A 55,257-nucleotide genomic window follows, 5' to 3' on the forward strand; every position below is an offset into this window, starting at 1 on the left:
CCCGCCCGCACCCGCCCGCACCCGCCCGCACCCGCCCGCACCCGCCCGCACCCGCCCGCACCCGCCCGCACCCGCCCAGCGGATCTTGGGAAGCTGGAACGCGTCGGCTCGACCGTAATGCTTCAAAATCCGCGTTCCGCGTTCCGCGTTCCGCGTTCTGCGCGTTCCGCGCCCTCTGTGGCCGGGCGCGAGCACCCAGCCGGCGGATGTTGGAGAGCTGGAACGAGTTGACTCGACCGTCATGCTCCAAGATCTGCGCTCCTCGCCTTCCGCGCACCTCGCTCCGATGCACCTTGCTCAGCGCCCGCACCCGCCCCCACCCGCCCAGCGGATCTTGGAGAGCTGGAACGCATTAGTTCGACTCTCATGCCCCAAGATCCCCGCTTTGCGCCTCCACGCCGGCCGCGCCAGCACCTCGCTGGCGGATCTTGGAGAGCTGCAACGAGTTAGCTCGACCGCCATGCTTCAAGATCCGCGTTCCGCGCCCTCTGCGGCCGCGCGCCAGCACCCCCCGGGGCGGATCTTGGAGAGCTGCAACGAGTTAGCCCGACCGCCATGCTCCAAGATCTGAGCTCCGCGCCTCCCGCGCACCTCGCTCCGGTGCACCTCGCTCCGCGCCCACCCGCCCCCCTCCAGCGGATCTTGGATAGCTGCCCCGAGCCAGCTCGACCGCGCTGCTCCAAGATCTGGCGGGACGATGAGCGTTCACAGCAGTCCGCACCCGTCAACGCACCCGGGGATTGAGCCGCCGTGTCGGTGGAGCGGTGGTCGGATCCTCCGGCCACGGGTGTCGGGGATACCGGCCCCGCAGTTCCGCGCGTACCTGCGGATAGCCCGTCGCCCAGAAGGACGCCAGGTCCGCGGTCACCGCCACCGGCCGGCCGGCCGGTGAGAGCAGATGCAGCAGCACCGGGATGCGCCCGTCGGCCAGGCGCGGGGCCGTGCGCCAGCCGAACGCCTCCTGCACCTTGACCGCCAGCACCGGCGCCGCCGGGTCGGTGTAGTCGACCCGTACCTTTGAGCCGCTGGGCACCGGCAGGCGTTCCGGGGCGATCTCGTCCAGCCGGCCCGCCACCGACCAGGGCAGCAGGCGGCGCAGCGCGCCCGCCGTGTCGATCTTCGCCAGGTCGGCGCGGCGGCGGGCCGGGCCGAGGGGCAGCCAGTCTTCCAGGGTCTTCAGCAGGGACTCGTCATCGACCGCGGGCCAGGGTGGTCCCAGGGCGGCGTGCGCGAAGGCCAGGCGGGAGCGCAGCTCGGTGGCGGCCCGCAACCAGGTGAGCAGGCCGAGGCCCTCGCGGCGCAGGCCGTCGAGCAGGGCCGCCCGGAGCTGGGCCGGGTCGGGTTTGTCGAGGCGGCGTTCCCGCAGGATGATCGCGCCCAGCCGGTCGGTGCGGCGGGCCACCACGTCGCCGTCCCGCCAGCCGATCTCCGTGCCGCTCTCCAGCAGGGTCGCGGCGGCCTCCCGGGCGGTCGCCTCGTCCAGCGGGGCGGCGCTGCGGATGCGCGCGGTGCGGGCGCCCGGGGCCCGGTCGGCGTCGGCGATCGCGAGCCAGGTGGTGCCGGCCAGGCTGCTGCCGCCGGCGAGCTCCGCGGCGGTGCCGCCGGCCATCAGGTACGCCCGCCCGCCGGGCTCGCGCACCTTGGCGACCCGCTCGGGGTACGCCAGCCCGACGATCAGCCCCGCCGCCAGATCGTCCGGCAACCACTCCCGCCCGGCCTCCCGCCCGGCTTCCCGCCGGGCTTCCCGCCCGGCCTCCCGCCCGGCCTCCCGCCCGGGCGGCAGCTGCTCGGTCTTCTGCCCGGCCTCCCGCCCGGGCGGCAGCTGCTCCGCCTTCTGCCCAGCTCGGCGCTGCCCGGTTCCCCGCTCGGCTTGCCGCCCAGCCACCTCGGCGGCGTCGCTGAGCCCGGGGAAGGGCTCGAGGCCATCGCCCGCACCCGCATCCCCCGGAGCATCGTCGGTGAGGGCGTCCTCGGTGTCCGGGTTGCGGGTCACGGCCGCGGTCAGCCGGCGGACCTCCGTGCGCCAAGCCGGGTCGCGGTCGGTGCGGGCGCGGCGCCAGGCCACGGCCAGGTCGTCCGCGGTGTGCTCGCCGTCCAGCAGCGCCACCACCTCGGCGGCCCGGCGGGAGCCGATGGTGCGGGCGCCGTCCAGCAGGGCGCGGGCCAGGCGGGGGTGCAGGCCCGCGTCGGCCAGGGCCCGGCCGCGGGTGGTGATCCGGCCCTCGGCGTCGGTGGCGCCGAGGAAACGCAGGGCGCCGGTCGCCACCTGCATCGCGCCGGGCGGTGGTGCGTCCGGCAGGCTCAGGCCCGTACCGTCGGGGTGGCCCCACCGGGCCAGGTCCAGGGCGAAGCCGGTCAGGTCGGCCGCCGCGATCTCCGGTTCCGGCTGCGCCGGCAGGCGGTCGTGCTGGGCCGGCGACCAGCAGCGGTAGACCCGGCCGGGGGCTTCGCGGCCGGCCCGGCCGGCCCGCTGGGTCGCCGACGCGCGGGAGACCGGGACCGTCACCAGCGCGCCCAGGCCGCGGCCGTGGTCCATGCGGGGCACCCGGCTCAGGCCCGCGTCGACCACGGCGCGGACGCCGGGCACGGTCAGGCTGCTCTCCGCGACGGCGGTGGCCAGCACCACCCGGCGGACCGGGCCGGGCCGCAGGGCGGCGTCCTGAGTGGAGCCGGACTGCCGGCCGTGCAGCGGCACGATCTCGGCCGCGGCGCCGCGGAGCCGGTTCGCGACCGTCTCGATCTCGCGGGCGCCCGGCAGGAACGCCAGCACGTCGCCGTCGCCGTCGGCCAGGGCCCGGCGGATCGTCGTGGCGACGTGGTCGAGCAGTTTCGGGTCCACCCGCAGGCCGTGCGGCGGGGTCACCGGCTGCGGGGGCGGCGACCAGTGCACCTCCACCGGGAACAGCGCGGCCTGCGCCTCCACCACCGGGGCGTCGCCCAGCACCTCGGCCAGGCGCTGCGACTCGGCCGTCGCGGAGGTGGCCAGCAGGCGCAGGTCGGGGCGCAGGGCGGCGCGGACCTCGATGAGGAACGCCAGCGCCAGGTCGGAGTCGAGGTGACGTTCGTGGCACTCGTCGAGGATCACCACGGCGGTGCCGGCCAGCTCCGGGTCGCGGTGCAGGCGGCGGACCAGCACGCCGGTGGTCACCACCTCGACCCGGGTACGGGCCGAGACGCGCCGGTCGCCGCGTACGGTGTAGCCCACCCGCTCGCCGACCTGCTCGCTTAGCAGGGCCGCCATCCGCCGGGCCGCCGCGCGGGCCGCGACCCGCCGGGGCTCGGCCACCACCACCTTCGCGTCCGCGGCGAGGCCGGCCAGGGCCAGCGGGACCAGCGTGGTCTTGCCCGTTCCGGGCGGCGCGACCAGCACCGCGGCGCCCGCGCCGGCCAGGGCGGCGGCCACCGCCGGGAGCACCGCGCGGATGGGCAGGTCCGGCAGGGCGTCCGTGGCGATCAGCACCGGACAAGTCTCGCGCACCGCCGCCGGCGCGCTCCGGGCACGTGTGCGGTGTGTTAATTCGCCGGGAAACTGATGCAAGATCGGTTGATGGGCTGCTTGACTGTCCGTCTGTCGGACAGGGGGTGAACGTGGACCGGGTCGAGGCTTTCAACTCCCGGCCCACCGGCCAGCTCGAGACGGAGCTGCTCGCCGTGTGTGCCGCTCCCGCGTGGGGCCGGACGGTCGCCGCGGGGCGCCCGTACCCGTCGAAAGCCGCGGTGCTGGCCGCGGCCGATGCGGCCGCCCGCGGCCTGAGCTGGCCGGAGGTCCTGCAGGGGCTGTCCGCCCATCCGCGGATCGGCGAGCGGGCGGAAGGCGCGTCGAAGGAGGCCGCGTGGTCGCGGCGCGAGCAGTCGACGGCCGCGGGCAGCGGCGACGAGGAGACCCGGGCGGCACTGATCGCCGCGAACCACGCCTACGAGGACAAGTTCGGGCACGTGTTCCTGATCTTCGCGAGCGGGCGGACGCAGCGGGAGATCCTGGCCGCGGCCCGGGAGCGGATCGGCAACGACGAGCCGGCCGAGCGGGCGGTCGTGGCCGGCGAGCTGCGCAAGATCGCTCTGCTGCGGCTGGAGAGGTTGCTCGATGCCCTCGACTGACGGTACGGCGGCCACGTTGCACGCCAGGATCTCCACCCACATCCTCGACACGGTCACCGGCGAGCCGGCCCGCGACGTGTACGTGCGCCTGGAGCGCCGCGACTCCGACGGCTGGAAGCTGATCGCCGAGGGGCGTACCGACGGCGACGGCCGGCTGCGCCACGAGGTGCCGCTGCACGACTGGCAGGCCGGCGGCTACCGGCTGGTGTTCTACGTGGAGCCGTACCTCGGCGGGGAGGCTTTCTTCCCGGAGATCACCGTCGCGTTCCACGTGCACGACCCGGACCGGCACTACCATGTGCCGCTGCTGCTGAGCCGCTACGGCTACACCACCTACCGAGGGAGCTGACCGGTGGCGATCGTGTTGGGCCGCAACCGTTACGGCAAGGCGGAGACCCGCCTGGTGCACGTCGCGCGCGGCGGTGACAGCCACCGGCTGGTGGACCTCAACGTGAGCGTCGCGCTCTCGGGCGACCTCGCGGCGACCCATCTGCGCGGCGACAACGCCGGGGTGCTGCCCACCGACACGATGAAGAACACGGTGTACGCGTTCGCCCGCGAGCACGGCGTGGGCTCGCCGGAGGCGTTCGGGCTGCTGCTCGCGCGGCACTTCGTCGGTACGCAGCCGCAGATCGACACGGCCACGGTGAGCATCGAGGCGTACGCCTGGGAGCGGCTCGGCCCGCACTCGTTCCGCCGCTCGGGCGACTTCGTGCGCACCGCCGGGGTGACCGTCGGCGGCGCGGGTGCGCAGGTCGTGTCGGGCCTCAAGGACCTGGTGCTGCTGAACACGACCGACTCGGAGTTCCACGGCTACCCCCGCGACCGGTACACGACGCTGCCGGAGACGACCGACCGGATCCTGGCCACCGCCGTCGATGCCCGCTGGCGGCACCTGACCGATGACACCGACTGGGACGCCTCCTTCGGCGGCGCCCACAATGCCCTGGTGGAGGCCTTCGTCGACACCTACAGCCATTCCCTGCAGCAGACCCTGTACGCGATGGGCGAGCGCGTGCTGGCCGAGCGCCCGGAGCTCGCCGAGATCCGGCTGGCGCTGCCCAACAAGCATCACTACCTGGCGGATCTGGCGCCGTTCGGGCTGGACAATCCGCGGGAGGTCTTCATCGCCGGCGATCGCCCTTACGGGCTGATCGAAGGCACCGTGACGCGCGACGACGCGCCGCCGGCCAGTGCGGAGTGGTACCTGTGATCGTGATCGAGAACGTGACCGTCGCGACGGTCGACGCCGAGGGCACCGAGCACGCGGACGGCCACGTGGTCGTCGGCGACGACGGCCGGATCGCCGCGGTCGGCGCGGGCGGGGCGGGGGAGCTGCCCGGCTCCCCGCGCCGGGTCGACGGCACCGGCTGCCTGGTCACCCCCGGGCTGGTGAACACCCACCACCACCTCTACCAGTGGGTCACCCGGGGCCTGGCGCAGGACGACAACCTGTTCGGCTGGCTCACCACGCTGTACCCGATCTGGGGACGCATCGACGCCGAGGCGGTCGGGGCCGCCGCGGGCGCCGGCCTGGGCTGGCTGGCGCTGTCGGGCTGCACGACGAGCATGGACCACCACTACGTGTTCCCGCACGACGGCGGCGACGTGCTGGCCGCCGAGATCGAGGCGGCCGCCCGGATCGGGCTGCGGTTCCACCCGACCCGCGGCTCGATGGACCTGGGCCGCTCGTCGGGTGGCCTGCCGCCGGACAACGTGGTCGAGGACACCGACGCGGCGCTCAGCGCGACCGAGGCGGCGATCGACCGGTGGCACGACCCGGCGCCGGAGTCGATGCTGCGGATCGGTGTCTCGCCCTGCTCGCCGTTCTCGGTGACCCGCGAGCTGATGAGCGAGGCGGCGGCGCTGGCCCGGCGCAAGGGGGTCCGGCTGCACACGCATCTCGCCGAGACCGACGACGAGGAGGACTTCTGCCGGGAGAAGTTCGGCTGCACGCCGGTCGAGTACGCCGAACAGCTCGGCTGGCTGGGCCAGGACGTGTGGCTGGCGCACGGCGTGCACCTGGACGACGCGGCCGTGGCCAAGCTCGGCGCGACCGGCACCGGGGTGGCGCACTGTCCCAGCTCGAACGCCCGGCTGGGGGTCGGCCTGGCCCGCGTCCGGGACCTGCTCGACGCCGGCGTGCCGGTCGGCCTCGGCGTGGACGGCTCGGCTTCCCAGGAGGCGGCCCACCTGGGCGAGGAACTGCGCCAGGCGCTGTACGTGGCCCGGCTCCGCGGCGGTCCGGGGGCGCTGTCGGCCCGCGAATCGCTGCGGCTCGGCACGATGGGCGGGGCCCGCTGCCTGGGCCGCGCGGACGACATCGGCTCGCTGGAGGTGGGCAAGCTCGCGGACCTGGTGCTGTGGCGCCTGGACGGGCTGGGCCACGACGGCATCGACGACAAGGTCGCGGCGCTCGTGCTCGGCCCGGCCGCGCCGGTGGAGCTGGCCCTGGTCGGCGGCCGGCCGGTGGTCGAGCGCGGGCAGCTGGTGCACGCGGACGCCCGCGCGCTCACGCTGCGCGCCCGGCGGGCCCACCGCCGGCTGCTGGACGGAATTTAGGAAGACTTAAAGGAAGTCGCCCCCATTAATTGTTATCGCATTGCCGGACCGCCGCGACCTGCGGCCCTTTCCGAGGCGATTCATAAGTCTTCTTTCGCGCCTTGATACAAGTCTCCTGAGCTGTGCATACTCCCTGGCGAAGAGCTTTCACCGCCCGGTTGTACGGCAGCGAAGGAAATGGTTATGCGGACCTCAGGAGCCCACGTCGCGCCCGGCGACGCCAGCAAGCGGCGCCGGCACACCACCCGGGTCGCGCTGGCTGCCGCGGTGGCCGCCGCCCTCGGCGGCAGCGGCGTCTACGTCGTGAACGCGAACGCCGCCGAGACGGTCGTGCCGGGCCGGGTGCAGGCCGAGGCGTACGCCGCCCAGTCGGGCGCGCAGGTCGAGGGCACCGCAGACGCGGACGGCGGCAGCAACGTCGGCTGGCTCGCCGCCGGGGACTGGCTGCGGTACGACGACATCGCGGTGACCGGGGCCGCCCTGACCGCCCGGATCGCCTCGGACAACGCCGCAGCCGGCTCGATCGAACTGCGCCTGGGCTCGCGGACCGGCGCGCTGCTGGCGACCTTCCCGGTGGCGAGGACCGGCGGCTGGCAGAAGTGGACGACGGTGAACGCGACGGCGGCGTCCGTGCCGGCCGGCCGGCAGACCGTCTTCGCGGTGCTCAAGAGCGCGCAGGCCGGGGACTTCGTGAACATCAACTGGTTCACGTTCGGGGCGGCGCCGGCTCCTTCCGCCTCTTCCGGGCCGGCCTCCGCTTCCCCGTCGCCTGTCCCGCCGTCTCCGTCAGCCTCCGGGGCCGGCGGCGTCCCCTCCGGCGACGGCTGGGTGACCCTCGACCAGGCCAAGTGGAAGGCGCAGCTCGCCGCGTTCAACGCCCTCCAGCCCAAGCCGGTGCCGGCCGGCAACGTACGGGTGCCCGAGTTCAACGCCTCCTGCACGGTCAGCCACTCCCGGACCGACGACCCGATCGTCTTCCCCGGCCTGCCCGGCGCCTCGCACATGCACACGTTCCTGGGCAACGACAGCACCGACGCGCACACCACCACCATGACGCTGCTGGCCAACGCCGGATCGAGCTGCAAGCCCGGGGAGGACCGGTCCGCGTACTGGATCCCCGAGCTGACCGAGAACGGCAAGAAGCTCGACCCGCACGGCGTCACGGTCTACTACGGCTCGCGGCTGAAGGACCCCACCCGGACGGTCCCGTTCCCGCAGGGCTTCCGCATGATCGTCGGCGACGCCAAGCGGCAGGTGGCGACCCCGGCGGGCGCCCCGGGCCAGTTCTGGTGCGCCGGCGCCGGCGGCGAGACCGGCCGCAGCAGCGACGGCAACTGGCCGGTCTGCGCCAGGACCGCCGAACTGACCTTCCAGCTCACCTTCCCGGACTGCTGGGACGGCGTGCACCTGGACAGCCCCGACCACAAGTCGCACGTCGGCGGCCCCGGCCCGGACGGCACCTGCGCCAGCGGCAAGTTCCCGGTGGCCATCCCCTCGCTCTCCTTCGTGATCGGCTACCCCAGCTCGGGCAGCGCGGCCGGCTTCAAGCTCTCCTCGGGCAACGCCTCCTCGATGCACGGCGACGCGTTCTTCGCCTGGGACGACGCGGCGCTGGGCAGCCGCGTCAAGAACTGCATCGTGCAGAAGGCCAAGTGCGACTCGTTCGGCAACTTCTAGGTCGGCAGCACCGGACACCCCCATCCCCAGGGGGAGTCCTCATCCCCAGATAGAGAAAAGCGATGGCCTCCGTTTCCCCGCGGGGGCCATCGCCGTGTCCTGCGGTGGCCGCCCGTGTCGGCGTGACCTCGGAGCCGATGTTCCGGGCCGTTGTCCGTGGCTGGGTTGTCCGTGGCTGGGTTGTCCGTGGCTGGGTCGGTCCGGCGTATTACGCGCCGGTGCCGTCTCTCTGGCCGCTCGGGCGGGGGCTACGGGCGGCTCGGGGCGGGTGGGCCGGATCTCGGGCCGCCATCCTCGCCGGCCCGCGGGCGGTGGCCGTGCGGGCCGGCCACGTAGTCGACCAGGATGTCGAGGCGGGCCGTGCCCTGGTCGACGCGCAGCCGCCGGCCTCGGTCCAGGGTCACCAGCCCGTGCAGGGAACTCCAGAACACCTCCGTCCGACTGTCGATGTCCCCGCCGCTCCTGTCGCCCCTTCCGCTGCCCTGGTCTCGCCCGGCTTTCCCGTCTTTCTCGCCCGGCTTGTCGTCGACGAGCGGGGTGAGTGCGCTGCGAAGCTCGCCGAACGCGTCGCGCAGGGGGGCCGGAGTGTCCTCGGCGGCGAAGGCGAGGTCGATCGGGCGGGCGAACATCGCGTCGTACAGGGCCGGGCGGGTGCGGGCGAATCCCAGGTAGGCGGCGGCTACCGCGCGCAGGGTCGCCTCGGGGTCGCCGGCCGGTGACCTCTCGTCGGTCTCCGTTCCGCCGGTCCCCGGATCGCCGGTTTGCTGATCGCTTGTGGGTGAATCGCCGGCCGGTGGCGCGCCGGCCTGCGGGTCGGTGGCAGCGAGGCGGGCGGCCCGGAGCTCATCCGCCAGCTCGGCGAAGCCCTCGACCGCCACCGCGGCCACGATCGCGTCCTTACCGGGGAAGTGGCTGTAGAGCACCGGCTGGCTGTACTCCACCAGATCGGCCAGCCGCCGCGTGGTCACCGCCTCCCAGCCCTCGGCCTCGGCCAGCTCACGGGCGGAACGAAGGATCAGCTGACGACGCTCGGCGCGCTCCCGCTCACGTCTCTCCTGCACGGCCATGGCGAAATCCTAGCACCGCTAGCGTTCGGAGCAAAGTTAGGTTAGCGTTGCTCTCAGACCTAGCAACGACAGGAGCAAGCCCATGCGACGTCTGACCACCGGGCTGGCCGTGCTGTGCGGCCTCGCCGGCCTGTTCTTCGGCCTCAACTTCCTGCTCAACCCGCACGGCGCCGCCTCCAGCTTCGGCATCGAGCCGTGGCCGACGGGCGCCGCTTCCGGCTACTTCGTCGTCAAGGCGATGCGCGACATCGCCTACGGTTTGATGATCTTCGCGGTGTTCGTCACGGGCAGCCGCCGCACGCTGGGCTGGGTCATCCTGGCCGCCGTCACCATCCCGCTCGGCGACGCGGCCGCCGTGGTCACCCACGGTGGGAGCTGGGCAACTGCCCTGGCCGTGCACGGCAGCGCGGTCGTCCTGGTGGTCCTGACGGCAACCCTGCTGCTGCGCGAGACGGGCGCGGGGGGCTCCGGGACCGATACGGTACGGGGAGATGCGCACGGTTTGAGCCATCGCCGTGATTCGAGTCATCGCAGTGAGGGGAGTCGCCGACCGTGACCGAGATTCTGTCCGACGAAGCCGTGGCGTTCGTGGCGGAGCTGAACCGGCGGTTCCGGCCGCGCCGCAACGAGCTGCTGGCCGCCCGGGCCGCCCGGCGCGCCGAGATCGCCGCCGGGGGCAGCCTCGATTTCCTCAGCGAGACGGCCGACATCCGCGCCGGGGACTGGCGCGTGCCGCCCGCGCCCGCCGACCTCACCGACCGGCGGGTGGAGATCACCGGGCCGACCGAGCGCAAGATGACCATCAACGCGCTCAACTCCGGCGCGAAGGTCTGGCTGGCCGACCTCGAGGACGCCAACACCCCGCACTGGTCCAACGTCGTCGACGGCCAGCAGAACCTGTTCGACGCGATCCGGCGCACGATCCGGCTGGAGACCGACAAGAAGACCTACGAGCTGGGCGAGGGGCCGTACCCGACGATCGTGATGCGGCCCCGCGGCTGGCACCTGGACGAGCGGCACCTGCCGGTGGACGGCGAGCCGGCCGTCGGGGCGCTGGTCGACTTCGGGCTCTACTTCTTCCACAACGCCGCCGAGCTGTTGTCGCGGGGCAGCGGGCCGTACTTCTACCTGCCCAAGATGGAGTCGCACAAGGAGGCGGCGCTCTGGAACGACGTCTTCACGTACGCCCAGGAGGCGCTCGGCATCCCGGTCGGCACCATCAGGGCCACGGTGCTGATCGAGACCATCCCGGCGGCGTTCGAGATGGACGAGATCCTGCACGCCCTGCGCCCGCACATCTCCGGGCTGAACGCCGGCCGCTGGGACTACCTGTTCAGCATCATCAAGTACTTCCGCGACAACCCGGCGATGGTGCTGCCCGACCGGGCGGCCGTGACGATGACGGCGCCGTTCATGCGGGCCTACACCGAGCTGCTGGTCTCGACCTGCCACAAGCGCGGCGCGTTCGCGATGGGCGGCATGGCCGCGTTCATCCCCAGCCGGCGTGACCCGGCGGTCAACGAGGTGGCGCTGGCCAAGGTCCGCGAGGACAAGGAACGCGAGGCCGGCGACGGCTTCGACGGCTCCTGGGTGGCCCACCCCGACCTCGTGCCGGTCTGCCGGGAGATCTTCGACCGGGTGCTGGGGGACCGGCCGAACCAGCTCGACCGCCGGCGCGACGACGTCAGCGTGGCGGCGGCGCAGCTGCTCGACGTGGCGGCCACCGGCGGGTCGGTCACCGAGGCCGGCCTGCGCGGCAACGTCTCGGTCGCCCTGCAGTACCTCGAGGCCTGGCTGCGCGGCAACGGCGCGGTCGCGATCAACAATCTGATGGAGGACGCGGCCACCGCGGAGATCTCCCGTTCCCAGGTCTGGCAGTGGATCCACAACGGGGTGCGCCTGGCCGACGGCACCGAGGTCACGGCCGACCTGGTCGGGCGGATCGAGGACGAGGAGCTCGCCAAGATCCGTGAGGCGCTGGGGGACCAGGCGTGGGCCGCCGGCCGCTTCGACGACGCCCGCAAACTGTTCGAGCGGGTCGCGCTGGCCGACGACTTCGCCGAGTTCCTCACGACGGCCGCCTACGACTCGATCGACTGACGATGCGGCTCAGCGACGACGACTACGCCGCCCTGGACCACCGGCTCGCCGCCCACGACGCGTTCCTGGCCACCCGCTATCCCGGGGAGCGGCCCGGGCGGCAGCCGGTGCACACGGTCTACATCCCGGCCGACCGCATCGGCGGTTTCCGGGAGTGGGGCGCGCAGGCGCAGGCGGCCCTGGACGGGTGCCCGCCGCTGCCGTTCCCGGCCGCGCTCGCCGACCGGGTCCGGGCGAAGCTGGCCACCGAGCCGATCGAGGACCTGCGGATCGACTTCGAGGACGGCTACGGCGTCCGCGACGACGACCAGGAGGACGCGACGGTCAAGGCGGCCGTCGCCGTGCTCGCCGAGGGCCCGCGGCCGCCGTTCCTCGGGATCCGGATCAAGTCGCTGGAGGCGGCTACCCGCCGGCGCTCGCTGCGCACCTTCGACCTGTTCCTGTCGCTGTACCAGCAGCCCTTCACCGTGACGCTGCCCAAGGTGAGCGGCACCGACCAGGTCGCCGCCATGGTCGCGCTGTGCGAGACGCTGGAGCGCGGGTACGGGCTGGCCGCCGGCACGCTGACCTTCGAGATCCAGATCGAGCTGCCGTCGGCCGTGCTCGGCGCGGACGGCACCGCCACCGTGGCCCGGCTCATCACCGCGGCCGACGGGCGCTGCACGGGCCTGCACTACGGCACGTACGACTACAGCGCGGCGGCCGGCGTGGCGGCGGCGTACCAGGCGATGGACCACCCGGTCGCCGACTACGCCAAGGCGGTCGTCCAGGCCGCCGCGGCCGGCACCGGGGTCCGGCTCTCCGACGGGTCGACGAACATCCTGCCGGTCGGCTCGGACGTGGCCGTCCACGACGCCTGGGCGCTGCACCACCGCCTGGTGCGCCGATCCCTGGAACGCGGGTTCTACCAAGGGTGGGATCTGCATCCGGCGCAGTTGCCGACCCGCTTCGCGGCGACGTACGCGTTCTTCGCCGACGGGGTGGACGCGGCCTCGATCCGGCTGCGCCGCTACCTGGGCCGGCAGTCGAGCGGCATCCTCGACGAACCGGCGACGGCGCGGGCGCTGGCGGGGTATCTGCTGCGGGGGCTGGACTGCGGGGCACTGGACGAGGTCGGCTTCACCCGGGAGGAGCTGACCGCAATGCTTTGAGAAACCGGCCCGGTGCGGGGTGGGAACGCGGTGCGCGACCGGAGAGGGGCGGCGAGGCCGAGAAGGCCAGCGGACCCGGATGACCGTGCGGGTCCGGGAAGGCGGCGCGAATAGGTCCCCGACCCAGCCGCCCGGCGGACCCGGTTCAGCCGCCCGACGTCCCGCTGCTGAGACCCGACCCGGTGCTCCCGCGCCCCACGACGTTCGTCTTGACGGTTCCGTTGCTCACCTTCCCGGTGGCCGGCAGCTTGAAGGCCTTCCGGCTCGCGCGGTCACCGGGCGAGAAATAATCGCCGCCCTCGAGCTGCGCCCCCGTCGGCAGACCCCGGCTGTAGCCGGTGGAGTGCCACAGGAAGTACGACGACGTCTCGTCCGCGTCCTCGCAGTTCTCCTCGTCGACGATCTCCCCGTCCTCGTCGGCGCAGTAGAAGACCTCGTCCCCCACGGCTTCGTCATCGCTGTCCGATTCATCCGACACGTCCGGATCGGACAGCAGGCCCGACGAGCCCGACCCGGACGAGTCGGACCCGGACGAGCCAGAGCCGGATCCAGAGCCGGAGCCGGATCCAGAGCCGGAGCCGGATCCAGAGCCCGACCCCGGCCCCGAGTCGTAACCGTCGGACTCCCAACCGGAGTCGGCGTACTCGTCGTCGTAGGAGCTGTCGCAGGCCGCCGTCCCGCCCGCCGCCAGCGCGAGGAAGGCGGCCGTGAGGGCGACTTTGCGGGAGGTCATGCGGGAGGTCATGCGGGAGGTCATGCGGCGGGTCGTCACGGTCCTGCTCTCTGCGTCCGGGCCGGTGGTGCCTCGGGGCGGCGCCCGCTGCTGGATCTTTATACCGGCCGCGGGCAACCCGCGGCGCCCCGGTGATCCGGCCGGTCGGGAACCGGACACGGACATCTGATCTTGCGGGGTAGCTTCGCGCGACGTAGCCGTGCGGCAACGCTGGGCGGTTAGGCTCGGCGCATGGTCGATCTCGTGCTGCGGTCCCGGCGTGCCGTCGTCGCGGACGGCGAGCGCCCCGCCGCCGTCTCCGTCGCCGGGGGACGGATCGTCGCCGTGGACGACCATGACGCCCGGGTCGACGCGGCCGAGGAGGTCGATCTGGGCGACGTGGCGCTGCTGCCCGGCCTGGTCGACACCCATGTGCACGTCAACGAGCCCGGGCGGACCGAGTGGGAGGGCTTCGCCACCGCCACCCGGGCCGCCGCGGCCGGCGGGGTCACCGCCATCGTGGACATGCCGCTCAACAGCCTGCCGCCGACCGTCGACGTGGACGCGCTGATCGTCAAGTTGGCGGCGGCCCGCGGTCAGCTCCACGTCGACGTGGGTTTCTGGGGCGGTGCGATCCCCGGCAACGTGGGCGCGCTGCCCGCGCTGCACGCCGCCGGGGTGTACGGCTTCAAGGCGTTCCTCGCCGACTCCGGCGTCCCCGAGTTCCCGCCGCTGAGCCCGGACCAGCTGGAGGAGGCCCTGCGCGCGGTCGACGCCCAGTTCGTGGTGCACGCCGAGGACCCCGGCCACCTGCACCCGGCCGCCTCCTCCCCGGCGTACGCGGACTTTCTCGCCTCCCGGCCGCCCGACGCCGAGCACGCCGCCGTCGCCACCGCGATCGCGGCCGCGCGCGCCACCGGCCGGCGCGTGCACATCCTGCACCTGTCCGCCGCGACCGCCCTGCCGCTGATCGAGCGGGCCCGGGCCGACGGGCTGCCGGTCACCGCCGAGACCTGCCCGCACTACCTGACCCTGGACGCCGCGCACATCCCGGCCGGCGCGACCGAGTTCAAGTGCTGCCCGCCGATCCGCGACGCCGCCAACGCCGACCGGCTCTGGGCCGCCCTGGCCGACGGGCTGATCAGCTGCGTGGTCAGCGACCACTCGCCGTGCACCCCCGAGCTCAAGCGGCAGGACACCGGCGACTTCGCGGCGGCCTGGGGCGGCATCGCCTCCGTGCAGCTGGGCCTGCCGGTGGTCTGGACGGCCGCCCGGGCCCGGGGGCACACCCTCGCCGACGTGGTGAGCTGGATGGCCCGGCGCCCCGCCGAGCTGGTCGGGCTGGCCGGCAAGGGCCGGATCGCCGTGGGCGCCGACGCCGATCTGGTGGCGTTCGACCCGGAGGCGGAATTCACCGTCGATCCGGTACGGCTGCACCACCGCAACCCCGTCACGCCGTACGCGGGAAAGGTCCTGGCGGGTGTGGTCCGCACGACCTGGCTGCGCGGACGGACCGTGACCGGCGACGCCCCCCGCGGCGTCTTCCTGACCCGGGAGGGTTCCTGATGGAGGAGTTCACGCTGCTGCCCGACCTCGCGTCGCGCGTCTTCGGCGGCGGGGTGGTGTTCGCCAACGACGAGTTCTTCGCCGCCGCCGACCACCTGGTCGAGCCGGCCGCCCCGGTGTTCGCGCCGAAGACCTTCGGGCACAAGGGCCAGGTGTACGACGGCTGGGAGACCCGCCGCCGCCGCGAGCCCGGCCACGACACCGCGATCATCCGGCTCGGCGCGCCCGGCATCGTGCACGGCGTCGACATCGACACGGCCTTCTTCACCGGCAACTATCCGCCGCACGCCTCGGTGGAGGGCGCGGCGCTGGAGGGCTATCCCGACCCGATCCAGCTCGCCGAGGCGCACTGGGTGCCGCTCGTGCCGCGGTCCCCGCTGGCCGGCGACAGCCAGAACCTGTTCGCGGTCGACTCCAGCCAGCGCTTCACGCACATCCGGCTGAACATCCACCCCGACGGCGGGGTGGCCCGGCTGCGGGTGCACGGCGAGGTGGTGCCCGACCCGAGGCTGCTGCCGAGCGTCTTCGACGTGGCCGCCGCCGAGTACGGCGCCCGCATCGCCGGGTGCAGCAACATGTTCTACGGCCACCCGCAGAACATGATCTATCCCGGCCTGGCCCGCTCGATGGGGGACGGCTGGGAGACTTCGCGGCGCCGCGACGACAGCAACGACTGGGTGCTGGTGCAGCTGGCCGTGCCGTCGGTGATCGAGCTGGCCGAGCTGGACACCAGCCACTTCAAGGGCAACGCGCCGGGCAGCGCGATGCTGCGCGGCATCGACGCGCGGACCGGGCTGCTCGACGACCCGACCGACTGGTTCGACCTGTTGCCGCAGGTGCGGCTCTCCCCGGACACCCGGCACCGGTTCGGGGTGTCGGTGGTGCCGGTCGCCACCCACGTGCGGCTGGACATCTTCCCGGACGGCGGCATGGCCCGGCTGCGCCTGCACGGCCGCCCGGACGGCGCCGTGCTCCGCGCCCGCTTCGAGGCCGTGACGTAGCCGGAGGCCATGACGTAAACGGGGTGCTCAAGGGCTAGGGCAGCTCCACCGGGCCGGTGTGGTCGTCGGCCGGCAGGTCGCCGCCGGCCACCGCGGTGATCACCAGCTCCGGCATGGTCAGCAGCCCGGACAGCGTCGTGGCCAGCGCGGTGTCCGCCGCGTCGCGGCCGGTGGCGATCCGGATCAGGCTCGGCCGGGGGGCCAGCCCGGTCGCGTCCCACACCTGCCACCGGCCCTCCAGCGCGGTCTCCACCACCAGGTGGAAGTCCATCGGGGACAGGCCCGGGGCGTAGACCGCCGCCACCCGGGCCGGCACGTTCATCGCCCGGCAGAGCGTGGCGACCAGGTGGGCGTAGTCGCGGCACACGCCCCGGCCGTCGAGCAGCGTGTCCGCCGCGTCGGTCGACGGCCCGCTGCTGCCCGCCTCGTAGCGCAGGTGATCGTGCACCCAGTCCCGGATCGCCCGCACGGTGGCGGTGGCGTCCGGCCGGCCGCCGAACAGCCCGCCCGCGAAGCCGGCCATCCTGTCCGACGGGCAGTACCGGCTCGGCCGCAGCGCCTCGACCCGGTCCAGCTCGGTGACCCCGGGCGGGGCCGGACGGGTCACGGCCACCTCCGCCGCGTACCGCACGGTCAGCCGGCCCTCCGGGGCCCGGACGAGGTGCTGGCGTCCGGGCAGCTCCACCGCGGCCAGGGCGCGGCCCCCGCTGTCCAGCGAGAGCGACTCGGCGACCGGGTCGGCGGCGGCGATCCGCAGGACGATCTCCGCGCTCGCGGTGACATCGAAGACGAGGGTGGCGCCGACCTGGGAGGTTCTCACGGACGCCACGGTAGCCGGAGCGCGATGTCGGCCGGGTTTCGGCGGGAAAACGCGTTCGCGTACGCGCGGAGCCACCGCTACGGTCCCCTCGTGAGCCGCACCGAGACCCTGGTCCTCGTCGATGCCGGCGGCGCGCTGCTCGGCGCGCTGCCACCCGTCCGGGTCGAGCTGCCCTGGTGGCCCGAGGTCGCGGACGTGGTGGCCGAGGCGCGCAGCCGGCACGGCGCCGACGTGCAGGTGCTGCGGCTGCTGGACGCCGACCGGCCGCATCCGCCGGGCGGCCGGGTCACGTACCTGGCCCAGGTCTTCAGCCCGCCCGCGGCGCCGCTGGCGCCGGCCGATGTGGACCTGGCCCCGCACCCGCTGCGGGCCCCGTACGCGGTCCCCGGCGGTCCGGCCGCCTCGGTGGCCTGGGCGCTCGCCGCGTCCGGCCGCCACGATCTGACCGCCGTGCAGCAGCGCACCTGGAACCTGTCGATGATCTGGCGCCTCGAGGCGGCCGGCCAGCCGGTCGCCTGGCTCAAGCAGGTGCCCCCGATGTTCGCGCACGAGCCCGCCGTGCTCGCCCTGGTGGGCGGGTTCGCGCCCGGCCTGGTGCCCACGGTCCTGCGGGCCGGGCCGCCCGGCCGGATGCTGCTGGGTCACGTGCCGGGGGAGGACCGCTACGAGGCCGGCGCCGACCTGTGCGCGGCCGTCGCCGCCGACTGGCACCCGGCCCAGGTGCATTTCGCCGGCCGGGTGGACGAGCTGCTCGCCGCGGGCGTGCCGGACGGACGGTTCGACGCCGACCGGTTCGCGCGGGTGGCCGAGCCGTTCCTCGACGGGATCGACGGGCTGGCGGCGCTGGTAGACGAGCTGCCGGCGCGGTTCGCCGCGATCGAGGCGTGCGGGTTGCCGGCCACGCTCGTGCACGGCGACCTGCATCCCGGCAACGTGCGGGCCGACGGCGACAGCCGGGTCATCGTCGACTGGGGTGATGCGACGGTCGGCCATCCGGCGTACGACATCCTGCGGCTCACCGGCGAGCTGGACGAACCCGGCCCGGTGCTGCGGGAATGGGCGCGGCGCTGGCGTACGGACCGGCCCGGCGCCGAACCGGAGCGGGCCGTCGCGCTCATCCGGCCGGTCGCCGAGCTGCGGGCGGCCGCCGCGTACGCGGACTTCCTGGACCGGATCGAGCCGTCCGAGTGGCCCTACCACGCGGCGGACGTGCCGGCGCGGTTGCGCGCCGCGGCGGCCGCAGCCGTACGGTGGAGGTGTGACTGACCAGCGGAGTCGCTTCGTGGAGGAGCTCCGTCGCAACGGCGCGCCGCTGACCCCGGAGCTGGCCGCCGCGTTCGCCGCCGTGCCCCGGGAGGCGTTCGTCGCCGAGGGCTTCCAGCGCCGCGACGGCAGCTGGGCGCGGCCCGGCACGGCCGGTTTCCGCGCCGCCGTCTACCGCGACGACGTGCTGGTCACCAAGGTCGACGGCGGCACGGCGGTCAGCTCGTCCAGCCAGCCGTCGCTGATGGCGATCATGCTGGCCGCGCTGGATGTGCGGCCCGGCGACCGGGTGCTGGAGATCGGCGCCGGCACCGGTTACAACGCCGCCCTGCTGGCCGCGCTGGGCGCCCGGGTGACCAGTGTGGACGTGCAGGCCGACGTCGCGGACCGGGCCCGGGCCGCGCTGGCCGCGGCCGGCGTCGAGGGTGTCCGGGTGCTCATCGGCGACGGCTACTCAGGGGCGCCGGGGGAGAGCTTCGACCGCGCGATCGTGACCGTCGGCGTCGCCGGGATCTCCCCGGCGTGGCTGGCCCAGACCCGGCCGGGACCGGTCGTGGCCCCCGTCGAGCACGCCGGCACCCACCCGGTGCTGGCGGTCGAGGGCGGCCCGGAGGGCCCGGTGACCGCGACGGTGATCTGCCCGTCCGGCTTCATGAGCGCCGCCGGGCCGCTGACCGCCACCCATCCGTGGTCCCACCCGCACCCGGTGTCGTCCGGCACGCTGGCGCCGTTCGCCCCCTTCGCGCCGCCGCGCTGGGAGACCCCGCTGAGCTCCTACGTCTACCGGGACCTCTGGTACGCGGCCGGGGTGTGGAGCCGCCGCGCCACCCACGCCGCCCTGCCCGACCGCGAGCTGAGCGGGGTGGTGCTGCTGGACGAGCGGGGCGCCGGCGGCGCGGCGATCATGCCCGACGGCTCGGTGCTGGCCGGCGGGGAGCGGGCGGACGACTGCGGCGCCGCGGCGGTGGAGATCGTCGACCGCTGGGAGGCGGCGGGCCGCCCGCCGATGCGGGCCTGGCGGATCGGCCTGCGGCTGGCCGGGGACCCGCGGGCGCCGATCTGGGCGCCCGCGACCTGGTCGCTGCCGGCGCAACCCTAGGCGCGCAGGTACGCCAGCACGGCCAGCACCCGCCGGTTGGTGTCCTCGGCCGGCGGCAGGTCCAGCTTGGCGAGGATGCTGCCCACGTGCTTGCCCACCGCCGCCTCGGTGACGAACAACCGGGCCGCGATCGCCGAGTTCGAGTGCCCCTCGGCGACCAGCGCCAGCACCTCCCGCTCGCGCGGGGACAGCGCCGCCAGCGGGTCCTTGGGCCGGCGCAGCAGCCGGCGGACCACCTCCGGATCCACCACCGTGCCGCCGCCGAGGACCGTCCGCAGCGCGGTCACGAAGTCCTGCACGTCGACCACCCGGTCCTTGAGCAGGTAGCCGACCCGCCGGCCGTCGCCGGTGTCCAGCAGCGCGGTGGCGTACTCCTCCTGCACGTACTGGCTCAGCACGACCACCGCGAGGTCGGACTGCCGCCGGCGCAGCGTCACCGCGGCCCGCAGGCCCTCGTCGGTGAAGCTCGGCGGCATCCGGATGTCGGTGATGACCAGCTCCGGCCGGTGCTCGGCCACCGCCGCGAGCAATGCCTCGGCGTCGCCGACCGCCGCCACCACCGTGCAGCCGAACCGGGACAGCACACCGACCAGGCCCTCGCGCAGCAGCACGCCGTCCTCGGCGAGCACCACCCGGATCAGCTCTGCCACGGAAGCTCCACCCGGACCAGGGTAGGGCCGCCGGCCGGGCTGGCCAGCAGCAGGCGGCCGCCGACGGCCGCGACCCGGTCGGCCAGCCCGGTCAGGCCGGTGCCGTGCGCCGGGTCCGCGCCGCCGTGCCCGTCGTCGCGGACCTCCAGCACCAGCATGTCCCCGGCCTGCGCCAGCAGCAGGTCGGCGCGGCTCGCCCCGGCGTGCTTGACCACGTTGGCCAGGGCCTCCGACGCGGCGAAGTAGGCGGTGGTCTCCAGGTGCGGCGCCGGCCGGTGCAGCTGGTCGGCCACGGTGAGCGTCACCGGCAGCGGCGAGCGGACCGTCAGCTCCCGCAGCGCCGCGGGCAGCCCGAGGTCGGCCAGCGACTGCGGCCGGATGCCGTGGATCAGCTCCCGCAGCACCACCATCAGCTCCTTCGCCTCGTCGTGGGCCTGCGCCAGCGGGGCCGCCGCGGGCGAGTCGGCGGGCACGTCCAGGCGGGCCATGCCCAGCTGCAGGGTGAGGCTGGTGAGCCGGTGCTGGGCGCCGTCGTGCAGGTCGCGCTCGATGCGCCGGCGCTCCGCCTCGAACGCGTCGACCAGCCGGGCCCGCGACTGCGCCACCGCCCGCAGCGCGGTGCCGTCCCGGTCGCCCAGCAGGGCCCGGGCGGTGGCCGCCTGACCGGCGGCGATCAGCCCGAGCAGGTAGAGAAGGACCGGGACCAGCAGGACGCCGGCCACCGCGAGCGGGACCGCCTGGGCGACGGTACGCACCGTGAAGACGCCGAACTGCCAGCTGTCCGTGCCGCTCGCGGCGAGCAGCGGGCTCACCAGGAAACCGATGTCGATCAGCACCAGCAGGGCGAGGACGCTCACCACGACCGGGAAGACCAGCCCCAGGAAGGCGCCGTAGAGCACCTCGCGCCAGGTGGCCGCCTCGGTGTAGCGCACCCGCAGCCAGGTGAGCGGGTCGGCGCGCAGCGGCCGGTGCGCCGACTGCAGCGGCCGCCGGTCGACCAGGCCCAGCCGGCCCCGCTCGATCGCGGCCAACGGGATCGCGACCAGCGGGGCGAACCCGGCGAACAGGGCCAGGGCCAGGAGCATCAGGAACAGCAGCGGGCCGTCCAGGGCCCGGCCGTCGTTGAGCCGCAGCCCGGCGGCCAGCCAGGGCAGGATCAGCGTGCCCAGCCCGGCGCCGGCGAGGCCGGCGAGCGGGAGCGCGGTCACGACGTAGAGCAGGGAGCGCCACGGGCCCGCGGAGAGCAGGTAGCGACGGCCGGTCAGGGCTTGCCAGGGGGCTTCGATTGTTGACACAGCGTCACGGTAGTGAGCGCGGGGCGGGCGTTCCCAGCCGTCCACGGCTACCTCCGGGGTAGGGCTGGCCCTACCAGGTGCCGGCCCGGCGGGCCCGCCACGGGCGCCCGTCCGGGTCGTAGATCAGCCTGTACGCCGGGACCGCCCAGATCCGCTGCCACCAGGGCAGGCGCTCGGTCTCGTGGGGCACCAGCCGGCCCGGCGGACGGGGGCCCCGCTGCCCGCCGGCGTGCCAGTCGCGCAGCGCGTCGGCCGCGGCGCTGACCGTGCGTACCGCGTCGTCGGGGTCGATCAGGCCGTCGTCGTCGGTGCGGTCCAGGTGCTCGCGCATCAGCTCGAGCCGCAGGTTCCGGGCGTACGTCCGGGCGCCCTGACCCTCCCCGGCCGGGTCGCGCGGCTCCCGCTCGTCGCGGGTGTTGTCCAGCACGGCGCAGGACAGCTCGCTGTCGTGGGTCCAGGACCGGCGGTTGAAGTTGTCGCTGCCCGTGCTCGCCCACACGTCGTCGACCACGCACACCTTGGCGTGCACGTAGACCGGCGTGCCGGCGTGGTTCTCCACGTCGAACACGTGCACCCGCTCCGGGGCGGCCTTGCGGCACAGCTCGATGGCCTCCTCGCGGCCCACCTGGTTGGGCGGCAGGGCGAAGCGGCCGTCCACGTCCGGGTGCCGGGGCACGACCGCGACCAGGTGCAGGTCGTCGTTCTGGTTCAGCGCGTCGGCGAACAGCTGGGCGACCTCCTTGGACCACAGGTACTGGTCCTCGAGGTAGATGAGCCGGCGGGCCTTCTTGATGGCCTTGGTGTAACCGCGGGCGATGCTCTGCTCACCGAGGCGCGCGAAACCGTACGGCGGGCGCATCGCCGGATAGGTGCGCAGCACCTGGATGTCGTGCGGGCCGCACTCCGGCGGGTCCGGCGGCTGCGGCGGCAGCTGGTCGGCGTGCAGGTCGGCGCCCTTGAGCTTGTCCTCGATCGTGGAGATCGGGCCGTGCTGGTCCAGCGGCACCTTGTCGGTCCAGCGCTCCCGGAAGGTGAGGTCCAGGATGCCGACGACCGGGCCGCGCAGGGCGAGCTGCACGTCGTGCCAGGGCGGGTTCTTCCCGTACGCCTTGGCCATCGCGATCGGCTGCGGATCGCCGTGGTGGTCGGCGTCGTCGCGGCGGCTGTGGCACAGGTCGATGCCGCCGGCGAATGCGATGTCCCGCTCCGGCTCGCCCGGGTGCCGCAGCACCACCAGCTTCTGGTGGTGCGAGCCGCCTCGGCGTACCCGCTGGTCGAGCAGCACCTCGCCGCCGGCGGAGGCGATGTCGTCACCGAGGTTGCGGTTCTCCTCCTCGCTGTACGCCAGCTTGTCCAGGTGCGAGCGCCAGAGCAGCCCCTTGACCACGACGCCGCGCTTGGCCGCGGCCGAGAACAGCTCGACGATGGTGGGCCCGTCGTCGCGCATCCGTTCGTCCGGGTCGCCGCGCCAGTCGGTGAAGAAGAGGTGGTCGCCCTCGCGCAGCGCCTCCACCTCAGTCACCAAACGGTCGAAATACGTTCTTCCGTGAATAAGCGGTTCGGCGGTGTTTCCGGTGGACCAGGTGGGTATCTGGGAGTCCGGGTTGCCACGCTCGTCCGAGGTCAGAAACCAGTCCTCCAGTGGCACGGGGCAGCCCTTTCCGAGGTCGACGACGCCCTCACGGTAGGCCCCTTGACGGCCGAACGCACGCTGAAGCACGCGTCCCCCCGCGAGATAGGAAACACTCCCATGAGCAGTGAGCCCCTGACCACGACCGCCGGCCCGGCCGAAGCCTCGGAGCGGGGACTGCTCATCGCCATGCTGCTGCTGGTGCTCTGCGGCGCCGGCGCGATGCTGCTGATGTCCTAGCCGTCCGCCGATACCGAACCGTTGCCGCCGGGTGACGGATATGGGGCAGCGCCGGCTGGCGCGGCTGATCCATACTCGTCGGCATGACGGGGGATCCGGGGTACAGCAGCGCAATCGTCGAGGTCCCGCAGGCAGAAGCGGCCGCCGGCACCAGCCGGACGGTCTGGTCGCCGACGCACGGTCCGCTCACCGTGGCCGTGCCGCCCGGCACCGTCGACGGCGCGGTCGTCTGGGTGCAGAGCCCGACGGCCGGTAACGTCGCGGTCACCATCCGCGTGACGTCCCCGTTCCCGCCGCCGCAGCCCTATCCCGGCGCCCCGGCGTCCGGCCCGGGCTACCCGCCGCCGCCCGGCCAGCCCCATCCTGGCCAGCCCGGGCCGGGGCAGCCGCTGCCCGGCCAGCCGTTCCCGGGCCAGCCCTTCCCCGGTCAGCCCTTCCCCGGTCAGCCTTTCCCCGGTCAGCCGCAGTATCCGGGCCAGGGGCCGGCCTTCGCCGGTCCGCCGCAGGCGGGGCCGAGCAACACCCGGCGCAACGCGGTGATCGGCGGCAGCCTCGTCGTCCTGCTCGCCCTGGGCTGCTGCGGCATCGTCCGGTTGTTCACCGGCGGTGACGACGACACCCCGCAGGCCGGTCGCAACGGCATCGCCGCGACGGCCGGCAGCGCGGGCCCCACCGCCACCACCCCGCTCACCCCGGAGCAGTACGTCCAGATGCTCGCGGCCTCCGACGCCGCCATCGGCAGCAGCTTCAAGAAGCTCAACACGGCGGACAGCGCCGCCTTCGCCCGGGCGGCCCCGGCCGCGGTGACCGCGATCCGCGCCGAGGCCGGCAAGCTGCGCGCCGCCCAGCCGCCCGCCGGCGCGGCCGCGGCGCACGGTCAGCTCACCCTCGAGCTGGAGAGCCTGGGCGACATGGTCGACGAGTCCGCCTCGGCCAAGCAGGAATGCCCGGCGGCCTCACCGTGGGCGACGGTGCTCCAGTCGGGCTGGGCCGACGGCATCCGCGAGGACGCGAAGAAGCTGGCCGCCGCGGACCCGAAGTACAAGTTCGGCACGTTCCTGCCGGCGGCGCCCAAGGAGGCCAACCGCCGCCTCAAGACGGGCACGTTCGTCCAGCGCTCGAGCGCCCGCGGCGCCGGCCACCTGAAGATCAAGAACGGCGCCAACGACACCACGGTCAGCCTGGTGCCGGCCAAGGGCAAGAAGCCCAAGCCGGTCCTGACGGTGTACGTCCGCGGCGGCGGGACCTTCACGGCCAAGGGCGTGCGCGACGGCACGTACCGGGTCTACACCGCCTCGGGCAAGGACTGGGACAACGGCAAGAAGGGCTTCACCCGGGACTGCTCGTTCAGCAAGTTCGACGACACGTTCAAGTTCAGCACGACGTCGTTCTCGGCCTCCATCTGGACGATCACGCTGACCCCGGTGATCGGCGGCAACGCCTCGACCAGCAACGTCGACCCGAACGCCTTCCCCAAGTGATCGTCGGAGCGGCCGGCCGGGCCGGCCGCTCCGTCAGGTCCCGGACCGGGGTCAGTCGGTGTGCGGCAGCCGCTCCGCCGGGATCACGCCCAGCCGGCCCTTCTGGTAGTCCTCGAACGCCTGCATGAGCTCCGCCCGCGTGTTCATCACGAACGGGCCGTAGTGCGCCACCGGCTCGCGGATCGGCCGGCCGCCCATGACGAACAGCTCCATCGCCGGGATGTTCGCGTCCTGGCTCCGGTCGGCGCTGACCCGCAGCGCGTCGCCGGCGCCGTGGGCGGCGAGCTGACCGATCTGGATCGGGCGCTGCTCCACGCCGACCGTGCCCCGGCCGGCCAGCACGTACACCAGGGCGTTGTAGTCCGACTGCCACGGCAGGTCGAGCTGCGCGCCCGGCTGGAGCGTGACGTGGGCCAGGTTGATGGGGGTGAAGGTGGATCCCGGTCCGGCGTGCCCGGCGATCTCGCCGGCGATCACGCGGATCAGGCTGCCGCCGTCCGGGGTGGTCAGCAGGGCCGCCTCCCGGCCGCGGATGTCCTGGTACTTCGGCGCGATCATCTTGGCCGCGCGGGGCAGGTTGACCCACAGCTGCAGCCCGTGGAACAGCCCGCCGCTGGTGACCAGCTGCTCCGGCGGGGCCTCGATGTGCAGGATGCCGCCGCCGGCGGTCATCCACTGGGTGTCGCCGTTGGTGATCGTGCCGCCGCCACCGAGGGAGTCCTGGTGGTCCATGGTGCCGTCGATCATGTAGGTGACCGTCTCGAACCCGCGGTGCGGGTGCCACGGCGTGCCCTTGGGCTCGCCCGGGGCGTAGTCGACCTCGCCCATCTGGTCGAGGTGGATGAACGGGTCCAGCTCGTTCATCGGCATGCCCGCGAAGGCGCGCCGGACCGGGAAGCCCTCGCCCTCGTAGCCGGACGGCGCGGTGGTCAGCCGGCGGACGCCGCGGTAGCTGGTGGTGGCGGCGTCGAGCTGCGGCAGGCGCGGCAGGACCAGGACGTCGTCGACGGTGATCGCGGGCATGTCTTCTCCTCAGACTGCGAGCGGCTGCGTGCGCAGTCGCGGACCCAGGCGCCCGAAGACGCGGGTGATGGTGGCGAGCTCGGCCTCGTCGAGGTCGTCGATGAACGTCTCCCGCACGGTGGCGAGATGCAGGGGCGCGGCCGCGGTCAGCGCGGCCAGGCCGGCGTCGGTCAGCACGGCCTCCTGGCCGCGGCCGTCGTCGGAACAGCTCTGCTTACGGACCAGGCCGCGCTTGACCATGGTGGTGATCTGGTACGTGCACCGGCTGGGCGAGAAGACCAGCCGGCCGGCCAGCTCGCCCATGCGCAGCCGGCGCCCGGGGGCCTCGGAGAGCACCACCATGACGTGGTAGTCGGCCATGCTCAGCCCTGTGCTCGCCCGCAGGTCGTCCTCGAGGCGGGTGTGCAGGGCCCAGCTGCTCTCCACGAAGGCCCGCCAGGCGGCCTGCTGGGTCTCGCTGAGCGGTTCGGTCATGACCGGAACGCTACTTCTTTAAAATCTGAAATACCACCGGTACGGCTATGGCGGTGGTCACTGCCCGCGGCGCAGCAGGAGCAGCGCCGCCAGCAGCGGGAGCGTGATGAGGAACGCGAGCCGCAGGGCCACCACGTCGGCGAGCCGGGCCAGCGCCACGGGGGCGACCAGGATCGCCGTACCGGAAGCCAGCGCGCCCAGCGAGACGGCAGGCCCGGCGCTCAGGCCCGGGGTCGCGACCAGGCCGGCCAGGGTCACCGGGTAGAGGGTCGCCACGCCGGCGCCGGCCACGACGAGCCCCGCGGTGATCGCCGCCGGGTGGCCCGCGACGACGACCAGCGTCGCGCCCGCGGCGGTGACCGCGGCGGCGACCGGCAGCACCGGCAGCCGGCGGATGAGCGCCGGGCCGGCCAGCCGGCCCAGCGCCATGCCGAGCGGGAAGGCGGTGCCGAGCGCAGCCGCGGTGCCGGGCGCCGGGACGGCGGCGGCGAGCCGGGCCACGGCCCAGATGGTGAAGCAGAACTCCACCGAGACGGCCAGGGCCACGACGGCCCAGCGCCGGGCCACCGCGCCGGCCGCCGGCCGGACACCCGGCTCCCGCGTGGACGGCACGGCGACCGGGCGGGCCGTCACGGCCAGGAAGAGCAGCGGCGGTACGGCGACCAGCAGCGCCAACCTCCCGCTGGCCAGCCCCGTCGCCTCCAGGGCGGCGATCGCCGCGGGCGCGAGCACCGCGGCGGCGCTGGACGCGGCAGTGACCTTCGCCAGCCGCGTCGCCGCGCCCGCCCCGGCCAACAGAGCCGGGGTCACCAGCACGATCGCCGCGCCGCCGAGGCCCAGCAGCAGGGCGCCGGCGACCGCCACGGCCGGGACCGTGGCCAGCGCGAGCAGCGTGACCCCGGCCGCGATGACCAGCGAGCCCCCGGTCAGGGCCGGGCGGGGGCCGCCGCGCAGCAGCCACGGCCCGGCCGGCGCGACGATCACCAGACCGAGCCCGAACGTCGCGGGCAGCCGGCCGAGCGCCTCCGGTGGCACGCCGAAGTCGTCCGCCAGCAGCACCAGGCAGGCGCCGAGCGCGGTGATCGCGTAGCCGAGGCCGGCCTGCGCGATCCCGGCCGGCACGACATTGCCGGCCTGCGCCTTCGCGCCTTGCGCGAGGCTTCCGGCTTGCGCCTTCGGACCTTGCGCGAGGCTCCCGGCCTGCGCCTTCGCGTTCTGCGGGAGGTCGGTGGCCTTGTCCTCTGCGCCGTGCGGAGGGTCGCCGGCCGTCAATCCGGGTTCGGGTCCGGTGGGCGCGCCGTCGACCGGCTCGCCGCCGTCGGCCCGGGGTCCCCGGTGCGGGTGCGGGAGGCTCACGGGATCAGGCGTTCGTTGCGGCCAGCAGCCGGGTGAGGGCGGTCAGGTGGGGGATCCGCAGGTCGGCGTCCACGCCCTTGAGGGCGGCCACCGGGGCGCCCGCGGCCCGCCCGGCGGCGACGCCGACCTCCGCGTCCTCGACCACCAGGCAGCGCCCCGGCGCGACACCCAGCACCTCGGCGGCGCGCAGGTAGCCTTCCGGGTCGGGCTTGCCCGCGCGGACGTCCTCGACGGTGATCAGCAGCGGCGCCGCGATGCCCGCCGCGCCCAGCCGGGCCCTCGCCAGTCGCACGTCCGCGCTGGTCACGACCGCCCAGGGCAGCCGCAGCGCGGCGAGCAGCTCGTGCGCGCCGGGGGTGGCCACCACGTCCGACAGGTCTTCGTACTGCAGCTCCAGCTGGCGGGCGGCGGCGTCCGCGGCGGCGGTTCCGGCGAGGTCGGGGCGGACGAGCCCGACGGTTCGTTCCGCCGGGGCGCCGTGCGCGACGGCCAGCACGGCGTCCGGGGGCACGCCGTACTCGGCCGCCCAGGACCGCCAGGCCCGTTCGACGGCCGCGTCGGAATCGACCAGGGTGCCGTCCATGTCGAAGAGCACCGCCTCGATGATGGTGAGGTCCACGCCATCCCCCTAATATCCTCGTCATACGAGCATAAGGTGGTGAACCCCGGTCATGGCCAGCGCGATCCGCCGGCGGGCCCAGGAGACCCGCTGGCACACCGCCTCCCAGGTGCTGGCCTGGCTGCGCCTGCACCCGGGCGCCACCCGCGCCGCCCTGGCCCACGACCTGCAGCTCACCAGCGGCCTGGCCACCGAGCTCACCGGCCGGCTGCGGGCGCTGAGCCTGCTGGCCGAGGCGCCCGCGCCGCCGCAGGGACGGGGCCGGCCGACCACCGTCCTCGGCGCGCACCCCGACGGCCCGGTCGTGCTGGCGGTGGATCTGCGCACCGCGGACCGCCGGCACGCGGTTGCCGGGCTCGACGGGCGCCTGTTCGACACCGCCGGCGCCCGGCACGACAGCCGGGACCCGGCAGCCGTGCTCGCCGCCGCCCGGCAGGCCGTCGACGCTGTCCGCGACCGGTACGGCGACCGGTTGCGCGCGGTCGCCGTCTCCGTCGCCGGCACCATCCACGACGGCCGCCTCGCCCAGTCGGCCACGCTGGGCTGGCGCGACGTCGACCTGAGCCCGCTCACCGCCGGCGCGGGGATCCCGCTGCTGCCCGGTAACGACGCCAGCCTCGCCGGGCTGGCCGAGGCCCGCACCGGCGCCGCCGTGGGGGCGCGGGCGGCGCTGCACCTGATGGTCGAGGTCGGGATCGGCGGGGCGTTCACTGTGGACGGACGCCCGTCGGCCGGCGCGCACGGCGCCGCGGGTGAGTACGGCCATCAGCCGTACGGTGACCGGTCCCGGCCCTGTCCCTGCGGGGCGCGCGGCTGCTGGGATCTCGAGGTCGACGGCCGCGCCCTGGCCCGCCACCTGGGCGTGCCCGCGCCGGCCGACCCGCGCGCCTTCGCCGTGCAGGTGCTGGACCGGGCGCCCCGGGACCCCGCGGCCCGGCGGGCGCTGGCGGTCGTCGCCGCCGCGCTCGGGGCGGGCATCGGCGGCCTGGTCAACGTGCACGACCCGGACACCGTCACGCTGGGCGGGCTCGCCGCCCCGCTGCGCGCCGCCGCCCCGGACAGCTTCGCGGCGGCCTACCGGGACGGGCTGATGGCGTTCCATCGTGGACAGCCGCCACCGGTGGTGGACGCGGCGCACGGCGACGACGGCGCCCTGCACGGCGCGGCGCTGCTGGCGCTGGACCACGTCACCAGCGAGACCGCCCTGGCCGAGTGGTCAGCGCGCCCGCACTGAGAACGTGATGGGCGTGGGCCCGCCACCCTCGGCGAAGCCGTCGGCGGTCAGCCCGGCGGCCACGAACGCGCCGAGCAGCTCGGCCAGCGGGAAGTGCATCGCGCCGACCTTGTCCCGCACGCCCCGGCTGGTCCACGAGTCGCGGCTGAAGCCGCGCTCGCGGTAGCCGGGGCGGATCACGGTCACGGCCGGGTCGGACCGGTCGGCGAACGCCCCGCAGAAGCACGGGTGCACGCCGACGTGCACGAACACGCCGCCGGGGGCGAGCACCCGGCGCACCTCGCGCAGCACCGCGGGATAACCGGGCATGTCGGTGTGCACCATCATCGCGATCACCGCGGGCACGGCGGCGTCCGCGAACGGCAACCGGGTCGCGTCGCCGCGTACGACCGGCAACCGGCCGGCGGCGTGCCGCAGCATCCCGGCCGAGAGGTCGACGCCGACCGGGGTGCGGCCCAGCCGGCGGACCGCGCCGGCGTACGCGCCGGTGCCGCAGCCCACCTCGAGGCACGGGCCGGCGCCGGGGCCGAGCAGCTCACGCAGGGCGTCGTGGATGCCGAGGGGATCGTCCGGTGCGGACTGGGCCGGGATGAACTCGGTCTCGTACCAGTCGGCGATCTCGTCGTAGGCGGCGCCCGTCATCACCTGCTCCACGCGGCGCTGGCTCAGCTGCGGTAGTACACGCGCAGCTCGAAGCCGTCGCGGCCGGGACGCCAGCCCAGGTCGTCGACGGCCACCACCTCCGGGCGCCCGGCCAGCCAGTTCGCGGCCATGCCGAGCGCGTCGGCCGGGGTCGAGCCGGTGAACACCCGCCGCCGGGCCACGTCGTCGCTGCTCGCCGGGGCGTGCCGCGGGTAGGTCCGCGCGGCCAGCATCGGCTCGGGACCGGTGACGACCGCGGTCGCCCCGACCGCCTCCCCGTTGATCACGCCCTGCACGAACCAGTCGTTGATCGACTCGTCGTGCTCGACGGTCCACCCGCTGACCGGCCCGACGTCGGCCGCGATCGCGTTCTTGGCGTTGTCCAGCGCGGCGTCCAGGGTGGCGAGCTCGAGATCTTCGCCGTTGTACTCGACCCGATAGTTCACGTTGTTCCTCCGGCGTTCCCAGCGGCGACCAGCAGGGCCAGCTCTTACCCAGGCCGGGGCCGTTTCAGTCGGCGCGGCGCCGCCGCCGGGACCGCCGGCTCGCTCAGGCCGCCTGGTTGCCCAGGGAGCGGGTGACGTCGTCGCGCAGCTGCTCCGGGTCCACGCCGGCCGCGGTGAGGATCTGCACGGCCATGCCCTGACCCTCCCGCAGGATGCCCAGCATGAGGTGTTCCGGGGCGATGTAGTTGTGCTTCAGCCGGATCGCCTCGCGCAGCGACAGCTCCAGCACCTTCTTGCTGCGCGGCGAGAACGGGATGTGGCCGCTCGTGCGGGCCCGGGGCCGGGAACGGCGCAGCAGGCCGCGCCGCTTCGGCGCCGCGGCGAGGGGCAGCTGCAGGGCGCCCGGGCCGAAGTTCTCCTCGATCGCCCGGCGCACCGCGTCCAGGTCGATGCCGATCGCCTTGAGCGCCGCCGCGTCCTGCGCCTCGGTGCTGTCCCCCGGCACGACCGGCTCGGGGCCGGGCCCCACCCGGCGTTCGACCTCGGCCCGGACGAACCGGGCGTCGACCTTCCGGCTGCTGATCGCCGGGGCCGTGGCGATCGGGCCGGCCGGGTCGGCCAGCAGGGCGATCAGCACGTGCTGGGTGCCGATCGGGCTCTGCCGCAGGGCCCGGGCCTCTTCCCGGGCGCGCACCACGGCGTCGCGTGCGGCATGGGTGAATCGCTCGAACATCTCAGCCCTCCCGGGGATCCTGCATGGGCACGCGTCCGGCGTGCTTCTTGTGTACGCCTTGGCGGGTCACCTCGAGGGCGTCCGCTATCTCCTGCCAGGACCAGCCTTTGCGGCGCGCGTTGGCCACCTGGAGATGCTCGAGGCCCTCCAGGAGGCGGCGCAGGGCCACGACCGCCCGCAGGCCGACCCGTGGATCGGCGCTGCCGGCGGCGGCGGCGAGATCGGTTGCTTCGGTCATGCTGTCAACTTACGTTGACACAAGCGCCGCTGTCAACCCTGGTTGACAGTCGAGGCGCGAAAAAGGCGCCGGGCATGGCCCGGCGCCTTCGTCCCGGTCGTGGCCTACTGGCCGCGGCCGGTCTTCTCCTGGAGCTCGTCGATGCGCTGGGACGCCTCGGCCTTCGTCAGCTCCTCCGGCACGTCCTCGTGGGCCTCCGAGGCCAGGGTGTGCAGGTACGACTGCTGGGCGCCGGTCGCCGGCTCGTCGCCGGTGGTCCAGTCGGCCGGATCCTTGATCGTGTTCGACGCCGGATCCTGGTCGGTATTCGCCATGGCCTTGCCTCCTCGAATTCTCGAACAGGCGTGCTACTACCCCCCGAAAGTCAACTCCATGCCTGCCGTGGGGGTGAACGACATGCTGAGTTCCACCGGCAGGGCCGCCGGGGCCGCCACCGCGAACGGCACGCCCCACGGGTCGAGCAGTTCCGCGTAGCTGCCGAAGCCCATGTCGGTCGGGCCGGCGATCACGCCGCCGCCCAGGTCCCGGCACGTCTGCATGGTCGCCGCGCAGTCGGCCACCTGGAACGCCGCGCGCCACCAGCTGCCGCCGTGGCTCGGGGCCAGGCCGGCCATCGCGTCGTGCGCCGTGGTGATCCACTCGCCGCGGGTGCCGTCGCTGCCGTACTCGTCGCGCAGCAGCCAGCCGAAGGCCTGGCCGTAGAAGCGGGCCGCGGCCTCCGCGTCGTCGGTGAGCAGCTCGGGGAAGGTCATGGTGCCCGGCTCGCCGCCGACCTGGGCGCCGGTGAAGCCGGCGCTCTCCCAGAGGCCGAGCAGCGCGCCGGCCGGGTCGGCGATCAGCGCGGACCGCCCGCCGTGCCCCTCGGCCGGCTCGGTGACCAGGCGGCCGCCCGCCTCGCGGACCCGGGTGATGGACGCCTCGAGGTTGTGCTCGGTCAGGTAGGTGAGCCAGCCCGCGGGCCGGTCGGCGCGGGCCCGGGTCAGCCCGGCCGCCGCGCGGCCGCCGAGCTTGAACCGGTCGCCGGCGGGTTCCCAGCCGAAGAGCCCGGCGTAGAATTCCGCGGCCCGGGCGGGATCAGCGCTCGCCAGCTCGACCCAGCAGGGGGTCGCCGGCGCAAAGCCCCGAAGACGCATCGGCCCCACCTTTCCTGTGCTCCATCGTGCCTGTGCTCCATCGTGGAATCCCGACCGCGGGCGAGATGCGATCACCTTACAGCCATGAATACGCTCTGCCACTACGCCCGGGTTCAATGTCCTAAAAGAACTACGACTTCGCGGGAAGTGGATTACTCATAGTCACGATGATTACTGAGCGTGTCGCTCTTCCGGGGTACGGGTCCGCTCGTTGTATCGGTCCAGAAGCCGCATCACGGGCGTGACCGCGACACCGTGCAACAGCACGCTCACGACGACGACGAAGGCCACTGTCGCCCATACGACATCGACCGCCGGGAACGGGGCGTGGGTCATCGCGTACGCCAGGTAGTAGAACGAGCCGATCCCGCGGATGCCGAACGCCGCGATGACGGCGTGCTCGGCCGGATGGCCGGGCGCGCCGCGCAGCGACAGGAAGCCGGCCACCGGCCGGACCACGAAGATCAGGGCCAGCCCGGTCAGGGCGGCGGGCCAGGTGAGCGGCCCGAGCAGGCCGCCGACCACGGCGCCGCCGAGGAGCAGGAGCAGCAGTACGGTCAGCAGCCGCTCGATCTGCTCGGCGAAGTCGTGCAGCACCTGGTGGTACTCGTCGGTGCGCTGCGCCGCCCGGATGCCCCGCGCGGCCACGAACACCGCCAGGAAGCCGTACCCGCCGACCACCTCCACCAGCCCGTACGCGAGGAACGTCGCGGCCAGGGCGAGGAAGCCCTCGGAGTGGTGGGCCAGGCGCAGGTTGCGGTTGCGGGCCCGGAAGAAGAGCCGCCCCAGCAACTTGCCGACGAGCAGCCCGCCGGCCACCCCGGCCGCCACCTTGTAGAGCACGTCCCTCAGCGCCCACTCGCCGAACCAGTCCTCGCCGGTCACCGCCACGGTGGCCAGCGCGATGGCCGCGTACACGAAGGGGAAGGCCAGCCCGTCGTTCAGGCCCGCCTCCGAGGTCAGCGCGAACCGCACCTCGTCCTCGGAGTCCTCCTCGTCGGTCGGCTCGCCGACCTGGACGTCGGAGGCCAGCACCGGGTCGGTCGGGGCGAGCGCGGCGCCGAGCAGCAGCGCGGTCGCCGGCACCAGCCCGGCCCACCACCACCCGGCCAGCGCCACCGCGGCGATCGTGACCGGCATCGCGACGGCCAGCAGCCGCCACGTCGAGGACCACCGGCGCGCGGTCAACGGCCGGTCGATCTTGAGCCCGGCGCCCATCAGCGCGACGATCACGCACACCTCGGTCAGATGCTCGGTGAGCTCGGGATGGGCGAGCGGATCGGCCTCCGGCAGCCCGAGCGGCAGCGCGAAGACGAGCATGCCGAGGGCCAGGAAGACGATCGGCATGGACAGGGGACGGCGTTCGAGGACCCGCGGCAGGATGCCGGCCAGCAGGGCCCCCACCCCGAACAGGGCGAAGAGGAGGTCGGACAGCTGCACCGCTCCCCACTGCCCCCCGCCGGGGACAAACATGCGGCCGGGAGCGTGGTAGTCCGCGGCCCGGCGGGGTACGCGGCGCCCATGAACGTCCAGGACATCAACCATCCCCGGGTCGCGGTGGTGACCGGCTCCGAATCCGGCATCGGCCGCGCGATCGCGGTCGCCCTCGCCGCCGACGGCTACGACGTGGGCATCACCCGCTACCGCGACGACGAACACGCCCGACGCACCGCCGACGAGGTCCGCCGGGCCGGGCGCCGCGCCGAGATCCGCGACCTCGACCTGACCCGGCTGCCGGCGGCGGCCGACGTCATCGACGAACTCGCCGACGCCCTCGGCGGCCTCGGCGTGCTGGTGAACTGCGCCGGCGCCGGCACATCCACCCCGGTGCTGGAAACCGGCTGGGACGAATGGCGCCGAGTGCTCGCCGTGGACCTGGACGGCCCCTTCCTCTGCGCCCAGCGCGCCGCCCGCCGCATGGTCGCCACCGGCCGCGGCGGCCGCATCATCAACATCACCAGCGTGCACGAGACGGCGCCGCGGGTCGGTGCGGGCGCCTACTGCGCGGCCAAGGGCGGGCTCGGGATGCTGACCCGGGTCATGGCCCAGGAGCTGGGGGAGCACGGCATCACGGTCAACGCGGTGGCGCCCGGGGAGATCGCGACCCCGATGACCGGCCAGGAGGACGTGGACCCGGCCGGCGTCGAGCGGCCCGGCGTGCCGTTGGGGCGGCCGGGGGACGCGCGGGAGGTGGCGGCGGTGGTGGCTTTTCTGGCCGGGGCTGGTGGGAGCTATGTGACTGGGGCTTCTTGGCCGGTGGATGGGGGGATGTTGATGATGGGGCCGCAGGCAGGTTCGCATCTGACGGGGGATGAGTGGCGGCGGCCGTAGGGGATTTGGGGGCGTTTAGATCGGGGTGCCGGGTGCCGGGTGCCGGGTGCCGGGTGCCGGGTGCCGGGGTGCCGGGGTGCCGGGGTGCCGGGGTGCCGGGGTGCCGGGGCGCCGGGGCGCCGGGGTGGATGTTGTTGCGGTGAAGCCTGAAGGGCGGCCGGCCCTCATCAAGATGGATTAGTGCGGACTGGCGGCCGGTGCCGGCCGGTGGATGTTGTGGCGGTGGAGCGCGGCGACTGGCGTGTTTTCACCAAGATCGGATGGTGGCTGGCCGCGGCGTTGGCGGGTGGATGTTGTGGTGGTGGAGCCCGGGAACCGGCGTGTTCACCAGAATCGGGGTGGTGGTGGCTGCCGTGGGGTTGGGCTATCGGATGTTGTGGCGGTGAGGCCTGAATGATGGCGGCCCCTCACCAAGGTCGGTGTGGTGGTGGCTGGCCGCGGCGCTGGGCTAACGAATGTTGTGGCGGCGGGAGCCGCCGACAGGCGCGTATGCAGCAAGATCGAGTGGTGGTCGTGGGCCGCTGCGGCATTGGCGGGCGGACGTTGTTGCGGTGGAGCCTGAAAGATGGCTGCCTCTCATCAAGATCGATGAGTAGGTGTGGTTGGCGGTGGGTGCTGGCCGGTGGATGTTGTGGCGGTGGAGCGCCAGAACCGGCGTGTTTTCACCAAGATCGGGTGGCGCTGGCTCGCCGCTGCGCTGGTGATCGGATGTTGTGGCGGTGGGGCCGGAAAGATGGCTGGCCCTCATCAAGATTGGGCGGTGGTGGCTCGCCGCGGCGTGGGTCACCGGATGTTGTGGCGGTAAGGGCCGCCAGCGGGCGGGTCTTCAACAAGATCGGGTGGCGGTCGTGGCTCGCGGCGGCCTCGGCGGATGGATGTTGTGGCGGTGGAGCCCGAAAGACGGCCGCCCCTCGCCAAGATCGGTTACGGGTGGTTGGCGGCTGGTGCTGACCGGTGGATGTTGTGGCGGTGGACCCCGGGACCCGGCGGGTGTTCACCAAGATCGGGACAGTGGTGGCTGACGGCGGCGCTGGGCTATCGGATGTTGTGGCGGTCAGGCCGGAAAGATGGCTGCCCTTCACCCAAGATCGGGCAGTGGTGGCTCGCCACGGCGGTGGTCACCGGATGTGGTGGCTCATCAAGATCCGCCCAGGCGGAGAGGCGGAGAGGCGGAGAGGCGGAGAGGCGGAGAGGCGCAGAGGCGCAGAGGCGCAGAGGCGGAAAGGCGGAAGGCGGAAAGGCGGAAAGGCGGAGAGGCGGAAAGGCAGAAGGGCGGAAAGGCGGAGGCGGCCGCACGGACCGCGAGCCACCGGGAGACCTCCGAGCACAGCAGCGCCAAGCCGACCCCCGACCGCGCGCCCGGCCACAGCGGCCCCCCACCGTCGAGGCCGGCCCTCAGGCCGAGCCAGTCAGCTTGGCGATCGCCGAGCTCTCCAGATCCCGTAACAGCTCCGCCGGATCCCGGTAGGTCGCGATCGCCCCCGCCTCCAGCAGCTCCGCCGCGCTCGTCCCGCCGCAGGCCAGCCCGATGCACGGGATGTCCAGCTTCGCCGCCGCCTTGACGTCCCACACGGCGTCGCCCACGAAGACGCACTGCCGGGGGTCCACGCCCGACTGGGCCAGCGCCGCCTCCAGGATGTCCGGGGCGGGTTTGCTCTGCTCGGCGTCCGACGACGAGGTCGCCGCCGTGATCGCCGCCTCGGCGTCGATGATCTTGCGCAGGATGCCCAGTTCGCGCTCCTTGGCCGAGGAGGCCAGCACCACGGCGAGGCCCCGGTCGGCGCAGGCTCGCAGGAGGTCGCCGGCGCCGGGCAGCGGGCGCAGCCGTTCCCACCAGGCGCCGTAGAGCACGTCGTGGGCCGTGGTCAGGTCGTCGTCGGCGTCCTTGTCGCGGTCGTCGCCGAGGAGGTGGTCGAGGATCTTGTCGGAGCCCATGCCGATGCCGCGGTGGATCTCGGCCATCGGCACGTCGTGGTCGAACTGCCGCAGCGCCTCCCACCATGCCACCGCGTGCAGGTAGGTGGTGTCGACGAGGGTGCCGTCGACGTCGAACAGCACTCCGGGTTGTCCAGTCATACAGGGCGAATACCCCGTGCCGGGGCGGCAAACTCGGTTCAGCGGGGCGGGATGAGCATTTCGAACCAGACCGTGGAGCCGCGCACCGTCGGATCCGTGCCCCAGGTGTCGCTCAGCTCCTCGATCAGGCCCAGGCCCCGGCCGCGGCTGCTCAGCGCGTCCGTCCGGGCCCGGGTCACGCTGCCGCGCGTACCCGTGTCGGCCACCGACACCAGCAGGCGCTCCGCGCTCAGGTCGATGTGCACCTGGGCCGGGGTGCCGGCGTGCAGCAGGGCGTTGGTGGTCAGCTCGCTGGTGCACAGGATCGCCGCGCCGATCACCGGCTCGGGCACCGACCACTCGCGCAGCCGGGTCGACATCCACTGGCGGACCCGGCTCGGGCCGGTCGGCTCGGCCGGCACCAGCATGGTGGCCGAGCGGCTGAGCGTCACCGCCCGTTCCACGGCGAGCACCGCCACGTCGTCGTCGGTGCTGCCGGACACGGCCGCGGTGGCCAGCGAGCACAGGTTGCGCGGGTCGCCGCTGGTGGCGCCGGCCGCCGCGGCCACCAGGTCGGCCAGGCCGGCGCTCAGCGGGCGGTCCCGGCGCTCCACCACGCCGTCGCTGAACAGCAGGATCGAGTCGCCCGGCTCCAGCCGTACGACCGTGGTGCGCCAGCGCCCGCCCAGGCCCAGCGGCGCGCCCGGCGGCACCCGGACCAGCTCGGCCGTGGCCGGGCCGCTCTGTGGGCCGGCGCGGCGCAGCACCGGTGGCGGGTGCCCGGCGCTGGCCAGGGTGATCGTGCCGTCGGCGGGGTCGAGCACGCCGTACACCACGGTCACGAAGATCTCCTCGTTGCGCGACTCCGCGCCCAGCGAGCCGACCAGCCGGTCCAGCCCCGCCAGCACCGCGCCGGGCGCCGGGTCGGTGAGGGCCAGCGCCCGCAGCGCGGCCCGGACCTGCCCCATCACGGCGGCGGCCCGTACGTCGTGACCGGCCACGTCGCCCAGCACCATGGCCAGGCGCCCGTCGTTCAGCTCGAACGCGTCGTAGAAGTCGCCGCCCGCCGCGTTGCCGTCCACGCCGACGTCGTACCGCGCGGCGATGCGGAACCGGTCGAGCTCGGGCAGGTGCTCGGGGAGCATGCTGCGCTGCAACAGCTGGGCCGTGCCGTGCTGCGCCTCGAAGCGGCGGGCCCGCTCGGCGGCCTGGGCCACCAGCTCGGCCGCCGCGTACAGCAGGGCGCGCTCGGCCGGCAGCCAATTGTGCGCGGTGCGGTAGCCCATGGTCAGGGCGCCGCGCAGCAGGGGCGTGCGCAGCGGCATGGCGGCCAGCGCGCGGACCCGGCGCTCGTGGCGATCCGTGGCGATCTTGGCCAGCGGGCTGCCGTCGGCCTGGAACGTCGGCCGGCCGGTCTGCGCGGCCGTCACGATCGGGGCGGCCGGGTCGGGGCCGATCCTCTTCCACAGCGGCGGCAGGCGCTCGTCGGCCTCGTCCATCATCTCGCCGCGGATGCGCCGCACGTAGCGGAACTCCGCGCCGTCGTCGACCGCGAAGACGCAGTGGTCGACGTCGAACGACGTCATCGCGTAGGCCAGGACGACGCGGGCGACGTCGTCGATGGTCAGCGCCGACGCCAGCCGCGCGGTGAGGTCGCCGAGGCTCTGCAGCCGGCGGGTCACCTGGGTGGTCTCGGCGGCGACGGTCAGCACGCCCACGACCGCGCCCTGCAGGTCGCGGATCACCGAGTGGCCGCGGGTGAACGAGGCCTGCTCGACGTGGCCCGCGCCGCCGCGGGCGACGGCCACCTGCGTTTCGGCCTCCAGGAACGGCTGGCCGGTGCGGTAGACGTCGGCGATGACCCCGCCGACGCCGGGGGTGTGCCAGAGTTCGCCGAAGACCTCGGCGGCGGGCCGGCCCAGCGCCGCCGGGTGCCGGGCCCCGAGCACTTCCGCGTACGCGTCGTTGTAGACCAGCACGTGGTCGTCGCCGTACGCCAGCACCATCGGCACCGGCGAGGCAAGCAACATCTCCACCGTCGCGCGGAGCGCCGGATCCCACGCCCCGTCCGGACCCAGCGAGGTCTCCGCCCACGCGAACCCGCGCACGAGCTCGGCACAGTCGAGGGCGCGCTCCGGCGGCACGCCGGTCTGATCGGGCAGCGTGGTCATCGCGAGAGAGCTCCCCATGCCGACCATGAGATGAGCGTAGCCCGCCTCCGCCGTTCGGACGATGGGGGCACCATACGGACGTCCGATTATGCCCGGTACGCCTGGACGAAGCCGGTGTGCCGCCCGTGACCCGTTCCCGCGTGATCTCACCGTGCGTAGTCCGGCCGTACCGGAATCGGTCGTGGCTCTGCTGATCTTGGCAAGCCTATATTCCCGCGGTGAGGAGAAACCCGCCGCCCGAGCCCCGCCGCGGCGTCCTGGGATACGCCGCTGAGCTGCAGCAATTCGATCCCGTGCCGGCATACGTCTACGACCTGGCGGCGCCGGAGCCGGCGCCCGCGCCGTGGACCGCGCCCACGGCGCCCGGAAGCACCCGGTCACTGACGCCGACGGCCGCGGCGCCGGCTGTGTCGCACATTCGACAGCGCCCGCGGCGGCCGGGACGGGCCATGATGATCGCCGGCGCGGCCGTGGTGATCCTGGCCGGCGCCGGTCTCGGGTACGCCGGCCTCGGCCACCCGTCCGGCGGGGCCCGGGCCCAGGCGCCGCGCCTCGCGGTCTCCGCCCTCCCCACCGAGGACGCGCCGGTGCTCGACCCCGGGCTGCTCGGCGCCGAGCCGGTCGCCGGCCGCACCACCGGGCCGGCCCCGACGAGCACCGGCGCGGCGGGCTCCGGAACGGGCCGCCCGGCCCGCTCGCGGCCGGGGAGCGGGAAGTCGCCGAGCCGGCCGGGGCCGCCCGTTCCGCCGGTCGCGCAGCCGGGCGACCGGGCGACGCCGCCGGCGCCCGGCCCGGCGACCACCGAACCGGTCGTCGCGCCGGCCCCGCCGCTGCCGCTGACGGCGGTTCTCCGCCACGCCGAGGAGGCCGCCGCGGACGGTTTCCTGGGGTACGCCGCGACGATCCGCCTCGAGAACCCCGGCTCCCGCGAGGTGACCGCCTGGCGGGTCACGCTGACCGTGCCGGGCGGCAACCCGGTGACCGCGTCCGGGGCGTCGGTCGGTCAGGACGGCGAGACGGTGACGTTCACGCCGCTGCCCGGCGCGACCGTGCCGGCCGGCGGGGCGGTCACGTTCTCGTTCGAGGTGGCGGGCCTGCTGGCGGCGCTGCCCGGCGGCTGCACGGTCGACGGCGCGCCCTGCTCCTGAAAATCGCCGCCCCGGCCCGGTTCTCTTCTGCGCCCCGGCGCCGGGCGACTTAAGGTCGGCGCAGGCCGCATTGACAGCGGCCGCTCCAGCGGCGAAGGAGAACAGATGAGCGGCGCCGACCTGAGCGATGCGCTGAGCGACATGTGGCGTTCCGTGTTGTTGTTCGTGCCGACGGCGCTGGCGTTCCTGGCCATCCTGCTCATCGGCTACGTGCTGGCCCGGCTGGTGCGCACGGTGGTGGCCAAGACCCTGCGCCGGATCGGCTTCGACCGGGCCGTCGAGCGCGGCGCCATCGGCCGGGCCCTGGGCGGCCGGGCCGAGCCCAGCGACCTGTGCGCCAAGATCGCTTTCTACGCGGTGCTGCTCTTCGCGCTCCAGCTGGCCTTCGGCATCTGGGGCCCGAACGCGGTCAGCGACCTGCTCACCGCGCTGATCGGCTGGCTGCCCCGGGCGTTCGTGGCCATCGTCATCATCGTGGTCGCCGCGGCGATCGGCGGCGCCGCCCGGGACCTGATCGGCAGCGCCCTCGGCGGGCTGGCCTACGGGCGGGTGCTGGCCCGGGCCACGTACTGGCTGATCGTCGCGCTGGGGGTCATCGCGGCGCTGGACCAGGTGCAGATCGCCACGGCGGTCACCCAGCCGGTGCTGGTCGCGGTGCTGGCGACCGTGGCCGGGGTGCTGATCGTCGGCGTGGGCGGCGGGCTGATCCAGCCGATGCAGCGGCGCTGGGAGGTCTGGCTGGATCGGGCCGGCACCGAGTCGGCCGCCATCCGCGAGCACGCCCGCAGCTACGCCGACGAGCGGGCCCGGCTGGCGGCCGAGCAGAAGGCGGCCGAGGAGGAAGCCGCCCGCGCGGCGGCCGAGCGCAAGGCGGCCGAGGAACAGGCTGCCCGGGCCGCTGCGGAGCTGGCCGCCGAGCAGGCCCGAGCGGCGGAGCAGGCGCAGCGCGACCGGACGGCGCGGGCGGCGGCCGCCGCCGAGGCGGCCCGGGCCGAGGCGGAACGGGCGGCGCAGGAGGCGGAGCGGCAGCGGGCGCTGGAGGCCGCGGCCGCGGAGAAGACGCAGGTGATTCCGACGCAGCGGCCGTGGCCGGGCAGCGACGACCGGCCGCACGTGGTGCCGGGCTTCGACGACCGGGGCGCGGACACCGCCGAGACGACGGCGTGGCTGCGGCGGGAAGGCGCCGCGGCGACCCCGGCGGACGACGATTCCGTCGGCGTGGAACGTCCCGGCGGGCGGCGGGGAGACGACTCCGGCGGCGCGGAGCCGTCCGGAGACCGGACGGGCGACGATGTCGCCGCCGGAGGCGAGGTGGGCGTCGGCGCGGTTGCCGCAAGCGGCCCGGAATCCGACGACGCTGCGGCGGGCAGCCCGGACGGAGAGGCCACCCTCGCCGTCCGGAGCGGGGACATCCCCGACGATCAGGGGACCGGCGACACCACTGCCGGTGCCGAGCCGGCTGACGACGCCGGCTCGCGCCGCCGTACGGGGGCGGTATCGGCGACGGCCCTCCCGGATGATGACGCTTCGACCGGCACCGGAAAGGAAGCCGACGCGGAGGCACGGACCGGCGCCGACGCGGCCACCCCGCCCGTACGGTCCGCCGACGACGACCCGGAGCGCACGGCCGACGTCACGGCGCCGGAGACCGGCCCGGCGCCGCCCGACCCCGACAGCACGGTGACGATCACCCCGAGCGACCGCCGGCCGTCCCTGCCCCAGCAGGGTGGCGCCGCGGAGGGGGAGAAGACCCAGGTCATCCGCGTACGCCGGGACGACGGGCCCGCGTCCTGACGGCCCGGCCGACATGACGGGGGGCCGGCGCCGGATGTCCGGCGCCGGCCCCGATACGGTCGGCGTGGCCTGTCAGCGGAGGGTCAGGGCAGGGTACGGATGAGCGAGCACACCGCCAGCAGGCGGTTGAGCACCCAGTCGTTCGCGGTCCAGTCGATCGCTCCGGCCGGCGCCCGCCAGCCGTGCTTGAACGCCGCGTCGCGGACACCCTCGGCGTACGCCGCCAGGATGATCGCCGTGAGCGGGCGGGTGTCGGTCGACAGGCTGTCGCGGACACCCGCGCTGTGCTGGTCGACGGCGGCGAGCAGCCCCGGGGACTGCGCCGCGGCGGCGAGGCCGGTGACGCCGACGGACGCCATCAACTCCTCGAGGCTGGCGTGGGCGGAACGCAGGGCAGCGCGGGCGGCAGCGCCGCTGAACAGGCCATTCATAAGTAAGAAAGCTAGAGAGCCCCGGGTAGCCAACGGTGTCCGTGATCGGTGCAGCTCGGTTGAACTCGCGCCGGTGGGGAACTGCGGGGGCCGGACCCGAGATGAGGAGACACCGATGGTGGACGGCCCCGACAGCGCGCACCGCCGGCCCGACGGCGTGGACGACGTCACGGTGGAGGCGCTGGGCAGGCTCAGCGAGGCCCTGGAGACCGTCGAGCGGGTGCGCGGGCACCTGTACTCCCTGCACCAGCTCGTCGGGGAGGCCGATTTCAAGCTCGACGAGGCGGTGTCGCTGTTCGTCCAGGCCGGCCAGCCCAAGATCGCCGAGCGGATCGCGCAGGAGCTGATCGGCCGCAACGTCGTGCCGGGGCACTGGACGTTCCAGCTCGTGGAGGAGTTCGACGACGGCTACTACGCCGACTTCCGCGCGGTGGAGAAGGACGCGCGCGACGAACTGGCCGGCGGGCGGCGCCACCTCTACGAGGCCGAGCTGAAGGAACGCCGGCGGACCCGGGGACGGGAAGGTCACGAGGCCCGCTGAGCCCGCGCGGGTCGGCGGAAGGCGTCCGTGGTGGGCCGGGGGCGGCGCTGCCCCCGGTGTCGAGGGGATCGAACCCGGGTCAGTCCGCCGTCGGGCGGCGCCGTTGGGTGTCGTCGGCGATGATCACAGCGGCAACGAGGAGAGCGACCACCACGGCGAAGAGCCAGGAGGCGTCGTCGATGAGCTGGGCGGCGGCAGGAGCCTGGAACGCGGCGAGCAGGAAACCCACCCACGCGAGGCGGCGCTGACGCTCGGACAGAAAACCGGCTGAACGCATCCGGATATTGTTGCCCGATTTGGGTGCTTCACCGTCACCCTTTCGGCCGATTCCTGGTTGTCCGTTGGTGCCCACTGCGCAGCGTCATCGTCGCTCCACGAGCGGTACGCGATCGGTGTTGTCGCTGCTCGCGGCCGTGATCGTGGTGCTGTCCGCGGCCGGCTGCGGTCCCGTGACGACGCTCGGCGGCCGGCAGGCTCCGCCGGGTGACGGTCCACAGGAGCACGTGCTGGCCGGCGCGCTGCACGGCCGGACCGCCGCCTTCCTGATCGTCCGGGACGCCGCGTCGCGGGTCGACGTGCGCCTGGCCGACCTGCCGGGCCTGCTCTACCGGATCAGCACGCCGGCCGACTCGGGCCTGGCGCCGGCGGTCACCGGCGCCCCGGGCCGGGTCCGCCTCGGCCTGCGCCCGACCGGCGGCGACGGCCCGGACACCGTGGAGATCCTGCTGAACCGGGCGGTGCGCTGGGACATCCGGCTCCCGGCGGGCGCCGGCGAGCAGCACCTGGACCTGGCCGCGGGCCGGCTGAGCCGGTTGGAGCTCGGCTCGGGGACCGGCCTGGTCAGCCTGCGGCTGCCGCCGCCGCGGGGCACGGTGCCGATCCTCGTGGCCGGCGGCGTGGGCGAGGTGGCGGTGGCGATGCCCCCGGGTACGCCCCTGCGCCTGCACCTGCGCGGCGGCGCGGGCCTGGTCGCGGTGCCCTGGGCCGGGCGGGCCCGCGCGGGGACGGGCGCGATCCTGGCCCCGGCGGGCTGGCGCACGGAGAAGGACCGCTACGCCCTCATGATCGCCGCGGAGGTGGGCAGCATCACCGTCTGGGGCTGACCGGGCGGCGGAGGCCCCCCGGGGCACGACCACCGCGGGGTTCGCCCGGCCATCGGGTCCTCCGCTGCGCCTGGGGACCCGGGGACGCGTACGGAAAAAAACGACCGCGACCAGGCACCTGGTCGCGGTCGTGACCGAGCACGGAGCGCCTAGTGCGGCCCGCCGCGGCCGGTGGTGCTGGGGCGGTTCTCGCGGTCCGGGTCCGTCAGGCCCGGCCCGCCCTCGGTCGACACCTGGGCGTCGTGCCCGAAGGCCTGCTCCTCGCCGGCGTCGTTGTCGGTCGGGTCGCCCTGCCCGTCGGTGTCCCAGCTGGCCATCGCCTCGCTGAGGTCCTTGACGGAGAGCTTCTCCTCGTCACGCCACACGCCGTCGTCCCTGCGGTCTGTCATGACACCTGGCGTACCCCGGCGTCCGGACAGCGAAACGGCCGCCGGGTGACCGGCGGCCGTCGGGTGCTGGGTCGGTCAGGCGCCCGGGCGGTCCACCTGGCCGCGCCACGCGCCGGACTCGACGCCGCGGCTCTCGATGTACTCCTTGAAGCGCTTCATGTCGCCCTTGACCTGGCGGTCGAGGAAGCCGAGCTTGTCGCCGGCGGTCTCCGCCACGCCCTGCGGCTCGAAGTCCATCTGGCAGGTGACGCGGGTCTTGTTGTCGTCCAGCCGGTGGAAGGTCACGACGCCGGCCTGCTTGGAGCCCTCGATCGAGGTCCACGCGACCCGCTCGTCCGGGAGCTGCTCGGTGATCTTGGCGTCGAACTCCCGCTTGACCCCGTCGATGTTGGTCTTCCAGTGCGTGGTGGTGGCGTCGAGCTGCCGGATCTCCTCGACCCCGCCCATGAAGCGAGGGAACTCCTCGAACTGGGTCCACTGGTTGTACGCGGTGGTCACAGGGACGTTGACGTCAACGGACTCGGTGACTGTACTCACGGTGATTCCCCTTCGTTGTTTGTTGCCCCGCCTTGCTGTGGTGCTGTTTTCAGACGTGCCCGGGCCCCGGCGGGCTAAACCGCGTCGTCCGGGCCGTCGTCGTCGGCTTTCTCACGCGGCGGCAGCGGCGGGTCCGGGTCCTCGTTGCCGGCCTGCAGCTGCCGGCCCCGCTGCACCTCTGCGTTGATCTCGACGCCCAGCATGAGGGCGGAGTTGGACAGGTAGATCCAGACCAGGAAGGCGATGACGGCGCCGAGGCTGCCGTAGGTCTTGTCGTACGAGCCGAAGTTGGCCACGTACAGGCCGAAGCCGAACGAGGCCAGCGCCCAGGCCAGCAGGGCCACGACGCCGCCGAGGGTGAGCCAGCGGAACCGGGGCTGCTTGACGTTGGGCGCGATCCAGAACAGCAGTGACAGCAGCAGCATCAGGATGAGCACCAACACCGGCCAGCGGCCGATCGAGTACGTCAGCTTCGCGGCGTCCCCGGCGTGCACGGCGTTGCCGACCGCGTCGACCAGCGGGCCGCTGATCACCAGCGCGGCCGCCACCACCGCCATCAGCACGAGAGCGATCGCGCTCAGGCCGATCTGCAGCGGGCGCAGCTTCCACCACGGACGCCCCTCGCGGACGCCGTAGATCCGGTTGGACGCGCGGGTGAACACGCCGATGTAGTTCGACGCCGACCACAGCGCGCCGAGCAGGCCGAAGCTGAGCAGCACCTTCGCGGAGCTCTGCTGCACGATGACCGCGTCGAGCAGGTCGGTGAAGCTCTTCTCGGCCACCACCGACCCAGCGCCCAGGTCCTTGAGGATGCCGATGACCGTGTCGACCGCCGTCCGGCCGTCGGTCACCAGGTTGACCAAGGCCACCACGACGATCCCGACCGGGAAGATGGCCAGCACGGCGTTGTAGGTCAGGGCGGCGGCGAGGTCGCCGCAGTCGTCGTCGAGGAAGCCGTTGACGCTGCGCCACAGCACCCCCCGCCAGGTCGACCAGCGCAGCTGGCGGAAGCCCGTGGGCAGCGGGTTGGTCCCGGTACGCGCCGTGGCGGCTGTCATGATGCGGCTCCTCGTCCGTCACGCCGTGCACTCGGGGCACTACCCGGCGGGGGTTTGCGACAAACTCGGCGGGGTAGGCCGAGCGCAACGAGAGGCGGCGGGTGACGTGGAACGAGCGGACGCGATAGTCATCGGGGCGGGACACAACGGGCTGGTGGCGGCGAACCTGCTGGCCGACGCCGGCTGGAGTGTCGAGGTGCTGGAGGCGACGCCGAACCCCGGCGGCGCGGTGCGCTCGGGCTACGTGACGGCGCCGGGCTACCTGAGCGATCTGTTCAGCTCCTTCTACCCGCTGGGCTACGCCTCGCCGGTGATGCGCGGCCTCGAGCTGGGCGAGCACGGCCTGAGCTGGACCAACGCCCCCGACGTGCTGACCCACCTGCTGCCCGACGGGCGGGCGGCCACCGTCAACCGCGACCTCGAGACCACCATGGCCTCGATGGAACAGTTCGCCCCGGGCGACGGGGAGCGCTGGCGGCACGCGTACGACGACTGGCGCGACGTCTCCCAGCAGATGCTCGGCGTGCTGTTCACCCCGTTCCCGCCGGTGCGGGCCGGGCTGGAGCTGGCCCGGGAGCTGAAGGTCGGCGGCGCGCTGCGCCTGGCCCGCCGGCTCGTGCTGTCGGTGCGGGAGCTGGGCGCCGAGCTGTTCGAGGGCGAGGGCGCGCAGCTCGCGCTGGCCGGCTGCGCCCTGCACACGGACCTGTCGCCGGAGGAGGCGGGCGGCGGCGTCTACGGCTGGCTGCTGGCCATGCTCGGCCAGGAGTACGGCTGGCCGGTCCCGGTCGGCGGCGCCCAGCAGATCACCTCGGCGCTGGTCGCCCGCCTGGAGTCGCGCGGCGGCCGGATCACCTACGACACCCCGGTGACCCGCATCCTGGTCGCGCGGGGCAAGGCGATGGGGGTGCGCACGGCCGACGGCCGCAACTGGCGGGCCAGGCGGGCGGTGCTGGCCGACGTCCCGGCCCCCGCGCTGTACCTGGACATGGTGGGCGAGCGGTGGCTGCCCGGGCGCTTCCGGGAGGACCTGGAGTTCTTCCGCTGGGACGGCGCCACCGTCAAGGTCGACTGGGCGGTCAACGGCAAGATCCCGTGGAAGAACCCGGCGGCGGCCGGCTCGGGCACGGTCCACCTGGGCGCGGACCTCAACGGGCTGACCCGGTACGCCGCCCACCTCGCCGTCGACGAGATGCCGCCGGACCCGTTCCTGCTGCTGGGGCAGATGACCACCGCGGACCCCTCGCACTCGCCGGAGGGCACCGAGTCGGTGTGGGCGTACACCCACCTGCCGCACCGCCGGCACTGGGCGGCCGACGACATCGCCGCGCACGTGCAGCGCATGGAGGCGGTGCTGGAGGAGCACGCGCCCGGCTTCGGCCGGATGGTCGTGGGCCGCAATGTGTTCTCCCCGGCCGACCTCGAGCGGGAGGACCCGTCCCTGGTCGGCGGGGCCCTGGGCGGCGGCACGGCGGCGGCGTTCCAGCAGCTGTTCCTGCGCCCGATCCCCGGGCTGGGCCGCCCGGACACCCCGGTGGACCGGCTGTTCCTGGCCAGCGCGTCGGCCCATCCGGGCGGTGGGGTGCACGGGGCGCCGGGGGCGAACGCGGCCCGGGCCGCGCTGGCCCGGGACCGCATGCTCACCGGCCGGCTCTACGAGGCCGCGATCGCCTCGGCCCACCGGGCGATCTACCGCTGACCCGTCAGCGGCGGCGCAGCAGAGTCGTCGCCGCCGCCGCGGCCAGCCCGGCCCCGACGACCCCGGTGACCAGCGGCTTGTGCATCGCCGCCCAGAGCGCGAAGGAGCTGGTGCGGGACTGGTCGTCGAAGACGCCGTGGGCGCCGTGGTCGCGGTCCTCGTCGGCCGGCTTGTCGACGTTGTCCTGCCAGGTCGCCGGGTCGATCGGCTCGGCGGTCTGCTGGCCCTGGTAGCCCTGCTGGTCCCGGGCCAGGTACCGGTCCAGCAGGCCGGGGGCGACGATGTTGCCGAGCCGGGTCTTCAGCGTCGGGCCCCCGACGTTGATCTCCCGCTTGCCGTGGTCGGCCACCCAGAGCACCGCCCGGGCCACCACCTCCGGCTGGTAGATCGGCGGCACCGGCTGCGGGTGCCGGGGCAGCCGGGTGCGCACCCAGGAGAACTGCGGCGTGTTGACCGCCGGCAGCTGCACCATCGACAGCTTGACCCGGTTGCCGTCGTGCAGCAGCTCGGCCCGCAGCGAGTCGTTGAAGCCCTGGATGGCGTGCTTGGTGGCGCAGTACGGGGCCTGCAGCGGGATGCCCCGGTAGGCCAGCGCGGAGCCGACCTGCACGATCGCCCCGTGCCCGGCCGGCCGCATGTGCCTCAGGGCGGCCAGGGTGCCGTGCACGGTGCCGAGGAAGTTGACCTCGGTGACCCGGCGGTACTCGGCCGGGGTGATCTCCCACGCGGGGGCGAACACCGAGACCATGGCGTCGTTGATCCAGACGTCGATGCCGCCCCAGGTCCGCGCGACCTCGTCGGCGACGTCCTGCACCGCGTCGGCGTCGGCCACGTCGACCTGGAACGTGCGCACGTCGGCGGCGCCGGCCGCCCGCGCCTCCAGCGAGGCGCCCTCCAGCCCGGCGCGGCCGCGGGCGATCAGGGCGAGCTTGGCGCCGCGGGCCGCGTACGCCGCGGTGACCGCCCGCCCGACGCCGGCGCTGGCCCCGGTGATGACCACGACCTGGCTCATCGGCGGACCTCCTTGGGGGTGGAACGCAGCACGATGTCGGTGAGCCGGCGCAGCGACTCGATGTTGCGCCGGTGCAGCACGAGGTCGTTGAGCTTGTTGCGAACGAACAGCAGGGGCCCGGCCTCGAAGTCCTCCTTCATGGTGATCCGGGTGCCGCCGGCGGTCAGCGGGTCCAGGATGATCTCCACGACGGCCGAGCCGAGCGGCCAGAGCCCGGCGCGCAGCTTCAGCGACCGGTTCGGCACGACGGCCAGGACCGTCGAGCTGTCGTGCAGCGACAACGGCCACGGACCGGCCTTGTGGTGCAGCTGGGCACCCACCTGGGGCCAGTGCTCGTCCACGTCCCGGATGTGCACCGTGCCCACGACCCAGTCGCTGTAGGTCCACCCGTCCGCCAGGACGGCGAAGATCTGCTCCGGAGAGGCCTGAACGGTACGCTTCACAATAGCCACGAGGCACACGTACCCGGCCCCGGGATGTTTACGCTTGTGGGTGTCGGGCATGTCTCGCCGGGTATCACAGCCTCAACTCCGGTCTTTCTCCGGGACTCAAGCTGTTGGAGGAGACCCCGTGCGCATCGCGATGATTTCCGAGCACGCGAGTCCGCTCACCACCCGGGACACCACCGGGGTGCAGCACCGGCACGTGGCCGAGCTGTCGGCCGCGCTGGCCGAGCTGGGCCACGAGGTACGCGTCTACACCCGCCGCGACGACCCGCACCTGCCCGCCATGGTGCGGATGAGCGAGGGCGTGTCCGTCGTGCACGTGCCGGCGGGCCCGGCCCTGCACCTGCCGCCCGAGCAGCTGCTGTCGCACATGGGCGATTTCGCCCAGTGGCTGCGCACCGAGTGGCGCGACACCGACTGGCTGCCCGAGGTGGCCCACGCCCACTTCTGGACCAGCGGCCTGGCCGCGGTCACCGCCGCCCGGCAGGTCGGCATCCCGGTCGTGCAGTCGTTCCACGAGCTCGGCGCCTTCGTCGAGTCGGCCGAGGGCGGTCCGTCGCGGGCCGGCTACGAGCGGGCCCTGGGCCGGGCGGTCGACCGGGTCGTCGCCCAGACCCAGAACGAGGCCCGCGGGCTGGTGCGCATCGGCGTGCCGCGCACCCAGCTGACCGTGGTGCCCGCCGGCGTCGACAGCGAGCGGTTCACCCCGGACGGCCCGGCGGTCGACCGCGACCCCGAACGTCCCCGCATCCTGTCCGTCGGCCGGCTGGTCGAGCGCAAGGGCTACGGCGACGTCATCCAGGCCATGCGCTACCTGCCCGGCGCCGAGTACGTCGTGGTCGGCGGCCCGTCGGCGGCCCAGCTGGCCGCGGACCCGCAGGCCAGGAAGCTGCGCGCGCTGGCCGAGCACTACCAGGTGGCCGACCGGGTGCGGCTGGTCGGCGGGGTGCCCAGCGCCGACATGCCGCGCTGGTACCGCTCGGCCGACCTGCTGGTCGCCGCGCCCTGGCAGGAGCAGTTCGAGCTGGCCCCGCTGGAGGCGATGGCCTGCGGCGTGCCGGTGATCGGCACCTCCGTCGGCGGGATCAACGAGACCGTCGTGGACGGCCTGACCGGCGACCTGGTCCCGGCCCGCGACCCGCGGGCGCTGGGCGGGGCGTTGCGCCGGCTGGTCAACGACAAGGTACGGCGCTTCGCGTACGCGACGGCGGCGCTGGACCGGGCCCGGCAGGCGTACTCGTGGAAGCGCGTCGCCGCCCAGGTCGGCTCGGTGTACGCGGCGGTCTCCGGCCGCAAGTCCAGCGAGACCGGCGCCGAGGCGACGGTGTAGGCGCGGGTCCACCGATCGGTTGACCGGTGGACTCGCGAGCTGGTCGATTCGCCGCCCGGCGTCGGTTGCGACGCTGGGCCCATGACCGTTATCACCGTCGACCACCTCCAGAAACGCTACGGCGACACCGTGGCCGTCCGGGATGTGTCGTTCACCGTCGAGCGCGGTGAGATCTTCGGCGTCCTGGGTCCCAACGGCGCCGGCAAGACCACCACCGTCGAGTCCATCGCCGGGCTGCGCACGCCGGACGGCGGCACGATCTCCGTGCTGGACCGCGATCCCCGCGACCCGCAGCTGCGCCGGCTGGTCGGCGTGCAGCTGCAGGAGAGCCGGCTCGCCGAGAAGATGACCGCCGGCGAGGCCCTGGCGCTGTACTCCGCGTTCTATCCCGAGCCGGCCGACTGGCGCCGCCTGGCCGACGAGCTCGGCCTGGGCGGCACGCTGACGACCCGCTACGGCAAGCTCTCCGGCGGGCAGAAGCAGCGCCTTTCCATCGCGCTGGCGCTGATCGGCAACCCGGCCATCGCCATCCTGGACGAGCTCACCACCGGCCTGGACCCGCAGGCCCGGCGGGACACCTGGGAGCTGGTCGAGTCCGTCCGCGACCGCGGGGTCACGGTGCTGCTGGTCACGCACTTCATGGAGGAGGCCGAGCGGCTCTGCGACCGGGTCGCCCTGATCGACGCCGGCGCGGTCGTGGCCCTGGACACCCCCGGCGGGCTGGTCGCCCGGGTCTCGGCGGAGCAGCGGATCCGCTTCCGGCCGTCCGTGCCGCTGGACGACGGCGTGCTCACCGGCCTGGCCGAGGTCCGCGAGGTCCGCCGGCACGGCACCCAGATCGAGGTGATCGGCGAGGGCAACGTGCTGCACGCCGTCACGGCGGCCCTGGCCGTCCACCGGATCATCGCCAACGAGCTGCGCGTCGAGCAGGCCACCCTGGACGACGCGTTCGTCCGGCTGACCGGGCGCGCCATCACGGGGGAGCAGTCCTGATGCGCGTCTTCGCCGAACTGACCCGGTCCGAGTTCCGGCTGCTGCGGCGCGAACCGATGCAGCTCTTCTGGATCTTCGTCTTCCCGTCGCTGCTGGTGGTCATCCTCGGTTGCGTGCCACCGTTCCGGGAGCCCAACCCCGACCTCGGCGGCCGCCGCGTCATCGACCTGTACGTGGCCATCGCGATCATCCTGACCCTGGCCTCGCTGGCGTTGCAGGTGGCGCCGATGGCGCTGGCCACGTACCGGGAGCGGGGGGTCCTGCGCCGGCTCGCCACCACCCCGGCCCGGCCCGGCGCGCTGCTCGGCGCCCAGCTGGTCATGAGCCTGCTGACCGCGATCGGCTCCGTGATCCTGCTGCTGCTGGTCGGCCGGCTGGCCTTCGGCGTGGCCCTGCCGCGGCAGGTCGCCGGTTTCGCGGTCGCCTTCCTGGCCACCGCCGGCGCCGCGTTCGCCCTCGGGTTGTTCGTCGCCGCGGTCGCCCCCGGCGGCAAGGCGGCCAACACCATCGGCACCCTGATCTTCTTCCCGTTGATGTTCTTCGCCGGGCTGTGGACCCCGCGCGAGGTGTTTCCCCAGGTCCTGCGCCGGATCGCCGACCTGACGCCGCTGGGCGCCGGCGAGCGGGCCCTGCAGGACGCGATGAGCGGGCAGTGGCCGGCCTGGGGATCGCTTACCGTGCTGGTGGCCTACATGCTGGTCTTCGGGCTGGCGGCGGCCAGACTGTTCCGCTGGGAGTGAGGAGCGCCGTGACGGACCTGGGCCGGTTGGAGAGGTCTCAGCGCCGGGCGGACCGGCGGATGCTGCTGATGCCGTACGCGGCCCTGGCCGGCTCGACCGTGCTGGTGGTCGTCACCGGGGACATCGGACTGCCGCGACAGGGGCTGCCGGTCACGTTCGGGGCCGTCGCGGCCACCACCGCCTGGCTGCTCTGGATGGTCACCCTGCACCCCGGCTGGGCGCAGCGCCCCCGCGTCATGGTCACGTACTTCCTGGGTCTGCTGGCGCTGATCGCCGTGCTGGTCTGGTGCCACCCGTTCTACGGGTTCTTCGCCTGGACCGGCTACCTGGCCGCGGCCGCCGCGCTGCGCGGCCGGTGGCGGCTGGCCGGCGCGGCGGGGGTGGCCTGCTGCACGGCCGTGTCGCAGGTCGGCGGCTTCGGCAACCTGGTCGCCGCCCGGCTCTGGCTGCCGTTCGCGAGCGTGCTGATGTTCAACGTCGGCATCGCGGTGGCGATGACCTTCCTGTCCACGATGAACGCCGACCACGCCGCCCGCCGGGCCGAGATGCTGCGCGAGCTCGCCGAGGCCAACGCCCGGCTGGCCGCGGCGCTGGCCGAGAACGCGGGCCTGCACGCCCAGCTGCTGGTGCAGGCCCGCGAGGCCGGCGTGCTGGACGAGCGCCAGCGGATGGCCGGCGAGATCCACGACGTGCTGGCCCAGGGCCTGACCGGCATCGTCACCCAGCTCGAGGCGGCCGACCAGGCGGCGGGCCGGGAGGGCGACCGGCGCCGGCACCTGGACACCGCGAAGCAGCTCGCTCGCGACAGCCTGACCGAGGCCCGCCGCTCGGTCCTGGCCCTGCGGCCGCAGCCGCTCGCGCGGGCAGCTCTGCCCGACGCCCTGGCCGAGGTCGTCGACGGCTGGTCGGCCCGGCACGGCGTGACCGCCGAGCTGATCACCACCGGCGCGGCCCGGCCGCTGCTGCCGGAGATCGACGCGACGCTGCTGCGGACCGCCCAGGAGGCACTGGCCAACGTGGCCCGGCACGCGCGGGCCGGCCGGGTCGCGCTGACCCTGTCCTACCTGGAGGACGTGGTGACGCTGGACGTCCGCGACGACGGCGCCGGCTTCGACCCGGCGGGGAGCCGCGCCGGGCCGGACGGCGGCTACGGCCTGACCGCCATGCGGCAGCGGGTGCAGCGCATCGCCGGCACCCTGGCGGTGGAGTCGGAACCGGGCGCCGGCACGGCGGTCTCGGCCTGCGTGCCGGCGCTGCCCGTGGCGGCCGCCGCATGATCGGGCTGGTGATCGTCGACGACCACCCGGTGGTCCGCGACGGGCTGCGCGGCATGTTCGCCGGCGACGCGCGTTTCCGGGTGCTGGGCGAGGCCGCCGACGGCCGTGAGGCGCTGGCGGTGGCCGGCGCGGTGCGGCCCGACGTGGTGCTGATGGACCTGCGGATGCCCGGCATGGACGGCGTGGCGGCCATCCGGGCGCTGCGCGAGCAGGGCTGCGCGGCCCGGGTGCTGGTGCTGACGACCTACGACACGGACAGCGACGTGCTCCCGGCGATCCGGGCGGGCGCCACCGGCTACCTGCTCAAGGACGTCCCGCGGGAGGAGTTGTTCCGCGCGGTGTCGGCGGCGCACCGCGGCGAGTCGGTCCTCGCCCCGTCGGTCGCCGGGCGGCTGCTGGGCGAGCTGCGGTCCCCGGGCCGCCAGGAGCTGAGCCAGCGCGAGCGGGAGGTGCTGGGCCTGATCGCCCAGGGCTGCAGCAACCGGGAGGCGGCCGGCCGCCTGTTCATCAGCGAGGCGACGGTGAAGACGCACCTTCTGCACGCCTACGCGAAGCTGGGCGTCCGCGACCGGGCGGCGGCCGTGGCGGCGGCGTACGCGCGGGGCCTGCTCGGCGGTTGACGGCCGGTCCGCGACCAAGTGCGGACTTGTCGAGGACGGCCGTTGTTCGTAGCTTCGCCCCGGAACCATCGACGTTGCTCTACCCGTGGGGAGGCCCGCGCCCGGACGACACCACCCGAACGGCCGGCCGCCACCGGTCGGCTCGGGTACAGGACGCTGCCTCGAGTCCCGCGATTCGCCGGCCGCCGCCGTGCCGGCCGCCGCCATTCCGAGTCCTGGGAGGATGTCGTGTCCGGATTGTCGATAAGGGGTAAGCCGATCGTCGGCGGCGCCCTGCTCACGTTGGCCGCGTCGGTCCTGGTGGCCGTGGTGGGCTCCGGGCAGGCCGAGTCGGCGCCCGCGAGCAAGCTGACCTCCTCCGTCAAGGGGTCCGACGGGCTGGTCTACAGCGTCACCAACCACCTCGTGCGCGGCTTCGCGCCCGGCGCCGAGGTGCACCACCGGCAGCGCAAGCAGTGGCTGCTCGTCTGGGCGGGCGACACGGGTGCGAACTCGACACCGGGATCCACGCAGGCCGCGGCGGCCCATCACGCCGCCGCGGGAACGCCGGCGGCCACCGACCCCGACTTCCTGGCCGTCATCGACGTGACCCGGGGCGCCCCGACCTACGGCAAGGTGGTCAACACCGTCACGTTCAGCCCGACCACGGGCAACGAGCCGCACCACATGCAGTACGTCTGGCACAAGGGCAACCGGATCTACGCCGGCGGCCTGTTCTCCGACACCACCTACGTGCTCGATCCGCGCAAGCTGCCGGCGCTGCGCCTGGTCGGGGTGACCACGCCGGTCGACACCCCGTGCGGCTCGGCCCCCGACGCCTACACCGTGCTGCGCGACGGCACCGCGTACGCCAGTTACATGGGCGGTCCGAACCTGCCCGGGCCCTGCACCTACACCAACGGCGAGGTGCGCGAGGGCAACGGCTACGCCGGTTCCCCCGGCGAGGTCGTCCGCCTCGACGCGCGCGGCCGGGTGCTGGCCGAGGCCCCGGCGACCTCGGCCACCCCCGAGCGGCCCGAGATCTGCCACAACATCCCGGCGCTGACCACGGCGACGTGCGCCAACCCGCACGGCGTCCAGGTGCGCGAGGACCTAAACATCATGGTCACCAGCGACCTGCTGGAGCCGCGCAACTACATCGACACCGACCCGTTCACGGTCGACCCGCTGACCGGGCGGATCACGGTGCGGACCTTCGACATCTCCGACCGGAACAATCCCCGGCTCAAGTCGGTGAGCTACCTGCCGTGGGGACCGCGCCAGGAGGAGTTCCTG

Annotated in this window: 53 protein-coding genes (1 of these 53 only partly in view); 26 read left to right on the top strand and 27 right to left on the bottom strand. The window is 74.1% G+C overall.

Annotated features, from left to right (window positions below):
• Positions 1-724 precede the first annotated feature (724 nt).
• Positions 725-3,454 (bottom strand): ATP-dependent RNA helicase, encoded by a 2,730-nt coding sequence (locus tag Ani05nite_RS08575; protein ID WP_377881362.1) that lies wholly within the window; start codon positions 3,452-3,454, stop codon positions 725-727.
• A 128-nt stretch (positions 3,455-3,582) separates the two neighbouring features.
• On the opposite strand from Ani05nite_RS08575, the gene uraD reads away from it, so the two are divergent.
• The 5 genes from uraD to Ani05nite_RS08600 all read left to right on the top strand — a co-directional run bounded on the left by uraD (position 3,583) and on the right by Ani05nite_RS08600 (position 8,337).
• Positions 3,583-4,098, top strand: coding sequence for a 2-oxo-4-hydroxy-4-carboxy-5-ureidoimidazoline decarboxylase (gene uraD, locus Ani05nite_RS08580; protein ID WP_239129509.1), 516 nt, complete (start codon positions 3,583-3,585; stop codon positions 4,096-4,098).
• Positions 4,085-4,447 (top strand): hydroxyisourate hydrolase, encoded by a 363-nt coding sequence (gene uraH, locus Ani05nite_RS08585; protein ID WP_203766621.1) that lies wholly within the window; start codon positions 4,085-4,087, stop codon positions 4,445-4,447. The genes uraD and uraH overlap by 14 nt, the downstream gene beginning before the upstream one ends.
• A gap of 3 nt (positions 4,448-4,450) precedes the next feature.
• Complete coding sequence (gene pucL, locus Ani05nite_RS08590) at positions 4,451-5,311, top strand: factor-independent urate hydroxylase (RefSeq protein WP_203766622.1); 861 nt, start codon at positions 4,451-4,453, stop codon at positions 5,309-5,311.
• Entirely contained in the window at positions 5,308-6,660 is a 1,353-nt protein-coding gene (locus Ani05nite_RS08595; protein ID WP_203766624.1) for an 8-oxoguanine deaminase, read from the top strand. The genes pucL and Ani05nite_RS08595 overlap by 4 nt, the downstream gene beginning before the upstream one ends.
• A gap of 183 nt (positions 6,661-6,843) precedes the next feature.
• Positions 6,844-8,337 (top strand): DUF1996 domain-containing protein, encoded by a 1,494-nt coding sequence (locus tag Ani05nite_RS08600; RefSeq protein WP_203766626.1) that lies wholly within the window; start codon positions 6,844-6,846, stop codon positions 8,335-8,337.
• Between the two features lie 248 nt (positions 8,338-8,585).
• Here Ani05nite_RS08600 and Ani05nite_RS42330 read toward each other — a convergent pair whose 3' ends face one another.
• Positions 8,586-9,404: a TetR/AcrR family transcriptional regulator gene (locus Ani05nite_RS42330; RefSeq protein ID WP_203766628.1), complete on the bottom strand. Its 819-nt coding sequence runs from the start codon at positions 9,402-9,404 to the stop codon at positions 8,586-8,588.
• An 82-nt stretch (positions 9,405-9,486) separates the two neighbouring features.
• On the opposite strand from Ani05nite_RS42330, the gene Ani05nite_RS08610 reads away from it, so the two are divergent.
• The 3 genes from Ani05nite_RS08610 to Ani05nite_RS08620 are packed head-to-tail and all read left to right on the top strand — an operon-like array spanning position 9,487 to position 12,655.
• The gene (locus Ani05nite_RS08610; protein WP_203766630.1) at positions 9,487-9,960 is read left to right on the top strand and encodes a DUF4267 domain-containing protein; all 474 of its coding nucleotides are present in this window, start codon (positions 9,487-9,489) and stop codon (positions 9,958-9,960) included.
• A complete protein-coding gene (gene aceB / locus Ani05nite_RS08615; RefSeq protein ID WP_203766632.1) occupies positions 9,957-11,504 on the top strand; it encodes a malate synthase A in 1,548 nt (515 codons plus the stop codon). The genes Ani05nite_RS08610 and aceB overlap by 4 nt, the downstream gene beginning before the upstream one ends.
• Before the next feature lie 2 nt (positions 11,505-11,506).
• Positions 11,507-12,655, top strand: coding sequence for a DUF6986 family protein (locus Ani05nite_RS08620; protein ID WP_203766633.1), 1,149 nt, complete (start codon positions 11,507-11,509; stop codon positions 12,653-12,655).
• Between the two features lie 145 nt (positions 12,656-12,800).
• Here Ani05nite_RS08620 and Ani05nite_RS08625 read toward each other — a convergent pair whose 3' ends face one another.
• On the bottom strand, positions 12,801-13,427 hold the full coding sequence (locus tag Ani05nite_RS08625) for a hypothetical protein (protein ID WP_203766634.1): 627 nt from the start codon (positions 13,425-13,427) through the stop codon (positions 12,801-12,803).
• A gap of 192 nt (positions 13,428-13,619) precedes the next feature.
• Between Ani05nite_RS08625 and allB the strand changes: the two genes are divergently transcribed.
• Together allB and alc are read left to right on the top strand one after the other, a co-directional pair.
• Entirely contained in the window at positions 13,620-14,933 is a 1,314-nt protein-coding gene (gene allB / locus Ani05nite_RS08630) for an allantoinase AllB (RefSeq protein ID WP_203766635.1), read from the top strand.
• Complete coding sequence (gene alc / locus Ani05nite_RS08635) at positions 14,933-15,934, top strand: allantoicase (RefSeq protein WP_203766636.1); 1,002 nt, start codon at positions 14,933-14,935, stop codon at positions 15,932-15,934. Before allB ends, alc begins: the two co-directional genes overlap by 1 nt.
• A gap of 34 nt (positions 15,935-15,968) precedes the next feature.
• Here alc and Ani05nite_RS08640 read toward each other — a convergent pair whose 3' ends face one another.
• Positions 15,969-16,754 (bottom strand): transglutaminase-like domain-containing protein, encoded by a 786-nt coding sequence (locus tag Ani05nite_RS08640; protein WP_203766637.1) that lies wholly within the window; start codon positions 16,752-16,754, stop codon positions 15,969-15,971.
• Between the two features lie 90 nt (positions 16,755-16,844).
• On the opposite strand from Ani05nite_RS08640, the gene Ani05nite_RS08645 reads away from it, so the two are divergent.
• Together Ani05nite_RS08645 and Ani05nite_RS08650 are read left to right on the top strand one after the other, a co-directional pair.
• Positions 16,845-18,020, top strand: coding sequence for a phosphotransferase family protein (locus tag Ani05nite_RS08645; RefSeq protein ID WP_203766638.1), 1,176 nt, complete (start codon positions 16,845-16,847; stop codon positions 18,018-18,020).
• Positions 18,013-19,116 (top strand): protein-L-isoaspartate O-methyltransferase family protein, encoded by a 1,104-nt coding sequence (locus tag Ani05nite_RS08650; RefSeq protein WP_203766639.1) that lies wholly within the window; start codon positions 18,013-18,015, stop codon positions 19,114-19,116. The genes Ani05nite_RS08645 and Ani05nite_RS08650 overlap by 8 nt, the downstream gene beginning before the upstream one ends.
• On the opposite strand, the gene Ani05nite_RS08655 is transcribed toward Ani05nite_RS08650, so the two are convergent.
• The 3 genes from Ani05nite_RS08655 to Ani05nite_RS08665 all read right to left on the bottom strand — a co-directional run bounded on the left by Ani05nite_RS08655 (position 19,113) and on the right by Ani05nite_RS08665 (position 22,709).
• Positions 19,113-19,766, bottom strand: coding sequence for a response regulator (locus Ani05nite_RS08655; protein ID WP_203766641.1), 654 nt, complete (start codon positions 19,764-19,766; stop codon positions 19,113-19,115). The genes Ani05nite_RS08650 and Ani05nite_RS08655 overlap by 4 nt on opposite strands.
• The gene (locus tag Ani05nite_RS41790; protein ID WP_203766642.1) at positions 19,754-21,061 is read right to left on the bottom strand and encodes a sensor histidine kinase; all 1,308 of its coding nucleotides are present in this window, start codon (positions 21,059-21,061) and stop codon (positions 19,754-19,756) included. The genes Ani05nite_RS08655 and Ani05nite_RS41790 overlap by 13 nt, the downstream gene beginning before the upstream one ends.
• A 70-nt stretch (positions 21,062-21,131) precedes the next feature.
• Positions 21,132-22,709, bottom strand: a complete 1,578-nt coding sequence (locus Ani05nite_RS08665) for a phospholipase D family protein (protein ID WP_203766643.1) — start codon at positions 22,707-22,709, stop codon at positions 21,132-21,134.
• Between the two features lie 305 nt (positions 22,710-23,014).
• Here Ani05nite_RS08665 and Ani05nite_RS08670 point away from each other — a divergent pair, with 305 nt between their 5' ends.
• Positions 23,015-24,412 (top strand): hypothetical protein, encoded by a 1,398-nt coding sequence (locus tag Ani05nite_RS08670; protein ID WP_203766644.1) that lies wholly within the window; start codon positions 23,015-23,017, stop codon positions 24,410-24,412.
• Between the two features lie 51 nt (positions 24,413-24,463).
• Here Ani05nite_RS08670 and Ani05nite_RS08675 read toward each other — a convergent pair whose 3' ends face one another.
• Genes Ani05nite_RS08675 through Ani05nite_RS08690 form a run of 4 tightly spaced genes read right to left on the bottom strand, consistent with a single transcriptional unit; the run spans position 24,464 to position 27,884 of the window.
• Positions 24,464-25,435, bottom strand: a complete 972-nt coding sequence (locus Ani05nite_RS08675) for a pirin family protein (protein ID WP_203766645.1) — start codon at positions 25,433-25,435, stop codon at positions 24,464-24,466.
• A 9-nt stretch (positions 25,436-25,444) separates the two neighbouring features.
• Entirely contained in the window at positions 25,445-25,909 is a 465-nt protein-coding gene (locus Ani05nite_RS08680) for a MarR family winged helix-turn-helix transcriptional regulator (RefSeq protein WP_203766646.1), read from the bottom strand.
• Between the two features lie 57 nt (positions 25,910-25,966).
• Positions 25,967-27,265 (bottom strand): MFS transporter, encoded by a 1,299-nt coding sequence (locus Ani05nite_RS08685; RefSeq protein ID WP_203766647.1) that lies wholly within the window; start codon positions 27,263-27,265, stop codon positions 25,967-25,969.
• A gap of 4 nt (positions 27,266-27,269) precedes the next feature.
• The gene (locus Ani05nite_RS08690; protein ID WP_203766648.1) at positions 27,270-27,884 is read right to left on the bottom strand and encodes an HAD-IA family hydrolase; all 615 of its coding nucleotides are present in this window, start codon (positions 27,882-27,884) and stop codon (positions 27,270-27,272) included.
• A gap of 52 nt (positions 27,885-27,936) precedes the next feature.
• On the opposite strand from Ani05nite_RS08690, the gene Ani05nite_RS08695 reads away from it, so the two are divergent.
• Entirely contained in the window at positions 27,937-29,118 is a 1,182-nt protein-coding gene (locus tag Ani05nite_RS08695; protein ID WP_203766649.1) for an ROK family protein, read from the top strand.
• On the opposite strand, the gene Ani05nite_RS08700 is transcribed toward Ani05nite_RS08695, so the two are convergent.
• The 7 genes from Ani05nite_RS08700 to Ani05nite_RS08730 all read right to left on the bottom strand — a co-directional run bounded on the left by Ani05nite_RS08700 (position 29,101) and on the right by Ani05nite_RS08730 (position 33,783).
• Complete coding sequence (locus Ani05nite_RS08700) at positions 29,101-29,760, bottom strand: class I SAM-dependent methyltransferase (protein WP_203766651.1); 660 nt, start codon at positions 29,758-29,760, stop codon at positions 29,101-29,103. The two genes, Ani05nite_RS08695 and Ani05nite_RS08700, sit on opposite strands and share 18 nt — an antisense overlap.
• 23 nt (positions 29,761-29,783) lie before the next feature.
• Positions 29,784-30,206 carry a hypothetical protein gene (locus Ani05nite_RS08705; RefSeq protein ID WP_203766653.1) on the bottom strand — a complete coding sequence of 141 codons (423 nt, stop codon included), beginning with the start codon at positions 30,204-30,206 and terminating at the stop codon, positions 29,784-29,786.
• Between the two features lie 103 nt (positions 30,207-30,309).
• A complete protein-coding gene (locus Ani05nite_RS42335) occupies positions 30,310-30,939 on the bottom strand; it encodes a Clp protease N-terminal domain-containing protein (RefSeq protein WP_203766655.1) in 630 nt (209 codons plus the stop codon).
• 1 nt (position 30,940) lies between these two features.
• Positions 30,941-31,177 carry a hypothetical protein gene (locus tag Ani05nite_RS08715; RefSeq protein WP_023560874.1) on the bottom strand — a complete coding sequence of 79 codons (237 nt, stop codon included), beginning with the start codon at positions 31,175-31,177 and terminating at the stop codon, positions 30,941-30,943.
• Between the two features lie 104 nt (positions 31,178-31,281).
• Positions 31,282-31,491, bottom strand: coding sequence for a DUF3072 domain-containing protein (locus Ani05nite_RS08720; RefSeq protein WP_203766657.1), 210 nt, complete (start codon positions 31,489-31,491; stop codon positions 31,282-31,284).
• 36 nt (positions 31,492-31,527) lie between these two features.
• A complete protein-coding gene (locus Ani05nite_RS08725; protein WP_239129511.1) occupies positions 31,528-32,310 on the bottom strand; it encodes a VOC family protein in 783 nt (260 codons plus the stop codon).
• 171 nt (positions 32,311-32,481) lie between these two features.
• Positions 32,482-33,783, bottom strand: coding sequence for a cation:proton antiporter (locus Ani05nite_RS08730; protein ID WP_377881342.1), 1,302 nt, complete (start codon positions 33,781-33,783; stop codon positions 32,482-32,484).
• 48 nt (positions 33,784-33,831) lie between these two features.
• On the opposite strand from Ani05nite_RS08730, the gene Ani05nite_RS08735 reads away from it, so the two are divergent.
• Complete coding sequence (locus tag Ani05nite_RS08735) at positions 33,832-34,641, top strand: SDR family oxidoreductase (protein ID WP_203766662.1); 810 nt, start codon at positions 33,832-33,834, stop codon at positions 34,639-34,641.
• A 1,395-nt stretch (positions 34,642-36,036) separates the two neighbouring features.
• On the opposite strand, the gene Ani05nite_RS08740 is transcribed toward Ani05nite_RS08735, so the two are convergent.
• The gene (locus Ani05nite_RS08740; protein ID WP_203766663.1) at positions 36,037-36,717 is read right to left on the bottom strand and encodes an HAD family hydrolase; all 681 of its coding nucleotides are present in this window, start codon (positions 36,715-36,717) and stop codon (positions 36,037-36,039) included.
• 38 nt (positions 36,718-36,755) lie between these two features.
• The gene (locus Ani05nite_RS08745) at positions 36,756-38,894 is read right to left on the bottom strand and encodes an ATP-binding SpoIIE family protein phosphatase (protein ID WP_203766664.1); all 2,139 of its coding nucleotides are present in this window, start codon (positions 38,892-38,894) and stop codon (positions 36,756-36,758) included.
• Between the two features lie 191 nt (positions 38,895-39,085).
• Here Ani05nite_RS08745 and Ani05nite_RS08750 point away from each other — a divergent pair, with 191 nt between their 5' ends.
• Positions 39,086-40,015, top strand: coding sequence for a cellulose binding domain-containing protein (locus Ani05nite_RS08750; protein ID WP_203766665.1), 930 nt, complete (start codon positions 39,086-39,088; stop codon positions 40,013-40,015).
• Positions 40,016-40,120: 105 nt separating this feature from the next.
• Positions 40,121-41,809 carry a mechanosensitive ion channel family protein gene (locus tag Ani05nite_RS42340; RefSeq protein ID WP_203766666.1) on the top strand — a complete coding sequence of 563 codons (1,689 nt, stop codon included), beginning with the start codon at positions 40,121-40,123 and terminating at the stop codon, positions 41,807-41,809.
• An 83-nt stretch (positions 41,810-41,892) separates the two neighbouring features.
• On the opposite strand, the gene Ani05nite_RS08760 is transcribed toward Ani05nite_RS42340, so the two are convergent.
• On the bottom strand, positions 41,893-42,240 hold the full coding sequence (locus Ani05nite_RS08760; protein WP_203766667.1) for a DUF6401 family natural product biosynthesis protein: 348 nt from the start codon (positions 42,238-42,240) through the stop codon (positions 41,893-41,895).
• Between the two features lie 115 nt (positions 42,241-42,355).
• On the opposite strand from Ani05nite_RS08760, the gene Ani05nite_RS08765 reads away from it, so the two are divergent.
• On the top strand, positions 42,356-42,781 hold the full coding sequence (locus tag Ani05nite_RS08765; protein WP_203766669.1) for a hypothetical protein: 426 nt from the start codon (positions 42,356-42,358) through the stop codon (positions 42,779-42,781).
• A 79-nt stretch (positions 42,782-42,860) separates the two neighbouring features.
• Here the strand turns inward: Ani05nite_RS08765 and Ani05nite_RS08770 are convergent, their stop codons facing one another.
• Positions 42,861-43,058 (bottom strand): hypothetical protein, encoded by a 198-nt coding sequence (locus Ani05nite_RS08770; protein ID WP_203766671.1) that lies wholly within the window; start codon positions 43,056-43,058, stop codon positions 42,861-42,863.
• A gap of 115 nt (positions 43,059-43,173) precedes the next feature.
• Between Ani05nite_RS08770 and Ani05nite_RS08775 the strand changes: the two genes are divergently transcribed.
• Positions 43,174-43,884, top strand: coding sequence for a toast rack family protein (locus Ani05nite_RS08775; RefSeq protein WP_239129515.1), 711 nt, complete (start codon positions 43,174-43,176; stop codon positions 43,882-43,884).
• Positions 43,885-44,033: 149 nt separating this feature from the next.
• Here Ani05nite_RS08775 and Ani05nite_RS08780 read toward each other — a convergent pair whose 3' ends face one another.
• The 3 genes from Ani05nite_RS08780 to Ani05nite_RS08790 form a co-directional block, all read right to left on the bottom strand.
• Positions 44,034-44,273, bottom strand: a complete 240-nt coding sequence (locus Ani05nite_RS08780) for a hypothetical protein (RefSeq protein WP_203766673.1) — start codon at positions 44,271-44,273, stop codon at positions 44,034-44,036.
• 75 nt (positions 44,274-44,348) lie between these two features.
• The gene (locus Ani05nite_RS08785; RefSeq protein ID WP_203766674.1) at positions 44,349-44,810 is read right to left on the bottom strand and encodes an SRPBCC family protein; all 462 of its coding nucleotides are present in this window, start codon (positions 44,808-44,810) and stop codon (positions 44,349-44,351) included.
• Positions 44,811-44,884: 74 nt separating this feature from the next.
• Positions 44,885-45,868 carry a YihY/virulence factor BrkB family protein gene (locus Ani05nite_RS08790; RefSeq protein ID WP_203766675.1) on the bottom strand — a complete coding sequence of 328 codons (984 nt, stop codon included), beginning with the start codon at positions 45,866-45,868 and terminating at the stop codon, positions 44,885-44,887.
• Between the two features lie 106 nt (positions 45,869-45,974).
• Here Ani05nite_RS08790 and Ani05nite_RS08795 point away from each other — a divergent pair, with 106 nt between their 5' ends.
• Positions 45,975-47,564, top strand: coding sequence for a phytoene desaturase family protein (locus Ani05nite_RS08795; protein WP_203766676.1), 1,590 nt, complete (start codon positions 45,975-45,977; stop codon positions 47,562-47,564).
• Positions 47,565-47,568: 4 nt separating this feature from the next.
• Here the strand turns inward: Ani05nite_RS08795 and Ani05nite_RS08800 are convergent, their stop codons facing one another.
• Both Ani05nite_RS08800 and Ani05nite_RS08805 read right to left on the bottom strand, forming a co-directional pair.
• Positions 47,569-48,576, bottom strand: a complete 1,008-nt coding sequence (locus Ani05nite_RS08800; RefSeq protein ID WP_203766677.1) for an SDR family oxidoreductase — start codon at positions 48,574-48,576, stop codon at positions 47,569-47,571.
• Positions 48,573-49,028, bottom strand: coding sequence for an SRPBCC family protein (locus tag Ani05nite_RS08805; protein ID WP_203766678.1), 456 nt, complete (start codon positions 49,026-49,028; stop codon positions 48,573-48,575). Before Ani05nite_RS08805 ends, Ani05nite_RS08800 begins: the two co-directional genes overlap by 4 nt.
• A gap of 118 nt (positions 49,029-49,146) precedes the next feature.
• Between Ani05nite_RS08805 and Ani05nite_RS08810 the strand changes: the two genes are divergently transcribed.
• The 6 genes from Ani05nite_RS08810 to Ani05nite_RS08835 form a co-directional block, all read left to right on the top strand.
• Positions 49,147-50,352 (top strand): glycosyltransferase, encoded by a 1,206-nt coding sequence (locus Ani05nite_RS08810; RefSeq protein WP_203766680.1) that lies wholly within the window; start codon positions 49,147-49,149, stop codon positions 50,350-50,352.
• A gap of 81 nt (positions 50,353-50,433) precedes the next feature.
• Complete coding sequence (locus Ani05nite_RS08815) at positions 50,434-51,345, top strand: ABC transporter ATP-binding protein (protein ID WP_203766682.1); 912 nt, start codon at positions 50,434-50,436, stop codon at positions 51,343-51,345.
• On the top strand, positions 51,345-52,085 hold the full coding sequence (locus Ani05nite_RS08820) for an ABC transporter permease (RefSeq protein WP_203766684.1): 741 nt from the start codon (positions 51,345-51,347) through the stop codon (positions 52,083-52,085). The genes Ani05nite_RS08815 and Ani05nite_RS08820 overlap by 1 nt, the downstream gene beginning before the upstream one ends.
• Before the next feature lie 8 nt (positions 52,086-52,093).
• Positions 52,094-53,362: a sensor histidine kinase gene (locus Ani05nite_RS08825; protein WP_239129520.1), complete on the top strand. Its 1,269-nt coding sequence runs from the start codon at positions 52,094-52,096 to the stop codon at positions 53,360-53,362.
• Complete coding sequence (locus tag Ani05nite_RS08830; protein ID WP_203766685.1) at positions 53,359-53,982, top strand: response regulator; 624 nt, start codon at positions 53,359-53,361, stop codon at positions 53,980-53,982. Before Ani05nite_RS08825 ends, Ani05nite_RS08830 begins: the two co-directional genes overlap by 4 nt.
• 228 nt (positions 53,983-54,210) lie before the next feature.
• Positions 54,211-55,257, top strand: partial view of a hypothetical protein gene (locus tag Ani05nite_RS08835; protein WP_203766686.1) — the 5' portion only. 759 nt of this gene lie beyond the right edge of the window; 1,047 of the gene's 1,806 nt are visible here — the first part of the coding sequence; the start codon lies at positions 54,211-54,213; the stop codon falls past the right edge of the window.

Source organism: Actinoplanes nipponensis (assembly GCF_016862275.1).
GTDB lineage: Bacteria > Actinomycetota > Actinomycetes > Mycobacteriales > Micromonosporaceae > Actinoplanes > Actinoplanes nipponensis.

What these genes read in the sequence shown, in the direction of transcription:
- Ani05nite_RS08730 (WP_377881342.1), bottom strand. Translation starts at nt 33,783, where the DNA reads ATGTTTGTCCCCGGCGGGGGGCAGTGGGGAGCGGTGCAGCTGTCCGAC.
- Ani05nite_RS08770 (WP_203766671.1), bottom strand. Translation starts at nt 43,058, where the DNA reads ATGCGTTCAGCCGGTTTTCTGTCCGAGCGTCAGCGCCGCCTCGCGTGG.
- Ani05nite_RS42335 (WP_203766655.1), bottom strand. Translation starts at nt 30,939, where the DNA reads ATGTTCGAGCGATTCACCCATGCCGCACGCGACGCCGTGGTGCGCGCC.
- Ani05nite_RS08715 (WP_023560874.1), bottom strand. Translation starts at nt 31,177, where the DNA reads ATGACCGAAGCAACCGATCTCGCCGCCGCCGCCGGCAGCGCCGATCCA.
- Ani05nite_RS08695 (WP_203766649.1), top strand. Translation starts at nt 27,937, where the DNA reads ATGGCCAGCGCGATCCGCCGGCGGGCCCAGGAGACCCGCTGGCACACC.
- alc (WP_203766636.1), top strand. Translation starts at nt 14,933, where the DNA reads ATGGAGGAGTTCACGCTGCTGCCCGACCTCGCGTCGCGCGTCTTCGGC.
- Ani05nite_RS08735 (WP_203766662.1), top strand. Translation starts at nt 33,832, where the DNA reads ATGAACGTCCAGGACATCAACCATCCCCGGGTCGCGGTGGTGACCGGC.
- Ani05nite_RS08765 (WP_203766669.1), top strand. Translation starts at nt 42,356, where the DNA reads ATGGTGGACGGCCCCGACAGCGCGCACCGCCGGCCCGACGGCGTGGAC.
- Ani05nite_RS08620 (WP_203766633.1), top strand. Translation starts at nt 11,507, where the DNA reads ATGCGGCTCAGCGACGACGACTACGCCGCCCTGGACCACCGGCTCGCC.
- Ani05nite_RS08745 (WP_203766664.1), bottom strand. Translation starts at nt 38,894, where the DNA reads ATGGTCGGCATGGGGAGCTCTCTCGCGATGACCACGCTGCCCGATCAG.
- Ani05nite_RS08675 (WP_203766645.1), bottom strand. Translation starts at nt 25,435, where the DNA reads ATGCCCGCGATCACCGTCGACGACGTCCTGGTCCTGCCGCGCCTGCCG.
- Ani05nite_RS08815 (WP_203766682.1), top strand. Translation starts at nt 50,434, where the DNA reads ATGACCGTTATCACCGTCGACCACCTCCAGAAACGCTACGGCGACACC.
- Ani05nite_RS08820 (WP_203766684.1), top strand. Translation starts at nt 51,345, where the DNA reads ATGCGCGTCTTCGCCGAACTGACCCGGTCCGAGTTCCGGCTGCTGCGG.
- allB (WP_203766635.1), top strand. Translation starts at nt 13,620, where the DNA reads ATGGTCGATCTCGTGCTGCGGTCCCGGCGTGCCGTCGTCGCGGACGGC.
- uraH (WP_203766621.1), top strand. Translation starts at nt 4,085, where the DNA reads ATGCCCTCGACTGACGGTACGGCGGCCACGTTGCACGCCAGGATCTCC.
- Ani05nite_RS08800 (WP_203766677.1), bottom strand. Translation starts at nt 48,576, where the DNA reads ATGAGCCAGGTCGTGGTCATCACCGGGGCCAGCGCCGGCGTCGGGCGG.
- Ani05nite_RS42330 (WP_203766628.1), bottom strand. Translation starts at nt 9,404, where the DNA reads ATGGCCGTGCAGGAGAGACGTGAGCGGGAGCGCGCCGAGCGTCGTCAG.
- Ani05nite_RS08680 (WP_203766646.1), bottom strand. Translation starts at nt 25,909, where the DNA reads ATGACCGAACCGCTCAGCGAGACCCAGCAGGCCGCCTGGCGGGCCTTC.
- Ani05nite_RS08670 (WP_203766644.1), top strand. Translation starts at nt 23,015, where the DNA reads ATGACGGGGGATCCGGGGTACAGCAGCGCAATCGTCGAGGTCCCGCAG.
- Ani05nite_RS42340 (WP_203766666.1), top strand. Translation starts at nt 40,121, where the DNA reads ATGAGCGGCGCCGACCTGAGCGATGCGCTGAGCGACATGTGGCGTTCC.
- Ani05nite_RS08760 (WP_203766667.1), bottom strand. Translation starts at nt 42,240, where the DNA reads ATGAATGGCCTGTTCAGCGGCGCTGCCGCCCGCGCTGCCCTGCGTTCC.
- Ani05nite_RS08780 (WP_203766673.1), bottom strand. Translation starts at nt 44,273, where the DNA reads ATGACAGACCGCAGGGACGACGGCGTGTGGCGTGACGAGGAGAAGCTC.
- Ani05nite_RS08610 (WP_203766630.1), top strand. Translation starts at nt 9,487, where the DNA reads ATGCGACGTCTGACCACCGGGCTGGCCGTGCTGTGCGGCCTCGCCGGC.
- Ani05nite_RS08700 (WP_203766651.1), bottom strand. Translation starts at nt 29,760, where the DNA reads ATGACGGGCGCCGCCTACGACGAGATCGCCGACTGGTACGAGACCGAG.
- Ani05nite_RS08720 (WP_203766657.1), bottom strand. Translation starts at nt 31,491, where the DNA reads ATGGCGAATACCGACCAGGATCCGGCGTCGAACACGATCAAGGATCCG.
- Ani05nite_RS08725 (WP_239129511.1), bottom strand. Translation starts at nt 32,310, where the DNA reads ATGCGTCTTCGGGGCTTTGCGCCGGCGACCCCCTGCTGGGTCGAGCTG.
- Ani05nite_RS08600 (WP_203766626.1), top strand. Translation starts at nt 6,844, where the DNA reads ATGCGGACCTCAGGAGCCCACGTCGCGCCCGGCGACGCCAGCAAGCGG.
- Ani05nite_RS08790 (WP_203766675.1), bottom strand. Translation starts at nt 45,868, where the DNA reads ATGACAGCCGCCACGGCGCGTACCGGGACCAACCCGCTGCCCACGGGC.
- Ani05nite_RS08830 (WP_203766685.1), top strand. Translation starts at nt 53,359, where the DNA reads ATGATCGGGCTGGTGATCGTCGACGACCACCCGGTGGTCCGCGACGGG.
- Ani05nite_RS08740 (WP_203766663.1), bottom strand. Translation starts at nt 36,717, where the DNA reads ATGACTGGACAACCCGGAGTGCTGTTCGACGTCGACGGCACCCTCGTC.